Source organism: Rhodobacter sp. P2_H5 (assembly GCF_056403335.1).
On the sequence record NZ_JBFUFS010000002.1, the window covers coordinates 166,377 to 222,372 of the forward strand.

General features: G+C 64.4%; 52 protein-coding genes (2 of these 52 only partly in view). 24 read left to right on the top strand and 28 right to left on the bottom strand.

What is annotated here, in order from left to right:
* From AC1DVR_RS02975 to AC1DVR_RS03000, 6 genes are all read left to right on the top strand, one after another.
* Positions 1-461 carry the 3' portion of a phosphoglycerate dehydrogenase gene (locus AC1DVR_RS02975; protein ID WP_477999032.1) on the top strand. The gene continues 460 nt to the left of window position 1, outside the view, so 461 of the gene's 921 nt are visible here — the last part of the coding sequence; the start codon falls outside the window, past its left edge; the stop codon is at positions 459-461.
* On the top strand, positions 462-1,301 hold the full coding sequence (locus AC1DVR_RS02980; RefSeq protein WP_477999033.1) for an MBL fold metallo-hydrolase: 840 nt from the start codon (positions 462-464) through the stop codon (positions 1,299-1,301).
* Positions 1,302-1,317: 16 nt separating this feature from the next.
* Positions 1,318-2,100: an SDR family NAD(P)-dependent oxidoreductase gene (locus AC1DVR_RS02985; RefSeq protein ID WP_477999034.1), complete on the top strand. Its 783-nt coding sequence runs from the start codon at positions 1,318-1,320 to the stop codon at positions 2,098-2,100.
* A 10-nt stretch (positions 2,101-2,110) separates the two neighbouring features.
* Complete coding sequence (locus AC1DVR_RS02990; protein ID WP_477999035.1) at positions 2,111-2,986, top strand: sugar phosphate isomerase/epimerase family protein; 876 nt, start codon at positions 2,111-2,113, stop codon at positions 2,984-2,986.
* 75 nt (positions 2,987-3,061) lie between these two features.
* The gene (locus AC1DVR_RS02995) at positions 3,062-3,964 is read left to right on the top strand and encodes a MurR/RpiR family transcriptional regulator (protein WP_477999036.1); all 903 of its coding nucleotides are present in this window, start codon (positions 3,062-3,064) and stop codon (positions 3,962-3,964) included.
* A gap of 96 nt (positions 3,965-4,060) precedes the next feature.
* The gene (locus AC1DVR_RS03000) at positions 4,061-6,250 is read left to right on the top strand and encodes a hypothetical protein (protein ID WP_477999037.1); all 2,190 of its coding nucleotides are present in this window, start codon (positions 4,061-4,063) and stop codon (positions 6,248-6,250) included.
* A 57-nt stretch (positions 6,251-6,307) separates the two neighbouring features.
* Here AC1DVR_RS03000 and AC1DVR_RS03005 read toward each other — a convergent pair whose 3' ends face one another.
* The 18 genes from AC1DVR_RS03005 to AC1DVR_RS03090 form a co-directional block, all read right to left on the bottom strand.
* Positions 6,308-7,069 (bottom strand): SDR family NAD(P)-dependent oxidoreductase, encoded by a 762-nt coding sequence (locus AC1DVR_RS03005; RefSeq protein WP_477999038.1) that lies wholly within the window; start codon positions 7,067-7,069, stop codon positions 6,308-6,310.
* Positions 7,066-8,376, bottom strand: a complete 1,311-nt coding sequence (gene hisD, locus AC1DVR_RS03010) for a histidinol dehydrogenase (protein WP_477999039.1) — start codon at positions 8,374-8,376, stop codon at positions 7,066-7,068. Before hisD ends, AC1DVR_RS03005 begins: the two co-directional genes overlap by 4 nt.
* A 39-nt stretch (positions 8,377-8,415) precedes the next feature.
* Positions 8,416-9,357: a 3-hydroxyacyl-CoA dehydrogenase gene (locus tag AC1DVR_RS03015; protein ID WP_477999040.1), complete on the bottom strand. Its 942-nt coding sequence runs from the start codon at positions 9,355-9,357 to the stop codon at positions 8,416-8,418.
* Positions 9,357-10,244 (bottom strand): N-acyl homoserine lactonase family protein, encoded by an 888-nt coding sequence (locus AC1DVR_RS03020; RefSeq protein ID WP_477999041.1) that lies wholly within the window; start codon positions 10,242-10,244, stop codon positions 9,357-9,359. The genes AC1DVR_RS03015 and AC1DVR_RS03020 overlap by 1 nt, the downstream gene beginning before the upstream one ends.
* An 18-nt stretch (positions 10,245-10,262) precedes the next feature.
* Positions 10,263-10,820: a hypothetical protein gene (locus AC1DVR_RS03025; RefSeq protein ID WP_477999042.1), complete on the bottom strand. Its 558-nt coding sequence runs from the start codon at positions 10,818-10,820 to the stop codon at positions 10,263-10,265.
* On the bottom strand, positions 10,817-11,863 hold the full coding sequence (locus AC1DVR_RS03030) for a LacI family DNA-binding transcriptional regulator (protein WP_477999043.1): 1,047 nt from the start codon (positions 11,861-11,863) through the stop codon (positions 10,817-10,819). The genes AC1DVR_RS03025 and AC1DVR_RS03030 overlap by 4 nt, the downstream gene beginning before the upstream one ends.
* Positions 11,864-11,993: 130 nt before the next feature.
* A complete protein-coding gene (locus tag AC1DVR_RS03035; protein ID WP_477999044.1) occupies positions 11,994-13,211 on the bottom strand; it encodes a sugar ABC transporter substrate-binding protein in 1,218 nt (405 codons plus the stop codon).
* 44 nt (positions 13,212-13,255) lie between these two features.
* Positions 13,256-14,275: an ABC transporter permease gene (locus AC1DVR_RS03040; protein ID WP_477999045.1), complete on the bottom strand. Its 1,020-nt coding sequence runs from the start codon at positions 14,273-14,275 to the stop codon at positions 13,256-13,258.
* Complete coding sequence (locus tag AC1DVR_RS03045; RefSeq protein WP_477999046.1) at positions 14,272-15,261, bottom strand: ABC transporter permease; 990 nt, start codon at positions 15,259-15,261, stop codon at positions 14,272-14,274. The genes AC1DVR_RS03040 and AC1DVR_RS03045 overlap by 4 nt, the downstream gene beginning before the upstream one ends.
* The gene (locus AC1DVR_RS03050; protein ID WP_477999047.1) at positions 15,258-16,823 is read right to left on the bottom strand and encodes a sugar ABC transporter ATP-binding protein; all 1,566 of its coding nucleotides are present in this window, start codon (positions 16,821-16,823) and stop codon (positions 15,258-15,260) included. The genes AC1DVR_RS03045 and AC1DVR_RS03050 overlap by 4 nt, the downstream gene beginning before the upstream one ends.
* A gap of 356 nt (positions 16,824-17,179) precedes the next feature.
* Entirely contained in the window at positions 17,180-18,283 is a 1,104-nt protein-coding gene (locus tag AC1DVR_RS03055; protein WP_477999048.1) for a protein-glutamate methylesterase/protein-glutamine glutaminase, read from the bottom strand.
* Entirely contained in the window at positions 18,273-19,187 is a 915-nt protein-coding gene (locus tag AC1DVR_RS03060) for a CheR family methyltransferase (RefSeq protein WP_477999049.1), read from the bottom strand. Before AC1DVR_RS03060 ends, AC1DVR_RS03055 begins: the two co-directional genes overlap by 11 nt.
* 3 nt (positions 19,188-19,190) lie before the next feature.
* Complete coding sequence (locus AC1DVR_RS03065; protein WP_477999050.1) at positions 19,191-19,736, bottom strand: chemotaxis protein CheW; 546 nt, start codon at positions 19,734-19,736, stop codon at positions 19,191-19,193.
* A 70-nt stretch (positions 19,737-19,806) separates the two neighbouring features.
* Positions 19,807-22,017, bottom strand: a complete 2,211-nt coding sequence (locus tag AC1DVR_RS03070; RefSeq protein ID WP_477999051.1) for a HAMP domain-containing methyl-accepting chemotaxis protein — start codon at positions 22,015-22,017, stop codon at positions 19,807-19,809.
* A 30-nt stretch (positions 22,018-22,047) separates the two neighbouring features.
* Positions 22,048-22,566 (bottom strand): chemotaxis protein CheW, encoded by a 519-nt coding sequence (locus AC1DVR_RS03075; protein WP_477999052.1) that lies wholly within the window; start codon positions 22,564-22,566, stop codon positions 22,048-22,050.
* 13 nt (positions 22,567-22,579) lie between these two features.
* The gene (locus tag AC1DVR_RS03080; RefSeq protein WP_477999053.1) at positions 22,580-24,559 is read right to left on the bottom strand and encodes a chemotaxis protein CheA; all 1,980 of its coding nucleotides are present in this window, start codon (positions 24,557-24,559) and stop codon (positions 22,580-22,582) included.
* A 3-nt stretch (positions 24,560-24,562) separates the two neighbouring features.
* Positions 24,563-24,928 (bottom strand): response regulator, encoded by a 366-nt coding sequence (locus tag AC1DVR_RS03085; RefSeq protein ID WP_477999054.1) that lies wholly within the window; start codon positions 24,926-24,928, stop codon positions 24,563-24,565.
* On the bottom strand, positions 24,928-25,185 hold the full coding sequence (locus AC1DVR_RS03090; RefSeq protein WP_477999055.1) for a hypothetical protein: 258 nt from the start codon (positions 25,183-25,185) through the stop codon (positions 24,928-24,930). Before AC1DVR_RS03090 ends, AC1DVR_RS03085 begins: the two co-directional genes overlap by 1 nt.
* Positions 25,186-25,449: 264 nt before the next feature.
* Between AC1DVR_RS03090 and AC1DVR_RS03095 the strand changes: the two genes are divergently transcribed.
* The 7 genes from AC1DVR_RS03095 (at position 25,450) to AC1DVR_RS03125 (ending at position 32,991) form a co-directional block, all read left to right on the top strand.
* Positions 25,450-27,015 carry a hypothetical protein gene (locus tag AC1DVR_RS03095; protein ID WP_477999056.1) on the top strand — a complete coding sequence of 522 codons (1,566 nt, stop codon included), beginning with the start codon at positions 25,450-25,452 and terminating at the stop codon, positions 27,013-27,015.
* 130 nt (positions 27,016-27,145) lie between these two features.
* Positions 27,146-28,438 (top strand): NAD(P)/FAD-dependent oxidoreductase, encoded by a 1,293-nt coding sequence (locus AC1DVR_RS03100; protein WP_477999057.1) that lies wholly within the window; start codon positions 27,146-27,148, stop codon positions 28,436-28,438.
* Positions 28,439-28,551: 113 nt separating this feature from the next.
* Positions 28,552-29,421, top strand: coding sequence for an ABC transporter permease (locus AC1DVR_RS03105; protein WP_477999058.1), 870 nt, complete (start codon positions 28,552-28,554; stop codon positions 29,419-29,421).
* Positions 29,418-30,194, top strand: a complete 777-nt coding sequence (locus tag AC1DVR_RS03110) for an ABC transporter permease (RefSeq protein WP_477999059.1) — start codon at positions 29,418-29,420, stop codon at positions 30,192-30,194. The genes AC1DVR_RS03105 and AC1DVR_RS03110 overlap by 4 nt, the downstream gene beginning before the upstream one ends.
* 33 nt (positions 30,195-30,227) lie before the next feature.
* Entirely contained in the window at positions 30,228-31,274 is a 1,047-nt protein-coding gene (locus AC1DVR_RS03115; RefSeq protein ID WP_477999060.1) for an ABC transporter substrate-binding protein, read from the top strand.
* 45 nt (positions 31,275-31,319) lie between these two features.
* Positions 31,320-31,940: a cupin domain-containing protein gene (locus AC1DVR_RS03120; RefSeq protein WP_477999061.1), complete on the top strand. Its 621-nt coding sequence runs from the start codon at positions 31,320-31,322 to the stop codon at positions 31,938-31,940.
* Positions 31,930-32,991 (top strand): ABC transporter ATP-binding protein, encoded by a 1,062-nt coding sequence (locus AC1DVR_RS03125; protein WP_477999062.1) that lies wholly within the window; start codon positions 31,930-31,932, stop codon positions 32,989-32,991. Before AC1DVR_RS03120 ends, AC1DVR_RS03125 begins: the two co-directional genes overlap by 11 nt.
* Before the next feature lie 4 nt (positions 32,992-32,995).
* Here AC1DVR_RS03125 and AC1DVR_RS03130 read toward each other — a convergent pair whose 3' ends face one another.
* From AC1DVR_RS03130 to AC1DVR_RS03150, 5 genes are all read right to left on the bottom strand, one after another.
* The gene (locus AC1DVR_RS03130; RefSeq protein WP_477999063.1) at positions 32,996-33,805 is read right to left on the bottom strand and encodes a DeoR/GlpR family DNA-binding transcription regulator; all 810 of its coding nucleotides are present in this window, start codon (positions 33,803-33,805) and stop codon (positions 32,996-32,998) included.
* 91 nt (positions 33,806-33,896) lie between these two features.
* Positions 33,897-34,943 carry an ABC transporter permease gene (locus AC1DVR_RS03135; protein WP_477999064.1) on the bottom strand — a complete coding sequence of 349 codons (1,047 nt, stop codon included), beginning with the start codon at positions 34,941-34,943 and terminating at the stop codon, positions 33,897-33,899.
* A complete protein-coding gene (locus AC1DVR_RS03140) occupies positions 34,940-36,469 on the bottom strand; it encodes a sugar ABC transporter ATP-binding protein (protein WP_477999065.1) in 1,530 nt (509 codons plus the stop codon). Before AC1DVR_RS03140 ends, AC1DVR_RS03135 begins: the two co-directional genes overlap by 4 nt.
* Complete coding sequence (locus AC1DVR_RS03145) at positions 36,466-37,104, bottom strand: DUF2291 family protein (protein WP_477999066.1); 639 nt, start codon at positions 37,102-37,104, stop codon at positions 36,466-36,468. Before AC1DVR_RS03145 ends, AC1DVR_RS03140 begins: the two co-directional genes overlap by 4 nt.
* Positions 37,105-37,176: 72 nt before the next feature.
* A complete protein-coding gene (locus AC1DVR_RS03150) occupies positions 37,177-38,118 on the bottom strand; it encodes a substrate-binding domain-containing protein (RefSeq protein ID WP_477999067.1) in 942 nt (313 codons plus the stop codon).
* A 314-nt stretch (positions 38,119-38,432) separates the two neighbouring features.
* Between AC1DVR_RS03150 and AC1DVR_RS03155 the strand changes: the two genes are divergently transcribed.
* The 3 genes from AC1DVR_RS03155 to AC1DVR_RS03165 are packed head-to-tail and all read left to right on the top strand — an operon-like array spanning position 38,433 to position 41,690.
* Positions 38,433-39,899: an L-fucose/L-arabinose isomerase family protein gene (locus AC1DVR_RS03155; protein ID WP_477999068.1), complete on the top strand. Its 1,467-nt coding sequence runs from the start codon at positions 38,433-38,435 to the stop codon at positions 39,897-39,899.
* Positions 39,900-39,909: 10 nt separating this feature from the next.
* Positions 39,910-40,728, top strand: coding sequence for a transketolase (locus AC1DVR_RS03160; RefSeq protein ID WP_477999069.1), 819 nt, complete (start codon positions 39,910-39,912; stop codon positions 40,726-40,728).
* Positions 40,728-41,690: a transketolase family protein gene (locus AC1DVR_RS03165; RefSeq protein ID WP_477999070.1), complete on the top strand. Its 963-nt coding sequence runs from the start codon at positions 40,728-40,730 to the stop codon at positions 41,688-41,690. The genes AC1DVR_RS03160 and AC1DVR_RS03165 overlap by 1 nt, the downstream gene beginning before the upstream one ends.
* Positions 41,691-41,708: 18 nt before the next feature.
* Here the strand turns inward: AC1DVR_RS03165 and AC1DVR_RS03170 are convergent, their stop codons facing one another.
* From AC1DVR_RS03170 to AC1DVR_RS03180, 3 genes are read right to left on the bottom strand one after another with little or no spacing between them, the layout of a single operon-like run.
* Complete coding sequence (locus AC1DVR_RS03170; protein ID WP_477999071.1) at positions 41,709-42,770, bottom strand: ABC transporter substrate-binding protein; 1,062 nt, start codon at positions 42,768-42,770, stop codon at positions 41,709-41,711.
* On the bottom strand, positions 42,767-44,158 hold the full coding sequence (locus tag AC1DVR_RS03175; RefSeq protein ID WP_477999072.1) for a sensor histidine kinase N-terminal domain-containing protein: 1,392 nt from the start codon (positions 44,156-44,158) through the stop codon (positions 42,767-42,769). The genes AC1DVR_RS03170 and AC1DVR_RS03175 overlap by 4 nt, the downstream gene beginning before the upstream one ends.
* Positions 44,151-44,822: a response regulator gene (locus AC1DVR_RS03180; protein ID WP_477999073.1), complete on the bottom strand. Its 672-nt coding sequence runs from the start codon at positions 44,820-44,822 to the stop codon at positions 44,151-44,153. Before AC1DVR_RS03180 ends, AC1DVR_RS03175 begins: the two co-directional genes overlap by 8 nt.
* A 246-nt stretch (positions 44,823-45,068) precedes the next feature.
* On the opposite strand from AC1DVR_RS03180, the gene AC1DVR_RS03185 reads away from it, so the two are divergent.
* From AC1DVR_RS03185 to AC1DVR_RS03215, 7 genes are all read left to right on the top strand, one after another.
* Complete coding sequence (locus AC1DVR_RS03185; protein WP_477999074.1) at positions 45,069-46,058, top strand: Bug family tripartite tricarboxylate transporter substrate binding protein; 990 nt, start codon at positions 45,069-45,071, stop codon at positions 46,056-46,058.
* 86 nt (positions 46,059-46,144) lie between these two features.
* The gene (locus tag AC1DVR_RS03190; RefSeq protein ID WP_477999075.1) at positions 46,145-46,576 is read left to right on the top strand and encodes a tripartite tricarboxylate transporter TctB family protein; all 432 of its coding nucleotides are present in this window, start codon (positions 46,145-46,147) and stop codon (positions 46,574-46,576) included.
* A 3-nt stretch (positions 46,577-46,579) separates the two neighbouring features.
* Complete coding sequence (locus AC1DVR_RS03195) at positions 46,580-48,136, top strand: tripartite tricarboxylate transporter permease (RefSeq protein ID WP_477999076.1); 1,557 nt, start codon at positions 46,580-46,582, stop codon at positions 48,134-48,136.
* 178 nt (positions 48,137-48,314) lie between these two features.
* Positions 48,315-49,388, top strand: coding sequence for a maleylacetate reductase (locus AC1DVR_RS03200; RefSeq protein WP_477999077.1), 1,074 nt, complete (start codon positions 48,315-48,317; stop codon positions 49,386-49,388).
* A 137-nt stretch (positions 49,389-49,525) separates the two neighbouring features.
* On the top strand, positions 49,526-50,431 hold the full coding sequence (locus AC1DVR_RS03205) for an aminotransferase class IV (RefSeq protein ID WP_477999078.1): 906 nt from the start codon (positions 49,526-49,528) through the stop codon (positions 50,429-50,431).
* 15 nt (positions 50,432-50,446) lie between these two features.
* On the top strand, positions 50,447-50,968 hold the full coding sequence (locus tag AC1DVR_RS03210; RefSeq protein ID WP_477999079.1) for a 2,4'-dihydroxyacetophenone dioxygenase family protein: 522 nt from the start codon (positions 50,447-50,449) through the stop codon (positions 50,966-50,968).
* Positions 50,969-51,058: 90 nt separating this feature from the next.
* Complete coding sequence (locus AC1DVR_RS03215) at positions 51,059-52,903, top strand: methyl-accepting chemotaxis protein (protein WP_477999080.1); 1,845 nt, start codon at positions 51,059-51,061, stop codon at positions 52,901-52,903.
* Positions 52,904-52,940: 37 nt separating this feature from the next.
* Here the strand turns inward: AC1DVR_RS03215 and AC1DVR_RS03220 are convergent, their stop codons facing one another.
* Entirely contained in the window at positions 52,941-53,363 is a 423-nt protein-coding gene (locus AC1DVR_RS03220; RefSeq protein WP_477999081.1) for a GNAT family N-acetyltransferase, read from the bottom strand.
* Positions 53,360-54,517 carry a succinyl-diaminopimelate desuccinylase gene (dapE, locus tag AC1DVR_RS03225; RefSeq protein WP_477999082.1) on the bottom strand — a complete coding sequence of 386 codons (1,158 nt, stop codon included), beginning with the start codon at positions 54,515-54,517 and terminating at the stop codon, positions 53,360-53,362. Before dapE ends, AC1DVR_RS03220 begins: the two co-directional genes overlap by 4 nt.
* 467 nt (positions 54,518-54,984) lie before the next feature.
* On the opposite strand from dapE, the gene AC1DVR_RS03230 reads away from it, so the two are divergent.
* Positions 54,985-55,996: the 5' portion of a hypothetical protein gene (locus tag AC1DVR_RS03230; RefSeq protein ID WP_477999083.1), read on the top strand. The gene runs 293 nt beyond the window's last position; only the first 1,012 of its 1,305 coding nucleotides appear in the window; its start codon is at positions 54,985-54,987; its stop codon lies beyond the right edge, outside the window.

A 55,996-nucleotide genomic window follows, 5' to 3' on the forward strand; every position in this document is an offset into this window, starting at 1 on the left:
GCGCCATCGGGCGCGAGGTTGCGGATCTGGCCCTCGGCCTTGGCATGTGGGTGGTGGGCTATGACCCTTACCCCTCGAACTCCTTCGCCCGGCCCGGTTTCCGCTTTGCCGGGCTGGAGGAGGCTTTGACCCAGGCAGATGCTGTCAGTTTCCACTGCCCGCCCGGGGCGAAGCCGATCCTCGATGCCGAGATGCTGGCGCGGATGAAGCCGGGTGTCGTGGTGGTCAACACCGCACGGGCCGAACTGATCGACGACGACGCCATGCTTGCGGCCCTGGATTCGGGCCACATCGGCGGGCTTGCCACCGATGTGTTCCGCAAGGAGCCGCCCGAACTTTCGCCGCTTCTGACCCATGACCGCGTGATCCTGACCCCGCATGCCGGGGGGTTCACCCAGGAATCGGTTGAGCGCGCCACGCGGGTTGCCGTCGAAAACCTGCTCAAAGTGCTGGAGGCCTGAATGCTGGACGCCCGCCTTCTTGGAGACCCGAACCTGCTTGCTGCGCCCGCGGGCGCCTCGGTCTGGTGGCTGGGGCAGGCGGGTTTTCTGGTGGCGCAGGGCGGGTTGCGGATCGTGATTGACCCTTACCTGTCGGACAGCCTCGCCGAGAAATACCGCGGCAAGGCCTTTCCCCACCTGCGGATGATGCCGCCTCCGGTTCAGCCGGGGGCGTTGCGGGAGGTCGACTGGCTGCTTTGCACCCATTCCCACACCGACCACATGGACCCGGGCACCATCCCCGCACTTCTGGCCGCCAACCCCAAGGCGCAGGTTCTCGCCCCCCGCGCCGAACGCGCCAAGGCTTTGGAACGGGGCGTGCCGGAGGACCGTCTGCATCTGATCGACGCGGGCGAAAGCCTTGATCTGGGCGGGGTTGTGGTCACCGCGACTCCTTCGGCCCATGAGGAGTTGAAGATCACGCCGAGCGGCCATCTGTATCTTGGCTATGCGCTGAGGGGCGGCGGCGTGACGCTCTGGCATTCCGGCGACACGATCCCGCATGAGGGGCTGGTGCCTTCGGTGCTGCCTTTGGCGGTGGATCTGGCACTGCTGCCGGTCAACGGGCGCGATGCCAGACGAGCGGCCAATGGCGTGCCCGGCAACCTGACGCTGGAGGAGGCGGTGGCCCTGACCGACGCCATCGGGGCCGCGCACATGCTAGGCCACCACTTCGGCCTGTTCGATTTCAACACGCTGGACCGGGCGGAGGGCATGGCGCGCCTCGCCCGGCTGCGCCCCAGGGCCGCCGTGCAACTGGTGCAACCTCAGGTGGCCTATCACCTGCGGCCAAAGACATGAAAACAGGGAGAGAGCCATGGATTTCGGTTTGACGGGCAAGATCGTCGTTGTCACGGGCGGCAATGACGGGATCGGCAAGGCCATCGCCCAGGCCTTCCACGACGAGGGGGCCGTGGTCATCATCAACGGTCGCAACCGCGCGCGCCTGGACGCCGCCTGCGCCGAGATCGGCCCACGCGCGCATGGCGTGGTGGCGGATCTGCTGACGGCGGAAGGGGCCACGACCCTGGCCGATTTCGCCAAGGGCTTCGGCCCGGTGTCCTATCTGGTGAACAACATCGGCATCTTCGATGTCTGTGACTTCTTCGAGGTCAGCGACGACCGCTGGATCGAGTATTTCCAGCACAACATCATGACCGCCGTCCGCATCACGCGGCTGATCCTGAAGGACATGCTGGCACGGAACGAGGGCAGCGTGGTCTTCATCTCCTCCGAAGCGGCGATTAGGTCGATCGGCAACATGACACCCTATTCGACGACCAAGACGGCGATGCTGGGCCTGAGCCGGTCCTTGGCCGAACTGACCCGGGGCACGAATGTGCGGGTCACCAGTTACATGCCGGGCAGCACGGCGACGGCCTCGGTTCAGGGCTATTTCGAAGGGCTGGCCAAGGAGCAGGGCAAGACGGTGGAGGCGGCCTTGCGCGATTTCTACAAGGATGTGCAGCCCTCGAACCTGACACAGAAGCTGATCGACCCGGCGATGCACGGGCGCGGCGTGGTGCAGCTGGCCACCAATACCGCGATGAACGGGGTGACCCACCGCGCCGATGGCGGCACCATCCGGTCGATCTTCTGAGGGTGCCAGAATGACCAAATTCGGCATCCATTCCCTTGTGTTTGGCGATATCTGGGACGAGCCCCATGCCCGGACCGCCTGTCACATGGCGCGCGACATTGGCTATGACCTGATCGAGGTGCTGGTCTTTGACCCCACCACGCTCGACGTGGCGATGACGGCCAGGGTGGCCAGGGAGGCGGGCATCGGCCTTCGCTTGGGCATGGCCTTGGGCGCTGACAGCGACATTTCCTCCTCCGATGCGGCCACGGCGGCGCGGGGGGAGGCGACGGTGGCGCGCTGTCTGGAGATTGCCGCCGAGCTTGGCGCGCCGGCGGTCAGCGGCATCACCTATGCCGCCTTCAACAGCTACACCGCGCCCCCGACGGCGGCGCAGCGGGCGCAGGTGGTGGCGAGCCTGACCAGGTTGGACAAGAGGGCAGGGGAGCTGGGCGTGCGGCTCGGGCTGGAACCCGTCAACCGCTACGAAAGCTATATGGTGAACACGCTGGATGACGGGGCGGGGCTGATCCGGGCCGCGGGCGGGCGGAACCTGTTCCTGCATATGGACACCTTCCACATGAACATCGAGGAGGGCGATGTCGCCGCCGCCATCCAGCGCAACGCGGACCTTCTGGGCTATGCCCATCTCGCCGACAACAACCGCGCGCTCTTGGGGGCGGGGAGTTTCGACCTCAAGGGGTATTTCCGCGCTCTGGCCCTGGCCGGGTATCAGGGCGACTACACGGTGGAGAGCTTTTCGCCGCGCATGCTGACCCCGGGGCTTGTCGGTGGTTTGCGGTTGTGGCGGTCGGGTTGGGAAGACCCATTCCATGCCGCCATAATGGCGCTGGCGGTCATGCAATCGGGCGTTGCTTGCGCAAAAGCCGGGGTTGCGGCCGGATAGGAAAAGAAATTCCTTTTCAGGCGCGCTGCAAGCTATAGAATTGCGGGGATGGGACAGCCAAAAGGGAAGCCGGCCATGAACATTTCGGCGGAAAGCACGCAAGGTCTTTTGGCGCGGATCCGCTGGAAATCGGCCTATATGAACCCGGCCCTGCGCCGCATCGCGGACCGGGTTCTGAAGGCGCCGGAGGAGGTCAAGTCGATCTCGATCAAGGACCTCGCCACGCAATGCGAAGTCTCGGAGTCCACCGTCACCCGCTTTGTCCGCGAGATCGAGGTCAAAAGCTTTCAGCATTTCAAGATCCTGATCGCCGAAGAACTGTCGCAGAACGGCCGCCCGGCCGCCCCTGAACTGACCGACCGGCATGTCTATGAGGATATCACCGATGCCGACGACACCGCCTCGGTCATCTCCAAGGTCACGGCCCGCTATGCGATGACGATTTCGGACACGCGGGCGGGCCTGTCCTCGGAGGAGCTGGAAAGGGCGGTGGCGGCGATTGAAAAGGCCGAGACGCTGGCCTTTTTCGCGATGGGCGCCTCGCTGATCTGCGTCGAGAACGCGCTCCTGCGATTCATGCGGGTCGGCAAGTCGTGCCAGTTCTTCCGCGATCTGGGGATCCGGCAAATCTCGACCTCCACCCTCGGGCCGAAGTCGCTGGCGATTGCGGTGTCGAACTCAGGGCGGACGATTTCGACAGTGGACAGCCTCAAGACCGCCAAGGCGCAGGGGGCGGTGACGATGTGCATCACCTCTTTCCCGGATTCGCCGCTGGTGCGCTATGCCGATATCAAGCTTTTCACGCCCACGGTCTCGGGCTTTGCCGGCTCGGCGGATTATCAGGAATCCATGGTCTCCAAGATCGCGCAGCTGCAGGTGATCGACGTGCTCTATTCGCTATACGCGGTGCGCAATTTTGGCAGTGCGATTGCCGGGCTGGAGAAGACCTCGGACGTCACCTCGCTGACGCGGTACTGAGGGCGGACCGGTCTGCGGTTGGAGCCTGCGATTTAGGATTGAACGACTCAAGTCGGACCGGTTTACTCATGCCTTATTCTGGGCAGGAGGCGTAATATGGCATTCACCAATATTTCCGATCTGATGGCCGACCGCAGCAAATACACCAAACAGGTGAAAGCTGAAATCGCCCTTCAGTTGAAGAACAACACGATCCAGAAATTCTTCTATTACGACGGCATCACCCAAGGGTCGGCCAAGGTGCAGATGTTCGTTTTCGGCAAGGTCACCGCCGGCGAGCTGAAGCTTTTGAAGGAGGGTTCGACGGCTCAGGCGGTGGGGGAATGCTTCCTCAAGGACAAGGAGCTGAACATCGTCCTGTCCAAGGGCCGGATCCCGCAAGACAAGCTCGACAAGCTGATGAAGGAGATCGGGCCAAGCATCACGGCGGTCTTGTCCGACGGGATGGAGGCCAACCCGACCCTGACTGGCGCCGCGGCGTCGAGTGACCCGGCCAAGGAACAGGCGGCGAATATCGCCGCAGAGGCCCGCAAAGCCTTTGGCCGCATCCCCAAGGGGCTGGTCGGCATCGGCGTCGATGATCTGCGCGACGAGTTGGACGAGATCGAGGAGATGGCCGACGACGACCCGCTCGACCTGCCGGCCATGCGCAAGAAACTCGACGCGCTGGAAAAGGCCGTAGCCAAGCTGGACCTTGCGCCGAAAGCCTCGGGGACGCCGCCCAAGGCCGACGATGAAGCCGCCCGGCTCTGGGACAAGGTGATGGACCGGTTCGACCGGGTGAAGGCGCTGATCACCGATAGCGAGCGCGCCGAACTGCGCAAGCTCTGGGCGTTGGCCGATACGGTGCGCGAAAAGAAGACCAGCGCCGATCTGACCAAGGTTCTGGTTACGCTGGACAAGAAGATCATGGAATTTGCCAAGCTCGCCGTGGCCGACAAGACCAAGGCCAAGGAGAAGGCCAACGAGCCGCCGCCTTCGGGGTCCGAGGCGGAGCGGCTGACCAAGGTCATCGAAAAGAAGGTCGCCTGGGTCAAGGGCGCCGAGGCTCTGGTCACCAAGGAGCGCAACAGCCTGGAAAAAATCCGCTTTGCGATCATGGAGATGAAGGAGAAGTCCGGCGATCCGGCCGCCCTGCTGAAGGAGTTCGACGCCGCCGAAAAGCGGCTGAACACGGCGCGCGAAGGTCTGGACGAACAGCGCCGTCAGCATGGCGAATTGCTCAAGCGGCTGGAAAGCGCTTCTTCGGTCGACCCCAATCTGATACGCATCGCGCAGGCCGCCGAGGCGGATCTGGCCAAGCTCGACAGCCTCTTTGAGGATATCCCGATGCAGACCGCCCGCGACCAGATCCAGTCCAAGCTGGAGGAAATGGGGGCTGCGGTCGAATGGCGCGAGAAGCGGCTGAAGCAGGAGATTGCCGAAGGCAAGCACGGCATGGGCCGCCACGGCCCGCAAACCGGGTTGGAGGCGCAAGGCGTGCGGGCTTCGACAAGCGAGGCCTATCTCGACACTTCCGGCAGCACGCCCAAGGTCAAGGCGCGCGGGGCGGGTGTGACGCCGGACAGTGTTTCCAACCCTTCCGGCACCGCGCAGCGCAGCGTCAACCGCAACCCTGACGGCACCCCGGTGGACACCACCGTCCGCTGGAACGCGGTCGACATCACCTATGCCGAGGAAGACGGCAAGCGGGTGATCGTCGATGTCGACAAGACCGCCAAACAGATTGTGGCGACCGCCTCGCTCAGCGGAGCCTCCACCATCGGCTCGCTCTGGGCGACACCGGTGCTGGAAAAGCGCGCCTTCGACATTGTCGACGGGATTGCGAAGAAAATGGCGGTCTACCAGCAGTACAAGAAAACCGGCGCCGGCTATAACGATTTCAAATCGCTGGAAATCACCCTGGGCCAGGCCGAAAGCGGCGGGGCGGGCTGGGGTTACATGATGAAGAAGACCGGCAAGCACAGCCAGTCGCTGGACGAGCCGACCGCAAAGGGCTTCCTGCATGAGTTCCAGGACGGAAAGATCAGCCTGGAGGAGCTGTTCAAGAAGCTGAGCGTCAAGATGGCTGACACCGATGACACCGGCAAGAACATGGTGATGGGGGTGACGGCGATCTACCGGCGCAGCACGACCTCCGGCCCCTTCACCCAGGTCACCATGTATCCCAACAACGAGGTGAACAAGCTGGAGTGGCGGCCCAACAAGGACTATACCGGCACGCTGGAATTCAAATCGCCGCCGCCGATCGGCAGCAAGACCTTCAACATGCTGGCACTGCCCTAAACGGTTTAGGGTTCAACGGGGGCGCGGTCCAGCCCACATGGTCTGCGCCCCCGGGTTTCATTCGGCGGTCCAGCCGCCATCCAGCAGGACGGCGCTGCCGGTCATCAGGCTTGAGGCGTCGCTGGCCAGGAAGACAGCAGCGCCGGTGATATCCTCGACCGTGCCAAGCCGGCCCAGCTTGATCTTCGACAAGACGGCGGCGCGGAAGGTCGGGTCCTCGAAATAGCCTTGGGTCATCGGGGTTTCGATGAAGGTCGGGCAGATCGTGTTGACGCGGATCCGATGCGGGCCAAGTTCGATGGCCAGCGCCTTGGTGAACCCCTCCAGCGCCCATTTCGAGGCGCAGTAGAGCGTGCGGTTCGCAGCCCCGACATGGCCCATCTGTGAGGACATGTTGATCACCGACCCACCCTTGCCGGCGGCCCGCATCTGCCCGGTCACCGCCTTGGCCGCGAACAGCGCCGCGCGCAGGTTCAGGCCAAGGACGGCGTCGTAATCCGCCTCGGTCACTTCCGACAGGGGCTTGGGGCGGTTGGTGCCGGCATTGTTGACGAAGATGTCAAAGGCGGGCATGGCGCCGACAAGGGCCGCAAAGCCCGTCACATCGGTCACATCGGCCACCAGAGCCTGCGCTATCAAGCCCGCGTGGCGCAGGGCCGCCGCCGCGCCCTCGATCTCGGCGCTGGTGCGGGCGCACAGCGTGACTTCGGCCCCCGAGGCCGCATAGGCCTGCGCTATGGCAAGGCCAATGCCGCGCCCGGCGCCGGTGACCAGCGCCCGCTTTCCGTCAAGCCGGAAGCTCGGGGCCGCCACGCTCATTCTGCGGCGGCTCCGTAGGCCAGGTTCTGATGGCCATAGCGGCGCACCCGGACGTTGCACTGTTCGGCGTGGCCGACAAAGCCCTCCAGCAGGCACAGGCGCGAGCCATAGGCCCCTATCATGGCCGCCGCCTCATCGGTGGTGATCCGCTGATAAGAGTGGGTTTTCAGGAACTTGCCGACCCAAAGCCCGCCGGTATAGCGCCCGGCCTTCTTGGTCGGCAGCGTGTGGTTGGTGCCGATCACCTTGTCGCCATTGGCCACATTGGTGCGGGCGCCGAGGAACAGCGCGCCATAGCTGTGCATGTTGTCCAGATACCAATCATCACGGTCGGTCATCACCTGCACATGTTCGGAGGCGATGAAATTGGCGGTGTCCAGCATCTCCTGGTGGGTGTCGCAGAGGATGACCTCGCCATAATCCTCCCAGCTTTTGCGGGCGGTGTCGGCGGTGGGCAGGATCTTCAGCAGGCGCTCGATCTCGACCAGGGTCGCCTCGGCCAGCTTGCGGCTGGTGGTCAGAAGGACGGCGGGCGAGTTGTAGCCGTGTTCGGCCTGGCCCAAGAGGTCGGTGGCGCAGATTTCGGCATCCACTGTGTCATCGGCGATGACCATCGTCTCGGTCGGGCCGGCGAACAGGTCGATGCCGACGCGGCCGAACAGCTGGCGCTTGGCTTCGGCGACAAAGGCGTTGCCGGGGCCGACCAGCATGTCGACCGGCCGGATCGTCTGGGTGCCAAGCGCCATGGCGCCAATCGCCTGGATGCCGCCCATGACATAGATCTCATGCGCGCCGCCAAGCTTCATGGCGGCGATCACCGCCGGGTTGGGCGCGCCCTTGAAGGGCGGGGTGGCGGCGATGATGCGCGGCACCTTGGCCACTGAGGCGGTCGCCACCGACATGTGGGCCGAGGCGACCATCGGGAACTTGCCGCCCGGCACATAGCATCCCACCGATTGCACCGGGATGTTGCGATGGCCGAGGATCACGCCGGGCAGGGTCTCCACCTCGATATCCCGCATAGAATCGCGCTGGGCCTGGGCAAAGTTGCGGACCTGTGCCTGGGCGAATTTGATATCCTCCATGTCGCGCGGGGCGACCCGGTTCATCAGGGCCTCGATCTCACCCTCCGACAGGCGGAAGGATGCGGGGGAGTATTTATCAAACTTTTCCGACAGGTCGCGCACGGCGGCATCGCCACGGGTTTCGATGTCTTTCAGGATGGCCTCGACCGAGGCGCGCACCTTGGCGTCCTCCTCGGAGCGGGCCAGTTCTGGCTTCCCGTGTTTTAAATGCGTGACGGTCATGGTCCGGTCCTTTTCTTTGGCATGTCGGGGACAGGCGGGTCAGCCTGCCAGATCGTTTGATTTCTTGAAGGCCGCGAGCCGGCCCAGCATCGTATCGCGCCAGGCCCTGCGTTTGGCGAGGTCTTCCTTGGGCAAGACGGCCCGGCGATCTTCGGTGGCCTTCGCGATCACCGCATCGGGCCAGGGGCCGGGCGGCGGCTCGCGCTCCATGCCGGCGTAAAGGCCGCGCAGGCGGGCGGCGTAGTCGTCGATGCCGCCTGGCGCGTTGAGGTCGATGGTCTCGAACGGCCCCATGAAGGACCAGCGCAGGCCAAGGCCATGGGCGATGGTGGCGTCAATATCGGCGAGGCTGGCGATGCCGTCCTGATAAAGCGCCCATGCCTCGTTCAAGAGAACGCCCTGCAAGCGGTTGAGGACAAAGCCGTCAATTTCGCGCGTCAGGCGCACCGGCACCTGACCCACCGCGCGCATCAGGCCGGCCACCATCTCCACCGCGGCGGGTGCGGTCCAGGGCGCGGGCACGATCTCGACCACGGGCACCAGATGCGGCGGGTTGACCGGGTGGGCGATCAGGAACTGCGCCCGGTTGGCGCAGCCTTCGGTGAACTTCGAGGCCGGAATGCCCGAGGAGGAGGACCCCACCACCGCATCCGCCGCCATCGCGGCATCAATCGTCAGGCTGACCTCCGTCTTGGCGGCGACGGTCTCGTAAACCGATTCCTGCACATAGAAGGCACCGGACAAGGCGTCGTCCAGTCGGTCATGCACCGTTATCCGGGCCAGGATCGCCTCCGGTGCCTCGATCAGGCCGGCACTTTGCAACTCGGCCAGACTTTCGCGCGCCCAGGGCAGGATGCGGGCGCGCACCTCTGCCGAAGGGTCATGGGCCTGCACCCGGTAACCGGCACGGGCAAAGACCAGGGCCCAGCCCGAGCCGACGAGCCCCGCCCCGACGATGGCAACCGGCCGCCTGTCCTGCATCACGCCACCCGCGATTTCTCGCCGTCGGCGAGGCAGATTTCGGTGATGCGCAGCCCTTCCTTGCTGATCCGCGAGGGGAAGGCGTCGCGCAGGCCCTCTTCGTGGATCGGGATGACCCGGCGGGCTTCGTAACCCACCTGGCTCATCATCTCTTCGGTGGCGAGGATCAGGTTGGTCTGGCTGCCGACGGCGAGGCCGACCGGTGTGTACATCGTCTCCACATCGACCACGGCGCCCGAATTGCTGAGGTTGGAGAATTGATAGACGAGGTCGCCGGCCAGAACCCAGGTGTCCTGCGACGGTTTTTGCCCGTCATTGCGGACGGTCACCCACATCGAACCCCAGGTGTGGCTGTCGGGCGCGGCATGCAGGTCGATGCCCGGCAGCACGTCCTCCATCGCGCCATCCACCGTCACCAGCCGCTTTTCCGCCGCAAGACCCACACCGCGCACGATGTCGCCGGGATCGACCGCCACCATCATCCAGCGCATCCGGTCGGGCAGGGACATGGCCCAGACCCATTTGGAAATCTCGCGCTCCTGAATGTAGAATTTCGCCTTGGGGAAATCCTCGACATTGCCGAAATGGTCAAAGTGGGCATGGCTGATGAAGCAGGTGTCGACATCCGCAGGCGTCAGGCCCACTTCGGCCAGAACCACCTTCGGGTCCCGCCAGTTTTCCACCCCGAAGCGGTCGCCGAGCGTCTTGCCATAGGCCTTGTCGTTGTAGCCGACATCGACCATGGCGACATGGCCTTTGCCTTTGATCACGACATAGCAATAGGGCAGCTTCACATAGCCCTGATTGTGCGCGCCGTAGAGAACGCCGCTTTTGTGGTACTGGCTGACATAGCTGTATTCCAGCACCCAGATCGAATAATCCGCCATCGTTTCCTCCCCTTCGGTTCAAGTCTTGGGCTGCGCGCAAGCGCAGCAGGCATGTGTGAAATCAACCATGTGCAGCCCGGCCTTCGGGGCGCTTGCGGCCTCCAGATGGGCATAGGCGCGCTTGATCTGCACCGTCATCAGGTCGAGTTTCTGTGTCGGATCGGCGCTGGGGCGCAGCTCCGGGAACGTTCTCAGGACAAGGTCAGAAAAAGCCAGCGCGCTGTCGAGTTGCACCTTGTGGCGCTGAAGGCCAGAGGGCGGCGTCAGGCTGCCAAGCCGCTCCGCCGCGTCCTGCCAGCGGGCGCGGCATTGGGCCAGTTCGGGCAGGTCGGCCATCTCGGTCCTTTTGGTCAGGCGGGCGAGGATCAGGAGGCCTGAAAGTTGGCCGATCACGCGGCGCAGATCCTCGTAGACCGGCTTGCAGGCGCGGGCATATAGGGCCACCGCATCGGAGCCGAGGGTGCGGGACAATTCTTCGGGGTCGGGCACCGCTTCGGGTGGCGTGCCGTCGAGGGACAGAAGGCAATCCGGCTTGTGGGTCGCGGCGAGGCGGGTGAAAAGGTCGGTGCTGGTCATTTTCCCGCTCCTGGCCGGCGGTCGCGGACGGTCCTGCGTTCGACCAGCGGGCCGGGCGGAATGCGTTGAATGCGTTGCGGGATCTGGCGTTCGGCGGCCAGTTCGCGGGCCAGGATCACGGTGGCGGCCATCATCTCCTCCAGCGGTTGGGCGACCGTGGTCAGGCGGTGCGAAGGCCAGCCCGCCATCGCGATATTGTCATAGCCGATGACCGAAACATCGCCCGGCACGCTGATCCCAAGGCCCTCCTGCAGCGCCTCGATGAAGCCGATGGCCACGATGTCGTTGGCGCAGAGCACGCCATCCGGGCGCCGGGGCAGGGCGTTCAGGCCAAGACCCGCCGTATAGCCGGCCTCGTAGGAGAACATTCCCGCCTCGATCACCTGCGGCGGGGCCAGGCCGCGCGCCACCGCACCCTCGTAAAACCCGCGATGGCGTTCGACATTGGTCGAGGCGCCGGGAAAGGCCGAGACATAGGCCAGCTCGCGGTGGCCGAGGTCGATCAGATGCGCAGCCGCGCGGCGCCCGCCCTCGACATTGTCGCAGGAGACGCCAAAGCCCAGACCATCCGCCGAAAGCCGGTTGAAGAAGATCACCGGGGCGCCGGCCGCCTCGCATTTCTCGCGGGCATGGGAGTCGAGATTGGTGGCCAGGACGATCATCAGGTCGGGCTGATAGGTCAGCAAAAGTTCCACCGCCTCGTCGATCTTTTCGGGCTGTTCGGCGGCGGCGAGCATCAGGTTGATGCCGGCCTGCTGCAACAGGCTGGTCAGGCGCGTCATGACCTCGGGGTAGAAAGGGTTGGTCAGATCAGAGACGACCATGCCGGCAATCTGGGTCTTCTTGGTGATCAGGCTTTGGGCAAAGGGATTGGGGCGGTAGCCGATCCTGGCTGCATGTTCCAGCACGGACTTGCGAGTTTCCGGCGCGATCACCGCATCGGGATAGAAGGCGCGCGAGACGGTGGACACCGACATGCCCAGATCGCGTGCAAGGTCCTTGACCGTCACGCGGGCTCTGGGATTGGGTTTCTGCGGGTCCATCGGGTCTCTCCTGCTGCATCGGGCCGAACGGGTCGGAAGCCGCGATAATGCGCATGATCGGCATTTAGGCAATGCGAACGAGGGGCTGCGGCCCGGCCGAGGGAGCATCAGCCGGGCCGCAGCGGGCAGCTTACGGCTTCACTGTCGCTTCCACTTTGGTCAGCTTGTACATGTCGGGGGCTGCTTCACAGGGATCGCAGTTGATGCCGGGCTGGTTGCTGGCCGCGGGCACATCGGCGGGCAGGGGCTGGATCGTGGCCCCGGCCACCGGCGTGCCGTTCAACGCGGATTCGACATTGACCTCGGGCAGAAGAACCGGGTTCAGGACCTCGCTGACGAAGGAAGACGGCACCTTTGCCGGCGGGAAGACGTTGCAGCCGTCGGTATAGCTGTCGCCGGTGCAGAGCTTGACCTTGTCGGCCGGAACCCAGGGCAGCGGGTATTCGATGTTGTGCGGCGGCAGGTCACGCTTCTTGGTCAGCACTTCCATCGCGAGTTTGAAGGCGTAACCGGCCTGCGCGGGCGGCGAACCGGCGGAGACGCCCTTCAGCCCCTTGGCCTGCATGTCCGGATCGGCCAAGGCCAGCCGGAAGCCGGCGGAGTTTTCGCCCGTCATCGGCACCAGCGGGTGGCCTGCATCCAAGAGCGCCTGGATGGCGCCATATTCGCCGGCCTGGGCCCAGATGCCCTGCACGTCCGGGTGGGCGGCCAGGGCCTTCGCGGTTTCCTGCTGCGTGGTGCGGTCATCCCAGTAGGAATAGTATTCGGCCACGACCTCGATGCCGGGGTACTGCTTGAAGATGCTCATCGCGCCATCGGTATGGCGCTGGTCGACCGAGTTGCCGGGCACGCCGCGCGACAGGAAGATCTTGCCTTTGCCGCCGAGTTCATTGACCAGGGCCTGCGCCGTGTTCTCGCCAAAGCCCGAGGACAGGTAGCTGACGTTGTAGGCGCAGCTTTCGGTCACGGTGGCGTCATACATGAAGAACAAGACACCCGCCTCGCAGCCCTGCTTGATAGTGCGGTTCAGCGCGGTGGAGGAGATCGGGAAGCTGATGATCGCATCGGCCCCGGCGTCGATCATGCTTTCATAGGCCGAAATCTGGCCCTGCGGGTCGGTGCCCGAGATATTCTCGATCAGCTCGACCTCCTTGTCATAGGGGGCGGTGGCGGCCAGCGCCTTGACGATATTGGCCGCCTCGGACTGCCAGGCGTTGCCCGAATAGCTGAGGCTCAGGTAGATCTTGAACTTGTCGCCATCCTTGGCCTGAGCCTCTGCCGCCCAGATCAGGCCGGTCGCAGCCAAGGCAGCCGTCGCGACCGAATTCTTCAGCCAGTTGAAGTGCATTGTCGTCTCCTCCTCCGTTAGGGTTGGCTGCGGCGCGCCTTGTCTCAGCGCCAGATGTTCCGCAGTTTCTGAAACAGCTCCTCGCGCAGCAAAAGCAGCGCAAAAAGCACGATTGAGCCTTCAATCACCGTGCGAAGGCCGAATTCGAGACCGAGGGCAGAGATGATCGTGCCCAGCGTGGTCAGCAGGATTGCCCCGCCGACGGTGCCCAGATAGGTGCCGCTGCCGCCCAGGATGGACGATCCGCCGATCACCACCGCCGCGATTGACGGCAGCAGGAAGTCATCCCCCATCCGCAACGTGGCCCCGTTGGAATAACCAACCAAGGCGATGCCCACGAAACCGGCGCACATGGCAGAAATCACATAGGGCAGGATCTGCATCGCCGTGACGGGGACGCCGGCGATGCGGGCGGCCTCCAGGTTGGTGCCGATGGCATAGAGGTAGCGGCCAAAGATCGAGCGGCTCTGCACGAGCCACCCCAAAAGGACGAAGCCCACCAGAACCACCACCGGCATCGGCAGGCCCATCAGGCGCGCCTTCATCAGCCCGACCGCGGCAAAGGGCGCCGCGCCGCGCGGCGTGCCGCTAGTATAACCCAGAAGCGCCGAGGCCACGATGATCGACATGGCCATGGTCATGATGAAGGGCGGCACCCTCAGGAACACGACGCCGCAGCCCGATACCAGCCCGACCAGCCCGCAGATCACCAGCACCACGGGCAGCAGATACCAGGCGCCGGGGTCGCTGGCGCCGACCCAGCTGGTGGCCAGAATGCCGCCCAGCGTGATGACCGAAGGCAAGGACAGATCCAGCCCGCCCGACAGGATCACCAGACCCTGCCCATAGGACAGGACCACCAGAAAGAACCCCAGCACCAGAACGGTTTCAACCTGCGACCATGAACCGAGGGCGGGGCTGACGAACCGCGCGCTGAGCAGCAGGAGCACGCAAAGCACCGCCACCGTCACCGCGCTGATCGTCTCGCGGCTGACGCGGGCACTGGTCCGCGTGTCGCCCGCTTGGGCGAATTGCGCCTTGGTCTGGCCCATCTGCTCGGTCATTTGGGGTCTCCGATCCGGGTCAGAAGGCCGCTGAACACCACGGCGAGGATCAAGGCCACGCCCTGAAACATGCCGGTGTAGAAGGACGACACGCCGGAGGAGAACAGCACCTTCTGCAGCAGCATCAGCAGCGCCGCCCCCATGACCGAGGCGAAAACCCCGCCCCGCCCGCCCGACAGCGAGGTGCCGCCCAAGGCCACGGCGGCAAAGGACAGCATCAGCAGGGGCGTGCCCGCATTGGGGTTGCCCGTCGCCGTCTGCGCGCTCAGCATGAAGCCCGCGATGCCGTAAAGCGCACCCGCCACCATATGGGTGATGAAGCGGACCCGCACCGTGTTGATGCCCGACAGCCGGGCCGAGGCCTCGTCCGCGCCGATGGCATAAAGCGCCAGGCCAAAGTTCGTGCGGCGGATCAAGAGCCAGACCCCCACCACCGCCACCACAACAAGGCCCGAGACTGGAACGGTCTTCCACAGCCGGTCGGTCATCTGATCGGCGGTCCAGTTCGCCACCGCGCCGCCCGGCGCCTTCAGGATCACCAGTGCAATGCCCTGACAGATGATCATGGTCGCCAACGTCGCCGCGATGGATTGCAGCCGCAGCACCGCCACTAACAGCCCATTGACCGCGCCCGCCGCCAGCCCGATGGCAATGCACATCAGAACCGACAACACCGCGCCACCCGGGCCCTCCATCGGATAGACCGCCATCGTGACGTTGCAGATCGAGATGATCCCCGCCACCGAAAGGTCGAATCCGCGGCTGATCACCACCAGCGCCTGCCCGGCCGCCGCCAGCGCCAAAGGCGCCGTGTTGTTCATCAAAGAGGCGAAGGACGCGGTCGTCAGCGCCCTTGGCTGTTGGTAGGCGTAAAGCGCATAGAGGATCAGATAGATCCCGAGGATCAGCCCGGCCCCCTTGGTCAGCCGAGCCAGAACCGCCTGCCAGGCCGGGGTTCTCAGGCTTTCAGTCTGCGCAAGGCTCATGGGCAGACCCCTTCGACCGGCATGCCGCGTCCGTGGATCGCCGTGACCAGGGATTGTTCGGAAATCGCGTCGCCGGCGAATTCGCGGAAGATCCGCCCGCCGTATAGCGCAAGGCAACGGTCGGCCAGTTGCACGACCTCGGGCAGTTCGGAGGAATAGAACAGCACCGATCCGCCCTCCGCCACAAAGGCGCGCATCGCGGCGTAGATGGATTGCTTGGTGCCCACGTCCACCCCCCGTGTCGGGTCAAACAGCAGCAGGGTCCGCGCCCCGGTCGCCAAAGTGCGCGCCACCAGCGCCTTTTGCTGGTTGCCGCCGGACAGATCGCCGATGGCAAAGCTCAGGTAGCGCGGGTTCATCTCGACATTGCGGGCGGCGGGCAGGGCAGCGCGCAACTCGGCCTGCGGGCCGATCAGCGTGGCGCGTGCGGCTTGGGGCAGGATCGGCAGAACCACGTTGGTGGCCGCTGTCAGACCGGCCAGAATGCCCTCGGTCTTGCGCTCTTCCGGCAGGTAGGCGATGCCGCTGCCGGCTTTCAGCGCCTGGCGCGGGCTGGTCAGCCGCACCGGCTGCCCGTCGATGGCAACCGTCCCGCGTTCGGGCAGGGCGAGGCCCGCCAGAATGCGAAACAGGCCGCGCTGCCCTTGCCCCTCCAGCGCCGCCAGACCCAAAAGCTCACCCGGCCGCAGGTCAAATGAGATGTCTTCCAAGCCGCGCCCGCCCAATCCCGCGACTGACAGCCTGGCCACCCCGGTGGCGTTTGCCGTCGAAGCCCGGCTGCGGGCCGCGTGGTCGACCCTGCGGCCCACCATCATCTCGAAAATGTCCTCGTCCGAGGCCTGCTCCAGGCTGACCGACGCGATGGAACTGCCGTTGCGCAGCACTGTCGCGTCGGCGCAGATCTGGCGCACTTCGGCAAGCCGGTGCGAGATGTAAAGCACCGCCACCCCGCGCGCCGTTGCCAGACGGATCCGTTCGAACAGCCAGTCGGTCTCGGCCAGCGCGGCCGTCGGCTCATCCAGGATCAGCACACGGCCGGCTTTTTCAATGGCGCGGACGATCTCGATGCGCTGGCGTTCGGCCAGGGGCAGCGCGCTGATCTGCGCCAGGGGATCAATGCGGCCGAGGTCGTGGCGGGCGAGGATTTCGGTGGCAACCTCAGTCACGCGCCGGGCCGAGACCAGGCCGACGGGGCCGCGCGGCAGCGCCGGCAGCAGCAGATTCTGCGCGACCGACAGATTGGGGACCAGGCTCAATTCCTGAAAGGCGGTGGCAACGCCAAGCGCGCGCGCCTCGGTCAGCGACCGCGGCATGTAGGCGCTGCCGCCCAATTGCAGCCGTCCGACATCGGGTAACACCGCGCCGGTCAGAATTCGCACGAGGGTCGATTTTCCCGCGCCGTTTTCGCCCAGAAGGGCATGGACCTTGCCGGCCGCCAGGGAAATGTCAGCGTTTTCAAGCGCGACCGTGGCGCCATAGGTCTTGCGAAGGCCCGTCGCGCAAAGCGCAATATCCCACCGAAGGGGAACGGCCTGCGCCGCGCCCTGTCTGGCATCTATCATTGTGGTCTCCCCCCACCTTCTCAGGTTACGCCAAATGAGAACGTTCCCTGAGAACGTTCTCATTTGGGCATGGCCGATAACCTCCGTCAAGTTTTTTCTGTGTCCTGGGCCGGCGGCGAGGAGAGACTTGAGATTATATCATTTTGTTACAATGTCTTGGCGCGAAAATCCGCCCGGCGATGTCGCCCGGCCCGTGCCGCGTCGAAGCAAACGCCTCCTGCGGCGCGAGCGCGGCGCAGGCAATCTGCTGGCGCCGACTTGCACCCGGCCATTGGGGTACGATTCGTCCGACAGCCGCGGGCTGCCGATCTGGCATCTGCGGTCCGATCTAACCGTTGGCGGGCAACGCCGTTGACTTAGCGGTGGTCAATCTTGCTGACCCGCATCACCGCGCCGGCGAGGCGTTCCAGCGGCAGTTCCTCCTCGACCGCGCCAGCGGCTTTCGCCTCTTTCGGCATGCCGTAGACGACGCAGCTTTCCTCATTCTGGCCGAAGGTGCGGGCGCTGGCATTGCGCATTTCCTTCAGGCCGCGCGCGCCGTCATCGCCCATCCCGGTCATGATGACCCCGATCGCATTGCGCCCCGCCACCCGGGCGACCGAGCGGAACAGCACGTCGACCGAGGGCCTGTGGCGCGAGACGGGGGGGCCGTCCTTGATGTCGACCATGTAATTGGCCCCGCTGCGCTGCACGAGCAGGTGGTGATTGCCCGGTGCCACGAGGGCGTGGCCGCGCAGCAGCCGGTCGCCCTGCTTCGCCTCCGACACGCTGATGGCGCAAGAGGTGTTCAGCCGGTCGGCAAAGGCGCGGGTGAAAGCGCCCGGCATGTGCTGGACGATCACGATGGCGGGGGAGTCCGGCGGCATCGCCTCCAGAAAGATCCGCAAGGCCTCGGTCCCGCCGGTCGAGGCGCCCACGGCCACGATCTTCTCGGTGGTCTGGGTCATGGCGCCGGAATTGCCGGGGGCTGCCAGAATGACATCGGCGTTGTGCTTGGCCTCAACCGCGGTGTGGCGTTGCAGGAAGACCCGGGCCTTGCTGGCGGCCTTGATCGTTTCGATGATGACGCGGTGGCTTTCATCCAGAAAGGATTTGACCGCCATCTGCGGCTTGCAGATCACATCGACCGCGCCCGCCGCCATCGCCTCCATATAGGTTGCGGATTTGTCGGCGACGAGGGAGGAGCAGATCACCACCGGAATCGGATGCTGCGCCATCAGCTTGCGCAGGAAGGTCAGCCCATCCATCCGCGGCATTTCGACATCCAGCACAATGACATCGGGTCGTTCCTGGCGCATCTTTTCGGCGGCCACGAAAGGGTCCATTGCGGCCGCCATCACCTCCAGCCCGGGGTCGGAATTGATGATTTCGGTCAGGCTTTGGCGGACGACCGCGCTGTCATCCACGATCAGGACACGGGATTTCTTGCGCAGGACAGGGCTTCTGGGGTCATGCAGCATGACTGGACTTTCGGTAAACTGAGGGGGCGACTTGCGTCAGCGCGGCGGGCAGGGGGGAGATGGCCTCGGCATGGCCGGTGATCAGATAGCCGCCGGGGCGAATGTGGCGCAGCACGTTGTTGATCGCAGCGATCTTGTCCTTGGTTTCGAAATAGATCAGCACGTTACGCAGAAACACCACATCTGCGGTCACGGCGAAGTTGGGCGAGAGATCGACCAGGTTCGCCCATTCGAATACGGCCTTGCGCCGCAGGTCGGGTACGATGCGGAACACCGGCTCAAGTGCACCGATGGCGGCTCCGGGCTTTGACCGCAAAAGATAGATGCGCCGCAGGTCATCGTTGAGGCCGGAAAGTTCGGTCTTGGCAAAAACCGCGTTGGCCGCGCGCACCAGAACCCGGCGCGAGACGTCGGTGCCGTGCAATCCCCAGCGCAAACCGCCGGGAAAACTCTGGCTATACTTGTCGAGGACGATGCCGGCGGTCCACAGCTCTGATCCGATCGAACAGGCGGCGGACCAGACGATCAGGGGCCATTCCTTGCCGGCGCCGAGTTTCACCAGTTCCGCCAGGCCTACGGTGCGCAGAAATTCGTAGTGCCCGGCTTCGCGGAAGAAATCGGTGGTATGGGTGGCCAGCGCCTCCACCAGATGTTGCGCTTCCCGGCCCCCCTGATCGCCTTGCAGACGCCGGATATAGTCGCCAACCCCGGACAGGCCGAGTTCGCGCAGGCGGCGGTTGACCCGCAAGGCCAGGAAACCAAGGTTGTTGGAATCCACGTTGATGCCCGACAGACGCTTGACCGTTTCCACGATCAAGGCCGCATCGCGCGGGGCGATCGTCGCGGCGGGATCGCCGGTGCCGACCAGCAGGTCCACGATGGCGCGATTTGCTGAATTGCGCATGCATCACTCGAAATCAAAAGGGCCGCGCAGGTCGTCCGACAGCAGTTTGCTGAAGGAAAGTACGAAGACCAGGCGACCATCCAGCCGCGCCACCCCTTCCAGGACCGAGGAGTTCCACGTGCCAAGGGCGGTCGGCGCCGCTTCGATCCGCTGGGGCGGAATTTCGGTCACGTTGCGCACCCGGTCGGCGATGATCCCGATGGCCGACTTCGCCGCCCCGCCGATTTCCAGAATGATGATGCGGCGGTCCGGCGATTCCGGGTTGGACCCGAGGCCCAGTTTGCTTTGCAGATCCAGAACGGCCAGACCCTCGCCGCGCACATCAATCATGCCCAGAAGCTCCATCGCGGCATTGGGCAGGGGGGCGACCGGCTGCATGTCAAGGATCTCACGCACGTCGCGGACATCGGTCGCAAGGGTCTGCGCCCCCATGTCGAAGGTGACATAGGTCGCGGTCTGGTTGGCATGCGCCACCTCTGACTCACTTGGTTCAACAAAACCCATGAATGCGGCAGAGGGCGTCGCGGCGGTTACTTTGGCCAGGGCCATCAGGACACCTCAAGGTTTTCGGGGGAATGAGCGGGGCGCCGATCAGGGCCCCCCGCCGGAGACTTAGCCTTCAGTAACGTTCGAAGTCCTGGTCCGAGACCGAGTCCGGCCCAAGATCCACAAGAATCCCATTGGTCCCCGTGCGCCGTGCTGTGGAGGAGACCGGTATTTCCGCAGCTTTCGGCTTCAGGGGCGTCACCGAGCCGCCGGAGCGTGCCGTTCTGCCGGGCGCGGCCGGACGGTGGACCGCTTTGCCGGCCGGGCGTTGGGCGGCGCGTTCGGCCTCGGCGCCAAGATCGAAGAAGCCGATCACCCCATGCAGCGACTCGGATTGCGAGGCGAGCTCTTCGGAGACCGAGGCGGCTTCGGTGGCCGCAGAGGCATTGCTTTGAATGACCGAGTCGAGCTGCCGGATCGCCTGGTTGATCTGATCCGCCCCGGTGTTCTGCTCGCGCATCGCGGTGGAGATTTCCTGCACCAGATCGGCGGTGCGCCGGATGTTGGGCACCAGAACCTGCAACATCTCGCCGGCTTTCTGGCTGACCTCGACCGTCTTGCCGGAAAGGGCGTTGATTTCACCGGCGGCTTGCTGGCTGCGCTCGGCCAGTTTTCGCACCTCCGAGGCCACGACGGCGAAGCCCTTGCCGTGCTGCCCGGCGCGTGCCGCCTCGACCGCCGCATTCAGGGCCAGAAGGTCGGTCTGGCGGGCGATTTCCTGGATGATGGTGATCTTGTCGGCGATCGTCTTCATCGCGGCCATCGCCTCATCCACGGCCTTGCCGCTGTCGATAGCCTGTTGCGCGGACTGGGTCGCGATCTTCTCGGTTTGGGCCGCATTGTCCGCGCTTTGCCGGATATTCGCCGTCATCTCTTCCATCGCGCTGGAGGCCTGTTCGGCCGCCGCCGCCTGTTCGGTCGCCCCAGAAGACAGCTGATCCGCCGTTGCATTCATCGCATGTGCGCCGCTGGCCACCGCATTGGAGGCCACATTCATGTCAGAGACCACGGACCGCAGCTTGGCGACCATGACCTCAAGGGCGATCCCGAGCGAGTCATCCTGCGAGCGGCGTTCGGTGGTGACCGTCAGATCGCCTTTGCTGATCCGTTCGGCCACCGTGGTCATCTCGCGCAGCGAGACGCTCATCTCGCCCATCGCACCCAGAAGATCGCCGATTTCATCCTTGGCACTGGTGGTCGTGTCAGACCACAGATCGCCGATCGCGACCTTGCGGGCGACATCCACCGCCCGACCAAGCCCCCGGCTGATCGAGACGGACAGCCAGATCGCCGCCAGCGCGCCGCCGAGAAGGGCCAGCCCGGCCATGGCCAGCAAAAGGCTGCGCTTGGTGTCATATTCGGCTTGTGCATTGGCCACATCGAGGGACATCGCGTCGCGGTCCATCGTCACGATCTTGGTGGCCAGATCGCGCAGCTTGGTCTGCTCGGCGGCAAAATCGCCGTTCAGCAGGTCCGCAGCCCTGACGCTGGACATTTGCGCGGCAAGATCAAGCACCTTGCGCATCACGTCAGCCCATTGCTTGAAACTGGCAAGCAGGGCATCGACGTTGGGGTTGGTCCCAAGACCAGTCAGGCTCTTGAGCTTTGCAAGTCCCTCATCCGCCGTCTTGAGGCTGGCATTGGCGGCGGCAAGTTCGGTTGCGATCTCGCTCTCTTCATCCGAGATGATCGCGTTCTTTTCGCTGATCAGGGCCTTGTATTCCGCCCTCTCGAACTGGTCCATCGCCGCCTCGAAGTCGAGCATCGGCACCAGGCCGGACTGCACGGCGTCGGTGCGCACCTGATCCACCAGCTTCTCCATCTCGATCCGCAGGCGGCGCCCGTCGCCGGTCGACAGATCCGCGGCCTTCCGGTCGGTGTTGGAGCGCGAGATATCGAGGATCCGCGAGAGGATGTCGCGCAGTTTGACGGTCAGGGGGGCCATCTGCGTCAGGGCATCGTCGGTCTTGTCATCTGCCACGGCGCGCAGATCGGCCATATCCGTATCCAGGTCCTGCTGCGCCGCCTTTATTGCATCCTCGACCGTGGTCATGTCTGCGTCGGAGGTGGAGTCGATATGGCTCTTCGTCAGGCTTTCAATCGAAATCAGCGACAGTTGCAGTTCGCCGGCGATCCGCACACTTTCGGCCGATTGATGCACCAGCTTCTGCATCTGCTCGTTCTCGGCGGACAGCGCCGTGACGGAAATATAGGCCAGCCCCGACAGCAGTGCCAGAATGGCCACGAAAGTGGCAGCGAGTTTGGTCTTGATGGTAAGGCGCATGTTTGCGGTCCTTGCGAAAGATCGTTGAGGTCAGTTCATGCCAATGGGCGTGGGCTCGGGTCGAAACAGGGTGTCACCGTTCAGCACGACGACGAGGCCCTTCGGATAGCGCAGGACGCCCAAGACATAGATGTCGGGCCAAGGGGCGCCGAGGTCGGGCACGGGCTCCAGCTTGCCCAGATCGACATCGACCACCTCTTCCACCGCGTCGGCCATGATCGCCAGGCGCACCGGTTCGGCATTCAGCGTGGTTTCGATCACCACGATCCTGGCGGTGGGTTGCGCCGGGGAGGGCTGCATGCGCAGCCGGTGGCGCAGATCCAGCACCGGAACGACGGCGCCGCGCACGTTGATCAGCCCCGGTGCGAAGGCGGGGGCATTGGGCACGCGGGTGATCTGGATCGGGTCGATGATCTCGTTGACGATCCGCACCGGGATGCCGAAGGCCTCGCCCGAGAGGCGCATGATCAAGGCCATTTCGGCACCTTCGGCCAGGATGGCCGTGGCAGGCGCCTCTGAGGTCGCGCCGGGCAGGGGACTGCTGTTCAAGGGTTCGCCCTTCCTATGCTGCGTGGCGGGTCTGGTCCTTGGCGGCACCCGCCATTCGGGCCAGACGGTTGACATCGGTGATCAAGGCGACCGAGCCATCGCCAAGGATCGTGGCCCCGGCAAAGCCTTCGACCCGGTCATGATAGGGCCCCAATGGCTTTATAACTGTCTGATTTTGTCCAAGAATATCGTCGACGACCAGGCCGAGCCGGGCGCCATCCGCCTTGACGATCACGACGCGCCGCCGAGTTTCGGTGCTGGGGCTGGCATCGAAGGCGTCGATCAGGTCGATGAAGGGCACCAGTCTTTCGCGGATTTGCAGCATGGTGCGGCCGCTGTCACGACTGCGTTCCACCGCGTCGAACTCCACGCATTCCTCGACCGAGGCGAGCGGAATGACGTAGCGCGAGGTACCCAGCCGGACCAACAGCCCATCGATGATCGCCAGCGTCAGCGGCAGGCGCAGTGTGACCCGCGTGCCCTGTCCCGGCCAGGATTGCACATCGACCGAACCGCGCAGCGCCGTGACGGTGGTCAGCACGGCATCCATGCCCACCCCGCGTCCCGAGACCGAGGACACGGTGGCAGCGGTCGAAAATCCTGGCGCAAAGATCAGCTTGTGCAATTCGGCCGCGCTCAGATCCTGCTCGGCCCCGATCAGACCGCGTTCGACTGCCTTCACCCGGATCGCCGCCGCATCCAGCCCTTTGCCGTCATCCTCGATCGAGATCAGAATCTCGCCAGCCTCCTGTCGCGCCGAGAGCCGCAGGCGGCCCTGCGCTGACTTGCCCGCAGCTTCGCGCGCAGAGGCCGCCTCGATGCCGTGGTCCATCGAATTTCGGATCATGTGGACCAGGGGTTCGCTCAACCGGTCCAGCACGTTCTTGTCGATCTCGGTGTCGCCACCGAGCGTTTCCAGTTCGACCTCCTTGCCCAGTTCGGTCGACAGATCCCGCACGACCCGGCGGAATTTGCCGAACACCATCTCGATCGGCAGCATTCGCACCGAAAGTGTCGCGTCGCGCAGACCGGTGACGAGGCGCTCCACCTCCTCCACCAGTCCTTCGAGCGCAGGCGCATCGATGCAATCCGAGATCTGGCGGAGCCGGGCCTGCGCGATGACCAGTTCGCCCAGCTGGTCAAGGATCTCGTCCAGTTTTCCGGAGGAGACGCGCACGCTGTCGCTCGCAGCATCGGCCTTTTGCGCCGCCGGCATATCTGCGGGTTTCGCCCCTGCGGATCTGGTGCCGGCGGGCTTCGCCACCTCTGCCGGCGCCGTGGTGACGCCGTTCTGCGCGGGCGCATCCATTTCGCGGATATCCAGCTCCGCATCATCGGCGAAGATGAACACGGCTTCCAGCGCCGCGCGCGGCTGGCTCGTCGCAAGATCGACATGCCAGGTCAGGTAGGACATGGAGGGATCGAAGGCATCAAGGGCCGGGACATCGCTGGCGTCGATCTGCGCGCGCCCCGTGCCAAGGGCCAGCAATTCTTCGATCAGCCGTTCGGGACGCATGCCGTTGTGCAGCGCGTTGGGGGCGGGCCGGAAGGTGATCTGCCATCGGCGCTGCGTCTCTGGCGCAGTCGGCACGGCCGCCCCCGCATCGAGACAGGCCTCAAGTTCGCTCAAGAGTTCGGCAATCGCTGACGATTTGACCAGCGCCTCCGCCGCGGGCGTGTCACCGCCGCACTCCAGCATCGCCATCATCTGGTCGCGGGCGCGCAGGACGACGTTGATCAGCGCCTTGTCGACGGCCAGATCTCCCGCCCTGATCCGATCAAAGGCATCTTCGAAGTGATGGATGAAGCTCGACATCAGCCGGAAGCCGAACATCGCCCCGCCGCCTTTCAGCGTGTGCAGGCCGCGGAAAACCGCGTCGATCATTTCGGGGTCGGGGTGCTGTTCCAGGTCGAGAAGGGCGCTTTCCAGCCCTTCCAGGATATCTTGCGATTCAAGGACATAGGCTTCCACAGCGGGGTTGAGGTCCACCATCTGTCAGCCCACCAGCTTCTTCGTGACCGCCAGCAGCATGTCAGCGTCAAAGGGTTTGTTGAGCCAGCCCGTCGCCCCGGCAGACTTGCCCTCTGCCTTGAGGTCGGCCTTGGTTTCGGTGGTCAGCATGACGATGGGCACGCCGCCGCCCTTGGGGTCGCGCCGCGCGTTGCGGATGAAGTCGAGCCCGTTCATCACCGGCATGTTCAGGTCGACGATCACCAGAGAGACCGCATCGGCGCGCAGTTGCGCGATGCCTTCGGCGCCATTGGCCGCCTCGATGACGCGGTATCCCGCCCCGCGCAGGGTCAGGCCCACCATGTCGCGGATGGCCTTGCTGTCATCAATCGTCAGAATTGTCTTGGCCATTATACGGTTTCCCTGACTGGCATGGTCGCGCCCGGATTGTGAATCGTCTCTTTCAGAAGCTGGCCCAGCTCTCGCGTCGCGATCGGGCCGAAGCCAAGAAAGCCATCCTGGTCTTGCAGGCTGTTCTTGCAGGAGATCGCGACCTGCAAAGCGAAAATGGTCGCGTTCGGCTTGTCAAACTCGACCAGGAGCGGTGTCGTTGCCGCGATCTGATCGGCGCAGGCCGTGCAGGCTGCCGCGGCGCTCTGAAGGTCCAATTCGGATTTGATGAAAAGGATTGGTTCAGTTTGCAAGAGAGGCCTCCCGTTCGCAATTGCCGCAGATGTCGACAGTGAGACTAGGAACATTCCCTTCCAAACCTGTTAATATCGTGAAATTAATCCGTAGAATTTGAACTTCCCGCTTAAGTTTATATTCAAGAAGATCGGACATATTCGCGGTTTGGAGTGACCTGCCCCCTGAGGCAAAGGCACGAAGAGCGAGCGGGGTGCAAATTGTCTTGGCAGTCAGAATCCATCCGGATGCAAGCTGATGGCGTCGAAGCCATGTCCGAATTTTCGGACAGGATTTCAACACTTTGCGCGTCGAACGATCAGGTTGCGCAGCTTTGCCGCACGCTTCTGGACCTGAACGGCGCGGATGGTGCCTCGGGGCAGCTGGGCGCGCTCGGCGCGGTGATCGAGGAGCTGTGCCGCTACCTTGAAACCTGGCTTGGGCGCGCCGAATCAACCGCCTTGCGCGAGAATTTTGGCCGAGTGCGCGGTGATCTGGAGGATATTTACAAGATCGGCATTCGGTTTCGGGTCGTGGCCACCCTGACGGCGGTCAATGCGACCTCCAATACCACGTCGATGGATGGGTTTATTGAAGAGCTGCGCGCGGTTCCGGTTCAGATCCGCGCCGCCGTTGATACTCTGCTGTCGCGTCTTTCCAAGGTGGACACAGTGGTTCTTGATGCGGTTCGGACCGCAAAGGTCGGATTGAATTCGCTCGGCGTGGCGCGCGATCAATTGTTGGGCCAGTCGGATTCGACGGCCAGCATCCTGCGCCAGGCGGCCCGAGCGCGTGAGGAAATGGGGAGTATCGGTAATGCCTTCCTGAGCCAAAGTCAGGCGCAAACCAAAGTCCTGGTGCGTGGCTTTCAATATTCGGATTTCTTTGCGCAACGTCTTGACCATGTGGCGCAAATGCTGGGCCGGGAGGAGGAATATGGGCCTGCCGTTCTTCTCCTGGCCGCCCGCCAGCTGTCCGACCTCGCCGAGGATGGCCGTGAGACCGTGCGCGACATCGAGTCAGCCCTGCGGACCCAATCCGGCACGGTGGAGAATTTTACGCGCAATTTTTCCGAACAGGTCAAGCTGGGGGCCGGCATCAATGCCGAACTGCAAGGCATCTTCCAATCCGTCATGACCTCACGGGACGAAGCTTTGCCGGTCATCGCCAAATCGGTCGCCTCCTCGCGGCTGGTGCTGGCCGAGATCGAGCTGTGCAACGAAAGCTTCGCAAGGCTGGTCGAGATGAGTGGCGTGATGGACCTTGCGGCGATCAACGCGCGCATCCGCGCCTCGCGCGAGGATCGCGCCCGGGCCGCGATGGCCTTTCTGTCGGGCGCGGTGACAGAGGGGGCCAGCACCTGCCGCGATGTCTTGTCCAAGTCGTCGGCTGGCCTTGAGACGGTGGCGAACCTGCAAAATGCCGAGATGCTTGATCTTCTGGTCGATTGCGTCACCCGATTCTCGGCCGCTTTTGAGGCTTGCCGGAACGGGCTGACCGCGTCCCAAGACCTGGCCTCGCGGCTGTCATCGACTTTGGCGGAGGTGTCGGGATTGGGCGAGCGCTCGCAGATCCTGCTGGAGGAGTGTCAGCGCACCGCGGAAAGCCTGAAGGGGATCGTTCAGTCCCTGTCGGCCTTCAGCGCGCGGCTTTCGGCCGGGCTCGTGGCGCCAAAAGTCTGGCCGGATATGACGCCGGTCTACGACACCTATACGATTCAGGCCGAGCGCGACACCCACGACCGGCTGATCGGGCGCGAAATCTTGGCGCCGGAACCGATCAAGCAACCGGAGTTGGACGATATTTTCTTCTGAGGCGATCTTGCCAAGGCCGCCGCTGCGGGCCGTTGAAATCTTCAAATCTCACACCAGAAAAATGAAAATGTCTTTCCATTTTTCACGAAATCAGTGAACCTGTCGCAATCTCCCTAAGGAAAGAGCGATCATGATCCCTGATGAAGTGCCCGTCCTTGCCAATTCCCTTTGGACGGCGACGGCCCATGCCGCACCTGCGGCCCCGCCCTTGCAGGGGCCGGCCGAGGCTGATGTGGCGATTGTCGGCGGCGGGGTGACCGGGCTTTCGGCAGCACTGCACCTGGCCGAGCGGGGAATCTCGGCCGTGGTGCTGGAGGGCAAGCCTCTCGGCTGGGGCGCCTCGGGGCGCAACGGCGGGCAGTTGAACCCGGGGCTGAAACATGACCCCGACGCGATCGAGGCGCGGTTCGGGCCGCAGATGGCAGCGCGGATGCTGCGGCTTACGGGCGAGGCGCCGTCCTTTGCGATGTCTCTGGTCCGGCGGTTGGGGATTGACTGTGACGCGGTGCAGCCAGGGTGGATCCAGCCCGCGCATGACGCCGCCTCGGCCGCCGTGCAGGAGGCGCGGGTGCGGCAATGGGCGCGGCACGGGGTCGAGATTCGGCGCCTGTCGCGCGCCGATGTCGCGGAACTGATCGGCACCGAGGTCTATACCGGCGGCATCCTGGATCCGCGCGGCGGCAATCTGCATCCGCTGAACTTTACCCTGGGTCTTGCAGCGGCGGCGCAGCAAGCGGGGGCATGCATTCATGCACAAAGCCCTGTTATTTCAATTGCATCGCAGGGCGGCACGCAGGTTCTGACCACGCCAGGCGGGACCCTGCGCGCCGCGCGGGTGCTCTTGTGCACCAATGCCTATACCGATGGTCTAGTCCCGCCCTTGGCGCGGACGCTGGTCCAGGTGCAGTCGGTCCAGGTCGCCAGCGCCCCCCTGCCGGAGGCATTGCGGCACAGCATTCTACCCGGGCGCCAAGCGGCCTCGGATGGGCGGCGGGTGATGGTCTATTACCGGATGGATGCGGCGGGGCGCTTTGTCATCGGGGGGCGCGGCGACTATAATGCGCGCACCACGGCGGCGCTGATGGCCAACCTGCGCCGCATCGCGCGCAAGATGTTTCCGCAGTTGGGCGAGGTGCCGTTTGAGCATGCCTGGGGCGGTTATGTCGCGATGACGGCGGATCACTATCCGCATCTGGTGCCAATGGGATCGGCGATGCTGTCGGCCACCGGCTTTAACGGACGCGGGCTGGCGCTGGCGGCCGCGATGGGGCGAGTCATGGCCGATTGGGCCTCGGGTCGGCCAACGGATGAGCTGGATTTTCCAGTGACCGAAGCCCGCCCCATACCCTTTCACTTTCTGCGCAAGCCGGCTGTCTGGGCCACGGTCCAGGCCTTTCGGCTGCGGGATGCGCTGGGGATTTGAGGTGGCGTCTATCGGGAATGTGAAAAATACTGGTCGCAATCGCTGAAAATGAAAATGCAATTTGCATTTTCATTTTAACGGAGCGAAGCTGTCCGAAGTTCAAAGGGGGCCACATGCGACTGAGCCGTGGGTTGACAGACGGGGCTGGCTTTCGGGTGGCAATGTCGCTGCCGGGGGCGGCGGTGACCTGCGGGCTGGCGCTCTTTGCCCTCGGCCTTGTCGCTCTGCTGGCTTTTCGGAGCAACGACGGGGCCTTGCTGTTTGGCCCCTTGTCGGTGGCGAATTTCGTCGCGATCGTCACGGACAGCCTCTATCAGGTGGTCATGCTGCGCTCGCTGGCGATTGCCGGGCTGGTCGCACTGCTGACCGTGATCACGGCCTATCCGGTCGCGTTCTATCTGGCCTTTCACGCCGGCGAGCGCCGCGGGTTGGTGCTGTTTCTGGTGACCCTGCCATTCTGGACGAGCTATCTGTTGCGGGTCTTTGCCTGGAAGGTCGTTCTGGCCTTCAATGGCGTCCTGAACTCGGCCGCCCTATGGCTCGGGGTCTGGGATACGCCTTCGACTGCCCTGTTGAACACGCCGGGGGCGGTGCTGGTCACCCTGGCCCATGCCTATGCACCCTTTGCGATCCTGCCCATCTTCGTCGCCCTGCAGACCATCCCGAAATCCCTGCTCGAGGCGGCGTCCGATCTGGGCGCAACGCGGTTCCAGGTCTTTGGCCGCATCGTCCTGCCCTTGTCGATGCCTGGCGTTCTGGGCGGCGCCTTGGTGGTTTTCGTGCCGACCCTGGGCGACTATGTGACGCCTTCGATGGTGGGCGGGCCGGCCAGCGTGATGATCGGCAACCTGATCCAGGCGCAGTTCGGCAAGGCCAATGACTGGCCTTTTGGCGCGGCCTTGGCGGTGGCCACGATGCTGGTGATCCTTTTGGCGGTGGCCCTTGTCGCCCAGGCCAACCGCCGCTGGGGGAGCCGGACATGAGCACCAAGCGCGCCCTCAGCCTTTATGTCGCGGGCTATATCCTGTTTCTCTATCTGCCGGTGGCGCTGATCCCGCTGTTTTCGTTCAACGATTCAATCCAGGCCGCCTTGCCGATCAAGGGCCTGACGCTTGAATGGTACCGCACGCTTTACGCCACGCCGGCGATTGCGCAGGCCCTGGGTAACAGCGTGGTGATCGCCGTGACGGCGGCGGCGATTGCGACGCTCTGTGCGACCACGATTTCTTACCTCAATGTCTTCCCGCGTCCGCGCCTGTCGCGGTTGGTGGCAGGGTTGGCGCGGCTGCCGATCCTGATTCCCGGTGTCATCGTCGGCATCGCGCTTCTGATCTTCGTCAACATGATCGGACTCGGTCCCTCACGCGCGTCGATCGTCATGGGGCATGTGCTGGTCTGCCTGCCTGCCGCCGTCACCGTGCTGCAGGCCCGCTTCGCCGCCATCCCGAAAAGCCTGGCCGAGGCCGCATCGGACCTTGGCGCCGATGAGTTCACCGTGTTCCGCCGCGCCATCCTGCCGCTCGCCTATTCGGCCATCGCCTCGGCCTTCACGCTTGGGTTTCTCACCTCGTTCGATGAATTCGTCGTGGCCTATTTCCTCGCCGGAACCGAGCCGACCCTGCCTTTGTACATCTGGAGCCAGCTGCGTTTCCCGAAATCCCTGCCGGTGGTGATGGCCCTCGGCACGCTGATCCTGATCGCTTCCGTGACCCTCGCCATCCTGGCCGAGGCTCTGCGCCGCCGCAGCCGTGTTTAACGATAACAAAACCCAACAAGGAGGACTGAAGACATGAAGACCAAACGTCTGATCCCCGCCATCGCCGCCCTTGCGACGCTTCTGGCGGCCCCGGCCTTCGCGGCCGACAAGCTCAGCTACTTCACCTGGTCGGGCTATGAGCTGCCCGAGTTCAACCCGAGCTACCTCGCCGCCCATCCCGAAGGCATTGATATCTCGATGTTCGGCGATGACGATGATGCCTTCACCAAGGTCAAGGCCGGCTTTCACCCCGATGTCGCCCATCCCTGCTACGACAAGATCGCAAGGTGGAGCGCGGAGGGTCTGATCCAGCCCATCGACACGTCGCGGATTGCCAACTGGAACAACATCTACCCGGTGTTCCGCAACCTGCCCGACCTGCAGGCGGGCGATGGCAAGGTCTGGATGGTGCCGTGGGACTGGGGCAATACCTCGATCCTCTACCGCACCGATCTGGTCAAACCGACCGAGATGAGCTGGAACCTCCTCTGGGACAAGCAATATGCCGGGCGGATGGCCACGATTGATGCGGTGCATGACACGCCGGTGGTGGCGGCCCTTCTGGCGGGTGTGAACCCCTTCGACATGACCCCGGCCGAGATGGACAAGGTCGCCGACAAGCTGCGCGAACAGCGGCCCTTGCTGTCGTCTTACACCACCGACATGACCTCGATCGAACAGGCCCTCGCTTCGGGTGAGCTGGTCGCGGCGATGACCTGGAACGCCTCGGCGGTGGCCCTGAAGGCGCAGGGCGTGCCGGTGGAGTTCATGAACCCCAAGGAGGGGATGCTGACCTGGACCTGCGGTTTTGTGATGCTGAAGGGGGCGAAGAACCCCGATCAGGTCTATGACTTCATCAACAGCCGCTTGGAACCTGCCTCGGGCAAGCACCTGATCGAGGCCTATGGATATGGCGCGTCAACATCTTCGGCCTTTGCCGAAGTGCCGAAGGAAAAGCTGGAAGAGCTGAAACTGCCCGCCGATCCGGAAGTGATGCTGAAAACCACGGTCTTCACCGGGCCGATGAAGCAGGCGCCGGAACTTGCCAAGATGTTTGAACGCGTCAAGGCTGGCGGCTGAAAGCTTTACGCCCGACAAGGACGTTCGATTGCGAAGGAAAGTGCGATGGAAGACGAAAGCCCCGACCAGATGCTGACCACCAAGCGCGCCGTGCCGAACGAGGCTGACGTGCGGGTCGGCCGCCGCTTGCGCGCACTCAGGCTCGAGGCGGGGCTGTCCTTGGCCGATCTTGCGGCCCTGGCCGGGATTTCCATCGGCGCGCTCAGCCAGATCGAACGCGGAGTCTCCTCGCTCCGCGTTCGGACGATCTGGCCGATTGCGGCGGGCCTTGGCATCGACGCCTCGCAGCTTCTGGCCGAAGGGGCGGAGGCCAACGACATCTACTGTGTGCGCGCCCAGAACCGCCGCGATCTGCCGGTGCGGTCCGAAGGCATCCGCAAGCAACTCCTCTCGCCGCCCGGCGCGGCCCTGACCGGCATGACGGTCGAGGTCGAGCCGGGCGGCGGCACCGCCGAGGCCTATGCCCATTCCGGCAATGAATTCGGCTATGTCCTGCAAGGCAATGTCGAGTTGATGATCGACGCCTCGACCTACCGCCTGCGCACCGGCGACAGTTTCGCCTTCCGCAGCACTCTGCAGCATTCGTTCCGGAACGATGGCGAAGAACGCTGCGTGATCCTCTGGGTCAATACCACCAAACCTGCGGGGCTGCGCGATGACGAATGACATGCTGCTGAGCCTGCGCGGCGTCAGCAAGGACTTCGGCGGCGGCAATTTCGGCCTGATCGACATTGATCTGGACATCGCGCAGGGCGAGTTCGTCAGCCTCCTTGGCCCCTCCGGCTGCGGCAAGACCACGACGCTGCGGGTGATCGCCGGGTTCGAGGCGCCCACGGCGGGCGAGGTTCTGCTCTCTGGCCAGAACATCGTGCACCTGCCGCCCAACCTGCGCCCCGTCAACACGGTGTTTCAGGACTACGCCGTCTTTCCCCATATGAACGTGACCGAGAATGTCGGTTTCGGCCTGTCGGTCCGCGGCACGCCAAAGCCCGAGATCCGCCGCAAGGTGGCCGAGGCTTTGGAACTGGTGGGCCTGTCCGACAAGGCCACCCGCCCGGTTGCGGCGCTTTCGGGCGGGCAGCGGCAGCGGGTCGCCTTGGCGCGGGCGATTGTCTGCGAGCCGAAGGTTCTGCTCCTCGATGAACCGCTGTCGGCGCTGGACGCGGGTCTGCGCGAACAGATGCAGATGGAGCTGAAAAGCCTGCAATCCCGCCTTGGCACCACCTTCATCATGGTCACCCATGACCAGACCGAGGCGCTGTCGATCTCGGACCGGATCGCGGTGATGAATGCGGGCCGGATCGAGCAGATCGCCTCGCCCGCCACGCTCTACGACCACCCGGCGACGCGCTTTGTGGCGAGCTTCATCGGCACGATGAACCTGCTGGCCGGGCGGGCGACCGGCGATGGGCGGGTCGAGGTGCCGGGTTTCAGTCTGGCGGTGGAGGGGGCCTCAAGCCTCGCACGCGGGTCTTCTGTCACCTTGGGTTTGCGGCCCGAGGATCTGGATCTGGTAGCTGAAGGGCAGGGCGCACCGTTTCAGGTCCGCACCACAGTCTTTCACGGCCGCAGCCTGCGGGTGATTGGTGCGCTGGCCGATGGGGCCGAACTGGTGCTGGACATCCCGCGCAGCGCCAGCACCTCTGTGCCCGGTCAGGGCAGCAGGGCGGCGCTTGGCCTGCGCCCGGGGGCGGCGGCGATCCTGCTGCCGGCCTGAAGCTTCAGGTCGCGACCATCAGGTTGATGCCGCGCGCCGCGAATTCCTTCGCGTCGGCGTCGGAAATCCCGTCGTCGGTGATGAAGGTATGCACCACCTCGATCGAGCCGAGCCGCGTGAAGGAAGATTTGTTGATCTTGCTGGAATCCGCCACCAGATAGACATGGCTCGCCGCCTTGATCATCGCCTCTTTCAGCTGCAGGTCGGCAAAGCTCGGGTAGGTCAGGCCGGTTTCCAGCGAAACGCCAGCTGTCGCCAGAAACAGCTTGCCGGCAAAGATGTTGCGGAAATATTCGACCGACTTGTCGCCCGACAGCGACAGGGTCGGCGCCTTGAACTGGCCGCCGGGCATGTGGACGGCAAAGCCCGGAATGGCCCCCAGAATGATCGCGATGTTCAGGGCGTTGGTGATCACGGTCAGGTTCTTGCGGCTGACCAGACGGGTCGCAATCTCGGTCGTCGTGGTGCCGGCGTCGAGGATCAGGGTCTCGCCATTGCCAACCAGCGAAGCCGCCAAGGCGCCGATCTTGGCCTTTTTGTCCATGTTTTCCTGATGGTGCAGCACCATCTCGCCCGCAGGCGCACTGGCCGGGTTCAGGAAAGCCCCGCCATGTTCGCGCGTGATCTGGCCCTCGGCCTCCAGCCGCTCCAGATCCTGGCGGATCGTCGCCTCCGAGACCTGGAAGGCCAGCGCCAAGTCGCGGACCCGAGCGGCGCCCTCTTCCTGGATCCACTCCAGAATGCGGCGGCGGCGCGGTTCCGACAGCAGCCCGATCATCGATTTGGTGCGTTCCGGGCTGTGATGTGGCGGCACGGGGGCGGACTCCAACTGGAAACGATGCGGTTTGGCTGCGTTTGCTTTCGTTACAGGGTAGTGAAACCGGCCCCCATGCGAAAGCCCCTTCCTATTTTTCCACCGCCGCCTCTTGTTGCAGGGCCACGCGGGCCTGCAACTTGCTTTGCGCCTGGTCGATCACGACGGCGGTGATGATGACGATGCCCTTGATGACGGTCTGCCAGAAGGAGGAGACCCCCATCATGATCAGCCCGTCGCCGAGGATGCCGATCACGAAGGCGCCAACGATGGTGCCGCCGATCCGCCCGCGCCCGCCCGCCATCGAGGTGCCGCCGAGAACCGCCGCCGCGATGGCGTTCAGCTCGAAGGTCTCGCCGGTGGCCGGGTGGCTCGCCTGCAGCTGGCTGGCGATGACGATGCCGACGAGGGCCGCGCAGAAGCCCGAGAACATGTAGACGAACATCTTGATCCGGTTGACTTTCACCCCCGACAGCGCCGCGCCGCGTTCATTCCCGCCGACCGCATAGATATGCCGGCCCAGCGTGGTTCGACGCGAGATGTAATGCGCCAGAAGCCCCATCACGACCAGAAGGAGGATCATCACCGGCAGGCCGATCACCGTGCCGGTTCCGATCAGGGGAAAGCTCTTGGTGCCGAAATCGGGGTTGCCCGTCAGGTTCGGAAAGGTCCGCCCGCCGGAGGACAGCAGCGCAAAGCCGCGCGCGACGTAAAGCGTGCCAAGGGTCGCGATAAAGGGCGCCACCCCCATCCGCGTGATCAACAGCCCGTTGATCGCCCCCACCGCGATGCCGACCAGCGCCACAATGACGATGATCTCGAAGGTGTTGAACCAGACCGTATAGCCGATCCCCAGATCAACCCCGTTCAGCACCAGCCAGCCCGCCACCATGCCGCAAAGCCCGACGATGGAGCCGACCGACAGGTCGATGCCGCCGGTGATGATGACAAAGGTCATTCCGATCGCCAGAAGCGCGTTCAGCGCCACATGTTTGGACACGATCACCGCATTGGCCGCCGAAAGGAAGTTCGGCGCCGCGGCGGAAAAGAATGCAAAAACAAGGATCAGCGCCACAAAGGTCCGCAGCCGCAACAGCAGCAGAAGGATCGAGGTCTTGTCGTTGGTGCGGGCGGTCATGCGGATTTTCCCTTGGCTTTATGGCGGGTGGCGGCGGCGATCACCGCGGCGGCGCTTGCGGTGCCGTCGAATTCCCCGGTCAGCTGGCCATCGGCCATGACGAGAATGCGGTCCGAAAGCGCCAGGACCTCTTCAAGGTCAGATGTGACGAAAAGGATGCCGAGGCCGTCGGCGGCCAAACGGCGCATGGTGCGGAAGACCTCGGCCTTGGCGCCAATGTCGATCCCGCGCGAGGGTTCGTCCATCAAAAGGATCTTGGGGTCGGTCATCAGCGCCTTGGCGATGACCACCTTTTGCTGGTTGCCGCCCGACAGGCTGGAGACCGGGTTTTCGGCGCTGGCGACCTTGATCACCAGCCGTTTGATGAAATCGGCGGCCCCCGCCGCCTCGGCGCGCAGGTTCAGATGGAACAGGCGGGCAAAGCGCGACAGGGCGGAAAGGGTGATATTCTCGCGGATCGACAGGATCTGCACCAGGCCGTCGCGCTTGCGGTCCTCGGGGATCAGGGCGATGCCGCGGGCGATGCGGCCGGGCACATCGCGTTCGGTCAGGGGGCGGCCCTCGACGAAGAAATGCCCGGTGGACAGCGGATGCTGCGCCATGATGCATTCCAGAAACTCGGTCCGCCCGGCGCCCATGAGGCCGTAAAGCCCGACGATCTCGCCGGCGCGGACCGACAGCGACAGGTGATCGACGCTATAGCCGCCGCCCAGTCGCGGCAGGCAGATGTTTTCAGCGCGGAAAACCTCACCCCCGAAACTCGGTGCTTCGGTGCGGGGAAACTCCTTGGACCCGCCGCCGATCATGGCGCGGACGATCCAGGGAATATCGACGCCAGCCATGCTTTGCGCCCCGGTGATTTCGCCATCGCGCAGCACGGTGATGTAGTCGCCGATCCGGATCAGCTCTTCCAGGCGGTGGCTGATATAGACGATGCCGACGCCCTGGGCTTTCAGGTCCGCGATGACGCGGAACAGCACCTCGACCTCCGCCGCCGAAAGGGCCGAGGTCGGCTCGTCAAGGATCAGGATTTTTGCGTCCTGCGCCAGGGCCTTGGCGATCTCGACCACCTGTTGCTGGCCGATCCGCAGATTGCCCAAGGGCACATCGGGGTCGATGTCTTGCTCCAGCCTGGCCATCAGCTTGGCTGTCGCCTCGGACTGCGCCTTGGCGTCGATATCCACGCCAAAACGGGTCGGCTCGCGGGCGATGAAGATGTTTTCGGCCACGGTCAGGTTGGGGAAGAGGTTGAGTTCCTGAAAGACGATGCCGATGCCCTTGGCCACCGCATCGGATTTCGAGCGGAAATGGACCGGCGCGCCGCCCATCGTGATCGTGCCTTCGGTCAGGCTTTCAACCCCGGCGATGACCTTCATCAGGGTGGATTTGCCAGCGCCGTTCTCGCCCACCAGCACATTGACCGCGCCCATGCGCAGATCGAAATCCACGCCCTTCAGCGCCCTTGTGCCGGGATAGATCTTCACGCCGCCGCGGATCGACAGGCCGATGGGATCTGCGCCGCTCATGGCTGGACCGTGACTTTGGTGGCGGTGACGACCATTGGGTCTTTTGCGGTCTTGAAGGGGGCAACACCCTCGAAGGTCAAGGTTTTGCCGGTGATATCGCCCTCGGGCAGGACCAGGGTGGCGCTGACCTTGTCGTTCAGGGCGCGAGCCAGTTTGGCAAATTCGATCTGGTCGTGGAAATCGTTGAAGTTGTAGAACGGCGCCACATCGCGCAGCGCCGTGCCCTTGATCACCGGGCCAAGCGCCAGGGTCAGGTCGGCGGTGCCGTCGCCATTGGTGTCCAGCTCGGCCACGCGGGCGCGGCTTTGCAGGTTGGCGGAGATGACCTTGCCGCTGCCCTTGACCGCAAAGGCCCAAGCGGCGCCTTCGCCGGCGCCGCGGTTGCCATGTGCCTTGCCCGCAGCCTCCAGATCGCTGGCAATTGCCGCGCGCAGATCGGCGACCGGCAGGGCCTTTTCGGCGATCAGCGGCAAAAGCTTGGCGTCATAACTGTCCGCGACAAGTTGGGCAATGTGGTCGGTCTCGGTCGCCTGTTCGGTTTTCGGCGCGCTGCCGGCGTCATTCTTGACGATCTTGCAGGCAGACAGGGTCGCAAAGGCTGCCACGAGGGCAACCGTCAGGGTCGTGGCACGCATGATGATTTCCAAAGCTTTGCCCGGCGCGGCCCCGTCAAAGGGCCGCGCCGGAGCGGACTTCCAATAAGACGCTTATTGCGCGAGCGCGAAGGTTTCCAGCTTGGCCGCGTTGTCGGCATTGACCAGCACGCAGTCCATCAGTTGCTTTTCATCGACGCCGGTCTTGCCGGTTTTCAGGTAAGCATCGGCTTGCGTCACGGCCAGCTGGGCCTGTTCATAGGCCGGTTGCAGCACGGTGGCCTTGATGCCGCCCGCCTTGATCGAGTCGCGCACGTCGTTCGAGCCGTCGAAGCCCACCACGATGACATCTTTGCGGCCCGCAGCCTCAAGTGCTGCATAGGCGCCCATCGCCATCGTATCGTTGCCGGCGATCACGCCCTGGATGCCCGGATTGGCCTGCAGCATCGATTCCATCACCGAATAAGCCTCGGTCTGCGACCAGTTGGCGGTCTGCTGGGCGGCCATCTTCATGTCGGGGTATTGGTCGATCACGTCGTGGTAGCCTTTGGAGCGGATGCCGGCGTTGGTGTCGGATTCCTTGCCGGTCAGTTCGGCGAAGGTGCCTTTCTCGCCCATCAGCTTGACGAATTCTTCCGCACCCAGCTGCGCGCCCTGGTAGTTGTTCGACACGATCTGGCTCACGGCCACCCCGGTCGAAGTGATCTCGCGGTCGATCAGGAAGCTGGGGATGCCGGCATCCTTGGCCTTTTGCACGGCGGCGACCGAAGCATCGGCGCCGGCGTTGTCGAGGATGATCGCCTTGACGCCCGCCGCGATGGCGCTGTCGAACAGCTCCGATTGCTTGTTGGCATCGTCGTCATGGACCAGAACCATGACGTCATAGCCCAGTTCCTTCGCCTTGGCGGCGGCGCCGTCGGATTCGGCCTTGAAGAAGGGGTTATCGGGGCTGGGCGTGATGATGGCGATCGTATCGGCAGCCGCCGCGAAGGAGGGCAGGGCCCCCGACATGGCAACGGCGATGGCGGACATAAGCAGGCGACGCTTCAGATTCATTGTGTTTCCTCCCATACGCATCCGGATTGGTTGCGATTCCTCCCGAATGTTTGTGACAAATGTTTTCGGTTGCTGTCAATAAGCTAATTTCGGCGCCCGGACGGCGAAGAAATCGAAAGACAATGGCGGCGAAAACCCTGGAGGCCCCGCGAAATTCGCGCTCTCAACCCTCGTAAAGCTGGTGTTTTCTCCGCTGTGCTGGAAAATTCGGCGGGAAGCTGCAAAAACTCTTGCAATGAAAATCGCAACAAGCGAAAGTAATCGAAAGTATACACGGCGTGATTCCGGGAGGATTTCGCCTGAGGGAGGAAGACATGCCGCTGACCATTCGTCGCAAGATCACGCTGGGTGTGGTGATCGGAAGCCGGGCCTTTTTCAGCCCGGCGCCCTGCCTTGCCGCAAGGACCGAGGTTCTGGCCCATCTTGACCGCCTTGGCATCGAAGCGGTGATCCTGCCCTATGAGGCGACCGCCAATGGCGCGGTGCAGAGCATTCCCGACGCTCAAGCTTACGCCGATCTCTTCAAGGCGCGGCGCGATGATATCGACGGGCTGGTGATCTGCCTGCCCAATTTCGGCGACGAGATTGCCATTGCCGAACTGGTCAACCGCGCCAAGCTGAATGTGCCGATCCTGCTGCAGGCTTCGAATGACGAGGTCGACAAGGTTTCGGTCCACCAGCGCCGCGACGCTTTCTGCGGCAAGCTCTCGGTCACCAACAACTTCTGGCAATATGGCGTGCCCTTCACCGAGACCACCTCGCACACCTGCGACGTCGGCGGGGCGGAGTTCGGCGCCGATCTGGAACGCTTCGGCCGCCTGTGTCGCACGGTGCGCGGCATGCGGGGTGCCCGACTGGGGGCCATCGGCGCGCGGACCGGGGCTTTCCAGACCATGCGCTATTCTGAAAAGCTCTTGCAGGCCGCCGGGATCACCGTGCTGACGGTCGATCTTTCCGAGATGATCGGCAAGGCCGGTGCGATCCGCGACGACGCGCCCGAGCTGCTGGAAAAGATGGAGCGGATCAAGGCTTACGGCAACATTCCGGCCCATATCCAGCAAAGCCAGATCGTCACGCAAGCCAAATGGACCCTCGCTGTCAACCGCTGGATCGAGGAGAACGAATGCGACGCCAGCGCCATCCAGTGCTGGCGCAGCCTGCAGGACAATTTCGGCTGTGCGACCTGTGTCACCATGTCGATGATGGGCGAGGAGCTGATGCCTTCCGCCTGCGAGGTCGACATCATGGGCGCCTTGTCGATGTATGCGCTGGCCCTGGCCTCGGGCGCGCCGCCCGCGATCCTCGACTGGAACAACAATTACGGTTACGAGCCCGATAAGTGTGTCGCCACCCATTGCGGCAACTTCCCGAAGTCCTTCATCGGCGACACGCCTGAAATCAGCGAACTGGACGTCCTGGGCGAAAGCATCGGGCGTTCCAAGTGCTTCGGCGCCGTCAAGGGCAAGGTCAAGGCCGGCCCGATGACCTATTTCCGCCTGTCTTCCGACGACCGGGCCGGGGCGCTGAAATGCTACCTCGGCGAGGGCGAGTTCACCGAGGATCCCTTCCCGATGGATGGCGGCATCGCGGTGACCAAGGTCGCCCGCCTGCGCGAGCTGATGCGGTTCGTCACCCAGAACGGCTTTGAACACCATGTCGCCATGGTGCGCGGCCATCACGCGGATGTGGTGGAAGAGGCGGTCACCCGCTACCTCGGCTACCCGAGCTATCGCCATGGCGGCACGCCAGAGCCGCGCCTGACCTGGCCCAACCGCTTTTAAGGACCCCGAGATGACCCTGCAGAACGACCCCGTCGCCCGGATCAAGGAAAAGGCGCTCTGGATGCGCCGGCGCGCCTTCAAGATGGTCTATGACGCGCAGCTCGGTCATCCGGGCGGCGACTTCTCTGCCATCGACGTAATGGCGACGCTGTATTTCGGCGTACTGAACTTTGACCCGACCCAGCCGAACTGGGCCGAGCGCGACCGTTTCATCATGTCCAAGGGCCATGCGACGGGGGCGCTTTACACCGTGCTGTGCGCGGCGGGGTATTTCCCGGAAGACTGGCTCGACACCTACATGCAGCCGCGGTCCCTGCTGAACGGCCACCCGAACCGCAACTATCTGCCGGGGGTGGAAACCAACACCGGCCCGCTCGGCCACGGCCTGCCGGTCGCGACGGGCATCGCGATTTCGGGGCAGATCACCGAGGCGACCTACCGCACCTTCGTGATCACCGGCGATGGCGAGATGCAGGAAGGCTCGAACTGGGAAGCCGCGATGACCGCCGGCAACCGGGGCCTGCGCAACCTGACCTGGATCGTTGACCGCAACCGCTTGCAGCAGGGCGCCGGGACGGAGGAGACCAACGGCCTCGACCCGCTCGACAAGAAGTTCGAGGCTTTCGGCTGGGATGTCGTGATGGTCGATGGCCATGACCATGCCGCCCTTCTGAAGGTGCTGGGCGCGGCACCTGGCGACAGGCCGCGCGCGGTGATCGCCAATACCGTCAAGGGCAAGGGCGTCTCTTTCATGGAAAACAAGGCGAGCTGGCACCATGGCGTGCCCAATGCCGAACAATTTGCCCTTGCGATGAAGGAACTTGTCTGATGGCGGCCCCCGCACCCCAAACCGAAGGCCTGTATGATTGCCGCGAGGCCTGGGTCTCGACGTTGGAGGCCCTGGCCGCCGAGGACGAGCGCATCGTGGCGGTGGTCAACGACTCGGTCGGATCGTCGAAACTGGGCGGTTTCCAGAAGAAATTCCCCAAGCGGCTGATCAATGTCGGCATTGCCGAGCAATGCATGGTCGGCGTCGGCGCTGGCCTCGCCAATGGCGGGCGCATCCCCTTCGTCTCGGCGGCGTCCTGCTTTCTGACCGGGCGTGCGCTGGAACAGGTCAAGGCCGATATCGTCTATACCGGCTTCAACGTGAAGCTGGTCGGCCAATCCTCGGGCGTGGCTTACGGCGAGCTTGGGCCGACCCACCATTCGATCGAGGATTTCGCCTGGCTCCGGGTTTTTCCCAAGCTGATCGTCATCGCCCCCGCCGACCCCTGGGAGACCGCCGAGTCGATCAAGTTTGCCGCCAGCCATGACGGTCCGGTCTATATCCGCCTGTCGCGGATGCCGGTGCCCGATCTGGCCCTGCCCAACCGCACCTTCCGCATGGGCCAGGCCGAGGTGGTCCGTCAAGGCCAGGACGTCACGCTCATCGCCTGCGGCACCACGGTGCATCTGGCGGCCGCGGCCTCCGATGCGCTTCTGGCCGAGGGTATTTCGGCCCGCGTCCTGAACATGGCCACGATCAACCCCCTGGACGAGGCCGCCGTCCTGGCCGCCGCCAGCGAAACCGGGGCGATTGTCACGGTCGAGGAAGCCTCGGTCCGCGGCGGGCTTGGCGGGGCGGTGGCGGAGCTGACCTCGGCCCACCAGCCGGTGCCGGTGGAGCGCGTGGGCTTCCCGGGCTTCGTTCCGACCGGTTCGGTCGACTGGCTGTTCCATGAATTCGGCCTCAGCGCCGAAGGCATCGCCGCTGCTGCCCACCGGGCCCTGAAACGCGTGGCGCGATAGGCGCCGGTCGTCGCGCTGCTAAGGCTTGGCGAAGGTCCCGCGCCACAGCTGGATGAAATGCGCCCGGCGCTGTTGGTCAAGACCGGCCAGCAGCACCGGCGACAGGGGGATGGGCCGCAGGTAGGATTCGCCATCCTCCGGGTCCAGCAGGCCATCCCCGCGCATCTCGGCGGCTTCCAGATAAAGGTGCTCCCGGGCCAAGGCATGGCGCCCCTCGGGCGACAGGAGGAAGTCGATCAGGACCCCCGCCACCGCCGGATGCGTGGCCCGCGACGGGATCAGCGCCGCGCGCGACAGGACGAGCGTGTAATCGGTGGGCGCCACGACGGCGATGTTCCGGTCCTGTTCGGCACGGGCAAAGGCATAAGAGCCGAGGATGTTATAGGCGATCAGGTATTTCCCGCTCGCCACACCGTCGATGATCTCCGCCGAACAGCAGGTCGTCACGGCATGGGCGCGCGAGAAGGCCTCGATCACGCTGCCGAAGGTGGTGGCCTGTTGCGCATCGGCAAAGGCGAAGAGATAGCCGAGCCCGGATTCCTCGATGTCATAGGTCGCAACGCGCCCGTCATAGCGGCTGGCCTGCGAGCGCAGCATGTCGATCAGCCCGAAGCGTGATTGCGGCACGTCCTGCGCCGGCACAAGGGCGCGGTTGTAGACGATGACGGCGGGTTCGCGGGTGATGCCAAACACCTCGTCGCGCCAGTTGAAGGCTGGCGGCAGGGCGTCCGTCGCGGCAGAGCGGTGGCTTTGCGCGCAGCCGTCGTTCACCAGCTTGACCTGCTGATCGACCGAGGAGCTGATCACCAGATCCGCCGCCTCGCCCTCGCCGGCGCAGGCGGCCACCGCGCGGTTGTAAAGGTCGTTGGATCCCCATTGTTCATAGTCGATCCAGACCTCGGGATGGTCGGCGGCGAAAAGCTGCAGCACCGGGTCGAACAGGGCAAGATCGGTCGTCCCGCGCACCAGAAGGTGCTGCGGCGCGGTTTGCGCACCGTAGCTGCGGTGCGCCTCGGGTGTGACCTCGGCCAGTGCGGCGGAGGGCAGGGCCAGCGCAAGGGAAAGGGCGAGCCACTTCATCCCGGGCCGGTCCCGACCAGCGGCAGCGTCAGCCGCGCCTCGAATTTGCCAGAAGCGGTCCGGGCAAAGGACATCTCTCCGTGATGGGCGCGGGCCACCGCATCGACGATGGACAGGCCAAGCCCGACCTTGGTGGCCGACACGCTGGTGCGACGGCGAAAGCGGCTGGCGGCATCCTGCCATTGCTCCACCGGCAGGCCGGGTCCGGCATCCTGTACCGCCAGCACGGCCATCGCGCCCTCGGCCCGCACATGGATCATCACCGGTGGGGCGCCATGGTGCAGCGCATTGGTGGCGAGGTTCTTGCAGGCTTCGACCAGCGAAAGGTGGTCGCCTTTGATCATCACGGCGTCCTCGGGCAGATCAAGGCGCAGGGCGGCATCGGGGGTGCGGGCCTCCTGGTCGATCTCCTCCACCCCCAGCATCGCGACCCGGCGCAGGTCGATCAGGTCGAGCGGCACCGCATCGGCGCGGTGGATGATCAGCGCCTGATTGAGCAACTGATCGGTCAACCGGCTGAGCGAGACGGCGCGACGGTTGATGCGCTGGGCGATGAGCTGCTGGCGGGCGGGATCGGTCTCGCCCAAGGCAAGTTCAGACTGGGCGCGGATCGCGGCGATCGGCGTGCGCAGCTGGTGCGAGGCATCGCCGATCATCCGCCGGGTTGCAGCGACCTGACGGTCGATCCGCGCCATGAAGCCATTGAGCGTGGCCACCAGCGTGTCGATCTCGCGCGGGACGGCCAGTTCCAGCGGCGTAAGGTCCGCCGGGGCCCGCACTGCCAAGGCCCGCTCGATCCGCCGCAGCGGGCCAAGGGCCGAGCGGACGGCAAAGACTGCAAGGCCCGACATCAGCACCCCCACCAGAGCGACCGCGATCAGGGCGGAGCGGGTGATTGACCGGGTCAGTTCGGCGCGCGCCCGGGTCGTCTGGCCCACCACGACCCGCACCGTCCCGGACAGCGAGCGTTCGGCAAAGCGGCGGTCCACCGCGGCAAAGCGCATCGCCTCGCCGGTGAAGCTGCCATCGCTGAAGGTCTGGTTCGGCGCAGGGCCGCGCAACCCGTCATAGCCGGTGATCAGCGTGCCATGCGGGCCATAGACCGCATAGACGATCCGGTCCTGCGGGGCGAGCGCCAGCAACTCGAAAGCCGCCACCGGGATGTCGATGTTGACCGCACCATCCTTCAGGGTCAGCGCCTCGGCGATCTGGTTGGCCGCACCGATCAGAAGCCGGTCATAGGATTGCCGCGCCGCGTTATGGCCATAGGCGATGGCCGCCAGCGCCACCGCCGCCCCGCCCGCCGCCAGAAGCAAGGTCAGCGCCACGGTCAGCCGCAAGGTGACCGAGGTCGCCCGGCGTGGCACCGCTTGCGCCATGTCAGCCATCGGTCACCATCTGATATCCGAGGCCGCGCAGGGTGCGGATCGTCACGCAGGACGCCTCGATCTTGCGGCGCAGGCGGGCGACATAGGTCTCGATCGTGTTGAGCCCGACCTCCTCCTCGTTGAAGCTGAACATCCTTGCGTAGATATGGTCCTTGGCCACGATCCGCCCGCGGTTGAGCAGCAGGATCTCGATCAGGCTGTATTCACGCCGCGTCAGGGCGACCGACTTGCCGGCGACGGTCAGTTCCTGCGTGGCGGAATCATAGGTGATGTCGCCGTAGGTCATGGCCGAACTCCGCTCTGGTCCGCCGCGGCGGACGAGGGCGCGGACCCGGGCATGCAGCTCGCCCAGGTCGAAGGGTTTGACCATGTAGTCGTCGGCGCCCAGATCCAGGGTGGCAATCCGGACCTCCACCTCGCTGCGGGCCGTCAGCATCAGAACCGGCACCGCCCGCCCGGCACGGCGGAGGCCGCGCAGCACCTCGGTCCCCTCGCCGTCGGGCAGCTGGATGTCGAGGATGGCAATGTCGTAATCCTGCGCCGCAAGGCTCGCCATCGCATCGGCCACCGTGCCCACGCAATCCACCGCATCGCCGCGCCGGCCAAAGCTTTCGACCACGGCGGTGGCCACGTCTTCGGTGTCCTCCACCAGAAGCATTCGCATGGCGACCGACCCTCCCAAGTCAGATGTGCAGATGGCCGACTATAGGCCTTGTGCCCGGGCTTGCAAACGCCACGACGGAGGCGCCCGGTCAACGGGCCGGCCCGGGTCGGGCCGAGCGCCGCTGCAGACAGATCGGGGTGATGACAGCTTCGTGACAGGAACGGGGAATAGGAAAGGGTCAGCGCTGGCCGGGGAGGAACCGTGGCCCGCGCCATCCATGACGTCAAATTCCTTGGGAGGACGACAATGACCTATCTGACGCTGCGCCGCGGGCTGGCGGCTCTGACCCTTGCCGCAGGCATGCTGGCCGCCCCGGCCTTTGCCTTTGAACCCGGACAATCCGAGTGCATCGCCCCGGCCAACGCCGGCGGCGGCTGGGATTTCACCTGCCGTCAGGTCGGCAAGACCATGCAGGACATGAAGCTGGTGCCCGGCACCATGCAGGTCACCAACCTCGCCGGCGGCGGCGGTGGCGTGGCCTTCGCCGAGGTCGTGGCCAAGCGCAACGCCGACAACAACCTGATCGTGGCCGCATCGACCGCAACGGCGACGCGGCTGGCGACCGGGGCCTTCCCGGGCAACACGATGGATCAGGTCCGTTGGGTTGGGGCCGTTGGCGCCGATTACGGCATCATCGCCGTGGCCAAGGACAGCCCGATCAACACCCTGCCGGAGCTGATGGCCAAGATCAAAGCCGACCCGACCTCGGTGTCGGTGGCCGGCGGTTCTGCCGTGGGCGGCTGGGACCATCTGAAGGTGCTGATCGCCGCCGAAAAGGCCGGCATCGACGACCTGCGCTCGATCAAATACGTGGCCTTCGAAGGCGGCGGCGAGGCTGTGACCCAGCTGCTGGCCGGTTCGGTCCAGGCCTTCACCGGTGACGCGTCGGAGGCCAAGGGCTTTGTCGACTCGGGCGATATCAAAGTGATCGCCGTGCTTTCGCCGGAGCGTCTGTCGGGCGATTTCGCCCAGTTCCCCACCGCCAAAGAGCAGGGCATTGACGCCATCGGCGCCAACTGGCGCGGCTTCTATGCCCCGGGCGGCATGTCGGACGAGGCCTTCGCCTATTGGCAGGATGCCGTGGCCAAGGTCTATGCCTCGGATGAATGGAAAGCCGTGATGGCGCAGAACGGTCTGGCCCCGGTCGAGGCGACCCCGGCGGAGTTCCAGGCCTATGTCGCGAACTCGATCGCCAGCATCCAGTCGATCTCCAAGGAAATCGGCCTGATCAAGTAATCCCGGCTGCGACGGATGGCGGGAGGCGCTTCTGGCGCCTTCCGTCTCTCACCTCATCCAGAATATCGAACCAGAAGGGACGCGCGATGTCAGATCGCATTTTCGGCGGCTTGGGCTTGCTGCTTGCCGTATTCTATATCTGGGCTGCCTCGACCATCGAGCTGAGCTTCATCTCCGATCCGGTCGGCCCCAAAGCCTTTCCCTATATCATCGGCGGCCTTTTCGCGCTGTCGAGCCTTGCAATCCTGCTGCGCCCGGATGCGCCGCCGGAATGGCCCTCGCTGACCCAGCTGGCCGAGATTGCTGCCGGCCTCGCCGTCATGGTGGCCTATGTCTACCTCTTGCCGGTGCTGGGCTTTCTCGTGACCACCGCAGTCGCCTCGGCCTATCTGAGCTGGCGTCTGGGCGCGTCACCGCTGGCCGCCGTGCTGGCGGGTCTTGCCACCTCGGGCGGGATCTATGTGGTTTTTCATCTGGTGCTCGGCCTCGGCCTTGCCACCGGGCCTTGGGGGGTCTGAGAGATGGACACGATCAACAACCTGATGCACGGCTTTGAAGTCGCCATCACCTTCCAGAACATCGGCCTGGCGCTGATCGGCTGCTTCCTTGGCACGATCATTGGCGCCCTGCCGGGGCTTGGCCCGTCGAATGGCGTGGCGATCCTGATGCCGCTGGCCTTCTCGCTTGGCCTCGGGCCGACGCCGGCGCTGATCCTGCTGACCTCGGTCTATTACGGCTGCATGTATGGCGGGCGGATCTCCTCCATCCTGTTGAACATCCCGGGCGATGAGCCTGCGGTGATGACCACGCTGGATGGCTATCCCATGGCCAAGGCGGGCCGGGCGGGTGAGGCGCTGGCGATTTCGGGCATCGCCTCCTTCATCGGGTCGTTCTTTGCCACCATCGGCCTGATGCTTCTGGCGCCGCAGCTGGTCAAGGTCGCGCTGCTCTTCGGCCCGGCGGAGTATTTTGCCCTCTTCGCGCTGGCTTTTGCGACACTGGGCGGCATCTCCTCAAGCAATCAGGCGAAATCGGCCTGGGCTGCGGCCTTTGGCCTTGGCATCGCGATGATCGGGGTCGATGGCCAGACCGGGGTGCCGCGCTTCTCCTTCGGCATGGTGCATCTTTACGACGGCATCAACTTTCTGGTGGCCATCGTCGGCCTTTTCGCCTTGTCCGAGGTTCTGATCTTTCTGGAGCACAGCGGCGGCACCTCGGCCAAGGCGCGCGCGGCGCAAAAGTCGCGCCCGCCGATCGCCATCGGTCGCCCGGTCGCATCTTTCAGCTTGATCCGCCATTGCACCCCCGCGATGGCCCGGGGAACGGTGATCGGCTTCCTCGCCGGCGTTCTGCCCGGGGCAGGGGCCTCGCTCGGCTCCTTCATGGCCTATGCGGCGGAAAAGCAGATCAACAACAAGGGCAATACCTTCGGCAAGGGTGACCCGCGTGGGGTGGCTGCGCCCGAGGCGGGCAACAATGCGGCGGCCGGTGGTGCGCTGGTGCCGATGCTGGCCCTGGGCGTGCCCGGATCGGGGACGACGGCGGTGCTGCTGGCGGTGCTTTTGTCGCTGAACGTGACGCCGGGGCCGTTGCTCTTCACCAAGAACCCCGACATCGTCTGGGGCCTGATCGCCGCCCTTTTCATCGCCAACGTGATGCTTCTGGCGCTGAACCTACCTCTGGTCGGCATTTTTGCCCGGGTACTGCTGATCCCCTCCCGCTATCTGATGCCGATGGTGGCCATGGTTTCCTTCGTCGGCATCTATGGCGTGTCGGGTTCGACCTTCGACCTTCTGGTCATGGTGCTGTTCGGCGTGATCGGCTGGGGCCTGCGCAAGCTGGATGTGCCCCTGGTCCCGATCATCATGGGCATCCTTCTGGGCAACCTGATGGAGGCCAACCTGCGCCGGGCGATGACCATCTCGGATGGCGACTGGCTGGCACTGGTCCACTCGCCGCTGTCGATCGGGCTGTGGCTTTTCGCGGCCTTCGGCTTCGTGCTGCCGATCATCGTGGGCCGCAGGCTCAAGGCCCAGATCGACGAGGCCAAAGAAGTGGCCCGCGACGTCGCGCTCTGAAAAACCCCGTTTGCCGGCACGTTCCGGCAAACGGACCCACCCCCGGGCGATCACGGAAATTCAGCAAGCAGGCTGGCGATCCTGCGGGTTTGACGCCATAAAGACCGGCGAGGATGCGGCAGGGTCCGCATCGCCGCCCGTGCCGGGCGGGCAAGTCCGAAACGGAAGAGGCCGGTTCATGTCGCAATTTCTGGAAGATTTCATCGCCACCAGCGCCGCTGTCCGGGTCCGCTTCGGCGCCGGAGTGCGCTATCGTCTGGCCGAGGAACTGGACGCGCTGGGCCTGTCGCGCGCGCTGATCCTGACCACGCCGGGCCAGGCCGCCAAGGGGGCGGAGTTTGCGGCCCTTCTGGGTGCGAAATCGGTGGGGGTCTGCAGCCGGGCCACGATGCACGCGCCGGTCGATGTCTCCGAAGAGGCGACCGCCATCGCGCGCGACCTCGGGGCCGATTGTCTGGTGGCCATCGGTGGCGGCTCGACCATCGGTCTTGGCAAGGCCATTTCCCTGCGCACCGACCTGCCGCAGATCGTGGTGCCCACGACCTATGCCGGATCCGAGGCCACCGCGATCCTCGGCCAGACCGAGGCCGGGCGCAAGACCACCACCTCCTCGCCGAAAATCCAGCCCGAGGTCATCCTTTACGACGCCGAACTGGTGCGCAGCCTGCCGGTCGGCATGACGGTGTCGAGCGCGATGAACGCCATGGCCCATGCGGTCGAGGGGCTTTATGCGCAAAACCGCTCGCCGATCTCGACCCTGATGGCGCTGGAGGGGTTGCGCGCCTTCAAATCCGCCCTGCCCGCCGTTCTGGCCGATCCGCAGGATCTGAAGGCCCGGGGCGAGACCCTCTACGGCGCCTGGCTTTGCGGCACCGTGCTGGGGCAGGTCGGCATGGCCTTGCACCACAAGCTCTGCCACACGCTGGGCGGCTCCTTCGATCTGCCGCATGCCGAAACCCATGCCATCATGCTTCCGCATTCCGCCGGCTTCAATGCCGTGGCCGTGCCCGAGCTTCTGGCCCCGGTCAGCGCCATCCTCGACGGCCCCTCGCCTGGCCTTGCGCTCTACCACTTCGCGCAACAGATGGGCGCGCCCCTGGCCTTGCGCGACCTTGGTCTGACCGAACCCGACCTCGACCGCGCCGCCGAGATTGCCACACAAAACCCCTATTGGAACCCGCGCCCCATCGAACGCGCCCCCCTGCGCACGCTGTTGCAAGAGGCCTGGGAGGGCGCGCCGCCTCCGCTCTGATCCCGGTTCCTGCCCTTATCAGGGCAAACCATTCCCTTTTTTGCCCTGAACCGGCGCGCCGGTCTTTGCAGCCCCCGAGTCCGCCCGCCATAAAAGGGGGCCGGACCCTGCGTCCGGCCGGGCCAAAAGGATAGAAGATGCCGGATTTCAGCAAAGGGGCGGCCTTTCTTGACGGCGCCTATATGCCGATCGCCGAGGCGAGGATTCCCGTCACCCATTTCGCTTATCGCCGGTCCGATGTGACCTATGATGTTGTGGGCGTCTGGGAGGGCAACTTCTTCCGGCTCGACGACCACATCCGCCGCTTTCGCGCCTCGATGAACCGGCTGCGGATGGTGCCGCAGGAAAGCGACGACGACATCCGCCGGATCCTCAACCGGATCGTGGCGCTCTCCGGCCTCAAATCCTCCTATGTCGCGATGGATTGCCTGCGCGCCAGCCCACCGCCCGGCAGCCCGCGCCATTCCGCCTTTGCCCGCAGCTATCTGTCCTGCTTTGCCGTGCCCTGGGTTTCGATCGTCACCCCCGAGCAATACGAGCGTGGCCTGCATGTGATCATCCCCAAGGTGCGCCGCATCGCGCCCGAAAGCTTCGACCCCCGCGTGAAGAACTTCCACTGGGGCGACCTGACCGAGGGCCAGTTCGAGGCGCTGGATGCCGGGGCCGATACCGCCGTTCTGCTGGACGCCGAGGGCAACATCACCGAAGGCCCGGGCTTCAACATCTTCTCGATCACCGATGGTGTGGTGGCGACCCCGCGGCGCGGCGCGCTGGAGGGCGTGACGCGCCTGTCGGTGATGGAGCTTTGCGCGGAGCTTGACCTGAAGCTCGAGGTGCGCGACATCCCGGCCGAAGAGTTCCGCCAGGCCGACGAGATCTTTGCCTGCACCACGGCGGGCGGCATCATGCCGGCCTCGCGGATCGACGGGCGGATCATGGGCAACGACCGCCCGGGGCCGATCACGACCCGGCTCAAGGACCTCTTCTGGGCCAAGCGCGCCGCAGGTTGGCACGCGACCCCCGTCGACTACACCGACATCTGACCGCTGGAGGCGACCATGACCGCAGATCCCCGCAAAGTGCCCTATGCCCTGCCGCAGCCCTATGGGATGCAGCCCGATATCATCATCCCCGGTGCGCTGGATCTGGATTGCGACGAGGCCCTCTGGGTGCCGCAATCGCCCGACGTCTCCTTCCGCCCGCTTCTGTTCAACGTGACGGCGGGCTATTACGTCAACCTCCTGAGGGTGCGGCGTGCGGGCGTCCTGTCGCGCCACCGCCACAACGGCGCGGTGCAGGCTTTCGTCCTGCGGGGCCGCTGGTTTTACCTGGAGCATGACTGGGTGGCCGAACCCGGTTCCTTCGTCTTCGAACCCCCGGGCGAAACGCATACTCTGGTGGTCCCCGAGGATGTCACCGAAATGATTACTCTTTTTCACGTCACCGGCGGTTATGTCTATGTCTCCCCCGACGGAGTGGCCGAGGGCTATGAGGACGTTTTCACCAAGCTGGAACTGACCCGGCGCCACTACCTGGCCAAGGGACTGGGCGAGGCCGCCGTGCAGGCCCTGATGCGCTAAGTCCAGCAGGGCATTCAGCTGGCGCGGGTGGCGAAATCTTAAGACTTGGGAGGTTAAGGTGGTCTCGCCTTCGATCTTTCAGGACAGACCATGTTTCGAACCCTGCCGATTAAACTGCATCTTGTCGTTTCAGGCGTGATCTCGATCGTCGCCGTCATACTTACGGCCTGCGTCGGCCTCTGGGGGATGATCGACGCCGGGCAGGGTCTGGAAAAAGAGATTCTCGCCACCTCCGCGATCCATCTGCAGATGTCTGCCGACATGATGCACGAGGGGATCGAGGCCGATGTGCTTCATGCCCTCCTGCTCGGCCCCACCGCCCTGCCCGAAGACCGCGCCGGCCTTGTGCAAAAGACGGGTGAGGATATCGCGGCCATCCGCAGCGCGATCGGCAAGCTTGCGGAATTGCCTTTGCCGGAGGATTTGCGGGCCCAAGTCAAGGCCGCTGGCCCCGTGGTCGAGGATTATGTGACCACGGCTGCGGCCCTCAGCACCCTGGCGCTGCGCGATCAGGCGGCGGGCCTTGCTGGCCTGTCGAATTTCATGGTGAAATTCGAAGCGCTGGAAACGCGGATGGCCAAGCTTGGTGCCGCGATCGAGGGCCTTGGCGAAGCAACCTCGCGCGGGGCGCAGCGGACGGATCGGTGGCTGATCATCGCGCTGATCGCGGTGTCGGCTGCGACGGTCATCACCGTGATTCTCAACGCGCGCAAGGTGACCAACAGCATCTCCAGGCCAATTGAGCGGCTGCGCGGCGCGCTGCGCGAGGTGGCACAGGGTGATTTCGACGTCCGCATCGGCAAGATCACCCGTAATGACGACATCGGCGCGATCGCCCGCGATATTGACCTTGTGTCCGACCGGATCAAACTGGCCCTGGATGAACAGGTGGCACTGCGCCAGCAAAGCGACCGGGTGATCAAATTGGTCAGTGCTGGCCTGCGCAACCTTTCGGCGGGCAATCTCAGCCAGCAGATCGAAGAGGTTTTTGCCGCCAATTACGAACCCCTGCGTCAGGACTTCAACGATACGGTGCAACGTCTGAGCGGTCTGATCGCCCAGGTCGTCTCCGCCAGCGAGAGCATCCGCGCCCGTTCGAGCGAGATCAGCCGCGCTTCCGAAGACCTTGCCGCCCGCACCGAAACCCAGGCCGCCACCCTGGAAGAGACCGCTGCCGCGTTGGAGCAGATGACCGCCAACGTCAATTCCGCCGCCGCCAGCGCCAAGGAGGTCGAGGCCGTGGTGGTCAAGGCGCGCCATGATGTCGAGCAAAGCGGCAAGGTGGTCGAAGGCGCGGTCTCGGCGATGAACGAGATCGAATCCTCCTCGGCCCAGATCAGCCAGATCATCGGGGTGATCGACGACATCGCTTTCCAGACCAACCTTCTGGCGCTGAACGCCGGGGTGGAGGCCGCTCGGGCTGGCGATGCCGGACGCGGTTTCGCCGTGGTCGCCTCAGAAGTGCGGGCACTGGCGCAGCGCTCCTCGCTGGCGGCGAAGGAGATCAAGTCCCTGATCAGCGCCAGTTCCCAGCATGTGCAATCGGGGGTCCAGCAGGTGGATGGCGCCGGCAAGGCGCTGGCCGTTGTGGTCAGCCAGGTGGCGCAGATCTCGAAGCTGGTGTCCAACATGGCCAGCGGATCGTTGCAACAGGCGCATGGGTTGAACGAGATCAACATTGGTGTGGCCCAACTCGATCAGGTCACCCAGCACAATGCCGCCATGGTCGAACAATCCGGCGCCGCCACCCAGGCGCTGAGCCAGGAGGCCGTGGGGATGAGCACTCTGGTCGGTCAGTTCAGCATTTTGCCCGGCACAGGACCGAAGGCCGCCGCTCCAGGGGGCCGCGCGGCGGGGCGGCTGGCCCAGCCCGGCTATGCCGCAGAAGAGGCGGATGATTTTGGTGCAGACCACGGTTTTGCCCTGTCGGCCTGACCGGCGCACAGGGAATGCTGCGGGTCCGCGCCGCGCTTCAGATCGCGAGGATCATGTCGCGATGCGGAATGCCGGCGTCGTCATAGACATCGCCCACAGGTTCAAAGCCCAAAGCCGCGTAAAAGCCCAAGGCATGGGTCTGCGCGCCGAGTTTGACGCGGCGCAGGCCCGGGATCTCGCGAAAGCGGGCGATGGACGCACGGATCAGCGCCGCGCCGATGCCGCGTCCCCGAGCGGCGGGCAGCACGCAAACCCGCCCGATCTTGCCCATCTCGCCCGACATCAGCAGACGCGCCGACCCGATTGCCTGCCCTTCCGCAAGTGCCAGAAGATGGATCGCCGCGCCGTCCTGATCATCCAGCTCATCCGCCTCGCTGACGCCTTGCTCTTCGATGAAGACCCGCCGCCGCAAAGCCCGGCAGAGGGCGATATCGGTGGTCTCCACGATCTCGACCGTCATGCGAAATAATCGCGCAGGATGCGGGTGTAGATCGCCTTGAGCTTGACGATCTGGGCGACCTCGACCCGTTCATCCACCTGATGCATGGTCTTGCCGACCAAGCCAAACTCCACCACCGGGCAGTGATCCTTGACGAAACGCGCATCCGAGGTGCCGCCCGAGGTCGAAGGCTCGGGCACAAGCCCGGTCTCTGCCGTCACCGCCCCCGCCACAAGCGCCGTAAAAGGCCCCGGCGCGGTCAGGAAGCTTTCGCCCGAGATCGAGACGCGCACCCCGATCACAACCCCGGTTTCGGCCTCGACCGCCTTGGCCTGGGTCTGCAGCCATTCGGTGATGCTGGCGCCTGTATGCGCATCGTTGAAGCGGATGTTGACGGTGGCGGAACCCTTGGCCGGGATCACATTGGTCGCCGGATTGCCGCAGTCGATGGTGGTGATCGCCAGGGTCGAGGCATCGAAATGCGCGGTGCCGCGGTCCAGCGGTTCGGCTTCCAGCCGGGTCATCAGGCGGACCAGCGCGCTCATCGGGTTCTTGGCGCGGTGCGGATAGGCCGAATGGCCCTGCACGCCCTGCGCCGTGAACCAGGCAGTCAGCGAACCGCGCCGGCCGATTTTCATCATGTCGCCCAAGGTGTTGGGGCAGGTCGGCTCCCCCACGAGGCAATGCGACATCTTCTCGCCCTGCTTGCCCATCCAACCCAGCAAGGCCACCGTGCCATCGACCGAGGGGCCCTCCTCGTCGCCGGTGATGGTCAGGATCACGGCGCCGTCGGGCGGGGTCTGGCGGACGAAATCCACCGCCGCCGCCGCAAAGGCCGCCACGCCGGATTTCATGTCCGTCGCCCCGCGCCCATACATCCAGCCATCAACCTGTGCGGCCCCGAAAGGGTCCTGCGTCCAGGCCGCACGGTCACCGATCGGGACCACATCGACATGGCCGTTGAAGCCGAAACTCCGGTTGGCGCCCTTGTGCCCCCAGCGCGCGAAAAGGTTGGCAACGCCGCCACGATCGACCCGGTGGCATTCAAAACCGGCGCTGGTCAGAAGGTCGGTCAGCACGGCCATCGTGCCGCCCTCCTCGGGCGTGACCGAGGGGCAGCGGATCAGCGCGGCGGTCAGGGCAACGGCGTCGGTTTCGGCAGCAAGATCTTGCATGGCAGGCTCCTTGGGCAGGCCCAAGACCTACCCCCCCGGCGCCGCTGCCGCAACCCGGATGGCGTGACAAGCGCAGGGCGCGTCCTGCGGCATCCCGGGCAGCAGGGACATCCGTGGAACGTTCAATTCCTTGATATCAAAAGATGTGGAAGGGGAGGTGGGAGGGCGCCATCCGGGCCGCGCTGTCGCACGGTTCCCGGGCCAACGGCGACTTTGTGCCGAGATCTATCGCCGGCCGATGGGCACTGCTTTTGATCGGAGGTGAGCGATTGAGCTCCAAGAAGCGCCTTGAAAGATTTCATCTATATGTGTCAGATGTTTCTACAAACCCATGGCTGTTGTTTGGAATCAAATGATTTTTCGCCATGCGCCGGTCCGTTCCGGAGACCAGGCTGGGTGAACGAAACGGAACTTGAAGAAAGTCGTTTATGATGCATTGCACTATTGTCGGTACGTCGAACAGCCTCATGAAGGTCGGGTATGTTCCCTTCCTCTCCAGAATAGCGAAGTTCGATTCCATCAAAAACCTTTCCATTGGCGGAACGCCGAACATCCTGCTGCCTTACATGCTGTGTCAGAACGACTTCACCGGTTGCGACATCGTGATCATCGACACAAGCGTAAATGATACTTGGGCTATACGGTCAGGAAAAATTTCCAGGTCGCAGGTGTCAAGATATCTGGAGGATGCCATAAAGTATCTTCTCGATCTCGGTGTCGTTCCGGTGCTGCTTGTCATGCCGACCGATGTCGATCCGGAAGATTTCGAGCCGGTCAGGGCAATTGTCTATTCCCTTGCGGAAAAGCATGATGCCATTCTCGTTGACGGATACCCTATTCTGAATGCCGTCAGGAATGCGCTTGGATGCGAGACAAAAGGACTGTTTCTTGATGAAGGGCACGTCGTCCCTGCCGTTTCGGGCATGATCGCCGGTCGGTTGAACAGCGCAATCCGGAAACGCCTGTCGGAACCCCAAGTGCCCAAGGCCCGCGCCGCGGCCCGTGACTTTGGCTACGAATACTTCTCCGCGGCATCGACGAGCCCGCAGCCTGTGCACCGCCGCAGTTCCTTGTTTGAAAGGTGCTATGCGCGGATCGACGAAGATCATGGTTTCAGCGTCGTCTTTCCGGCGCCGAGAGAAGTGATCGGATTTGCGATGAACATTCCGGCCTGCTCGGCCATCGTGGAAATCCTCATTGACAGAACCGAGCGCAAGTATTTCGATTTCCGTTTCTCAGGCGTTGCTGAGAACCAGAAACTTCCATTTCAGCACGGTCTGGCCACTAACCCAATTCCGTTCACGGCGACCAGCCTCGACATCCGAGTCTGCAGTCCGTCGGAAACTCCGGACCAGGTCATCCCGTTGAGCCACGCCAATAACAGCAGAGATAATATGGGTGTCGCGGAAATTGAAGGCCTCATCCTGGGAACGACGGGGACAGCGACGGCAGAGCCGCAGCACTCGAATGATTTCGATC

Bases quoted from the DNA above. Each gene is read 5' to 3' on its own strand.
- AC1DVR_RS02995 (WP_477999036.1), top strand. From the start codon at position 3,062: ATGAACATTTCGGCGGAAAGCACGCAAGGTCTTTTGGCGCGGATCCGC.
- AC1DVR_RS03035 (WP_477999044.1), bottom strand. From the start codon at position 13,211: ATGCACTTCAACTGGCTGAAGAATTCGGTCGCGACGGCTGCCTTGGCT.
- AC1DVR_RS03030 (WP_477999043.1), bottom strand. From the start codon at position 11,863: ATGGACCCGCAGAAACCCAATCCCAGAGCCCGCGTGACGGTCAAGGAC.
- AC1DVR_RS03205 (WP_477999078.1), top strand. From the start codon at position 49,526: ATGCCGGATTTCAGCAAAGGGGCGGCCTTTCTTGACGGCGCCTATATG.
- AC1DVR_RS03180 (WP_477999073.1), bottom strand. From the start codon at position 44,822: ATGCGAATGCTTCTGGTGGAGGACACCGAAGACGTGGCCACCGCCGTG.
- AC1DVR_RS03165 (WP_477999070.1), top strand. From the start codon at position 40,728: ATGGCGGCCCCCGCACCCCAAACCGAAGGCCTGTATGATTGCCGCGAG.
- AC1DVR_RS03025 (WP_477999042.1), bottom strand. From the start codon at position 10,820: ATGACCAGCACCGACCTTTTCACCCGCCTCGCCGCGACCCACAAGCCG.
- AC1DVR_RS03170 (WP_477999071.1), bottom strand. From the start codon at position 42,770: ATGAAGTGGCTCGCCCTTTCCCTTGCGCTGGCCCTGCCCTCCGCCGCA.
- AC1DVR_RS03110 (WP_477999059.1), top strand. From the start codon at position 29,418: ATGAGCACCAAGCGCGCCCTCAGCCTTTATGTCGCGGGCTATATCCTG.
- AC1DVR_RS03215 (WP_477999080.1), top strand. From the start codon at position 51,059: ATGTTTCGAACCCTGCCGATTAAACTGCATCTTGTCGTTTCAGGCGTG.
- AC1DVR_RS03185 (WP_477999074.1), top strand. From the start codon at position 45,069: ATGACCTATCTGACGCTGCGCCGCGGGCTGGCGGCTCTGACCCTTGCC.
- AC1DVR_RS03220 (WP_477999081.1), bottom strand. From the start codon at position 53,363: ATGACGGTCGAGATCGTGGAGACCACCGATATCGCCCTCTGCCGGGCT.
- AC1DVR_RS03195 (WP_477999076.1), top strand. From the start codon at position 46,580: ATGGACACGATCAACAACCTGATGCACGGCTTTGAAGTCGCCATCACC.
- AC1DVR_RS03125 (WP_477999062.1), top strand. From the start codon at position 31,930: ATGACGAATGACATGCTGCTGAGCCTGCGCGGCGTCAGCAAGGACTTC.
- AC1DVR_RS03145 (WP_477999066.1), bottom strand. From the start codon at position 37,104: ATGCGTGCCACGACCCTGACGGTTGCCCTCGTGGCAGCCTTTGCGACC.
- dapE (WP_477999082.1), bottom strand. From the start codon at position 54,517: ATGCAAGATCTTGCTGCCGAAACCGACGCCGTTGCCCTGACCGCCGCG.
- AC1DVR_RS03060 (WP_477999049.1), bottom strand. From the start codon at position 19,187: ATGCGCAATTCAGCAAATCGCGCCATCGTGGACCTGCTGGTCGGCACC.
- AC1DVR_RS03175 (WP_477999072.1), bottom strand. From the start codon at position 44,158: ATGGCTGACATGGCGCAAGCGGTGCCACGCCGGGCGACCTCGGTCACC.
- AC1DVR_RS03100 (WP_477999057.1), top strand. From the start codon at position 27,146: ATGATCCCTGATGAAGTGCCCGTCCTTGCCAATTCCCTTTGGACGGCG.
- AC1DVR_RS03150 (WP_477999067.1), bottom strand. From the start codon at position 38,118: ATGAATCTGAAGCGTCGCCTGCTTATGTCCGCCATCGCCGTTGCCATG.
- AC1DVR_RS03065 (WP_477999050.1), bottom strand. From the start codon at position 19,736: ATGGCCCTGGCCAAAGTAACCGCCGCGACGCCCTCTGCCGCATTCATG.
- AC1DVR_RS03040 (WP_477999045.1), bottom strand. From the start codon at position 14,275: ATGACCGAGCAGATGGGCCAGACCAAGGCGCAATTCGCCCAAGCGGGC.
- AC1DVR_RS03115 (WP_477999060.1), top strand. From the start codon at position 30,228: ATGAAGACCAAACGTCTGATCCCCGCCATCGCCGCCCTTGCGACGCTT.
- AC1DVR_RS02985 (WP_477999034.1), top strand. From the start codon at position 1,318: ATGGATTTCGGTTTGACGGGCAAGATCGTCGTTGTCACGGGCGGCAAT.
- AC1DVR_RS03200 (WP_477999077.1), top strand. From the start codon at position 48,315: ATGTCGCAATTTCTGGAAGATTTCATCGCCACCAGCGCCGCTGTCCGG.
- AC1DVR_RS03160 (WP_477999069.1), top strand. From the start codon at position 39,910: ATGACCCTGCAGAACGACCCCGTCGCCCGGATCAAGGAAAAGGCGCTC.
- AC1DVR_RS03140 (WP_477999065.1), bottom strand. From the start codon at position 36,469: ATGAGCGGCGCAGATCCCATCGGCCTGTCGATCCGCGGCGGCGTGAAG.
- AC1DVR_RS03000 (WP_477999037.1), top strand. From the start codon at position 4,061: ATGGCATTCACCAATATTTCCGATCTGATGGCCGACCGCAGCAAATAC.
- AC1DVR_RS03120 (WP_477999061.1), top strand. From the start codon at position 31,320: ATGGAAGACGAAAGCCCCGACCAGATGCTGACCACCAAGCGCGCCGTG.
- AC1DVR_RS02980 (WP_477999033.1), top strand. From the start codon at position 462: ATGCTGGACGCCCGCCTTCTTGGAGACCCGAACCTGCTTGCTGCGCCC.
- AC1DVR_RS03020 (WP_477999041.1), bottom strand. From the start codon at position 10,244: ATGGCGGATTATTCGATCTGGGTGCTGGAATACAGCTATGTCAGCCAG.
- AC1DVR_RS03135 (WP_477999064.1), bottom strand. From the start codon at position 34,943: ATGACCGCCCGCACCAACGACAAGACCTCGATCCTTCTGCTGCTGTTG.
- hisD (WP_477999039.1), bottom strand. From the start codon at position 8,376: ATGACCGTCACGCATTTAAAACACGGGAAGCCAGAACTGGCCCGCTCC.
- AC1DVR_RS03155 (WP_477999068.1), top strand. From the start codon at position 38,433: ATGCCGCTGACCATTCGTCGCAAGATCACGCTGGGTGTGGTGATCGGA.
- AC1DVR_RS03095 (WP_477999056.1), top strand. From the start codon at position 25,450: ATGCAAGCTGATGGCGTCGAAGCCATGTCCGAATTTTCGGACAGGATT.
- AC1DVR_RS03015 (WP_477999040.1), bottom strand. From the start codon at position 9,357: ATGCAGGACAGGCGGCCGGTTGCCATCGTCGGGGCGGGGCTCGTCGGC.
- AC1DVR_RS03080 (WP_477999053.1), bottom strand. From the start codon at position 24,559: ATGGTGGACCTCAACCCCGCTGTGGAAGCCTATGTCCTTGAATCGCAA.
- AC1DVR_RS03045 (WP_477999046.1), bottom strand. From the start codon at position 15,261: ATGAGCCTTGCGCAGACTGAAAGCCTGAGAACCCCGGCCTGGCAGGCG.
- AC1DVR_RS03070 (WP_477999051.1), bottom strand. From the start codon at position 22,017: ATGCGCCTTACCATCAAGACCAAACTCGCTGCCACTTTCGTGGCCATT.
- AC1DVR_RS03085 (WP_477999054.1), bottom strand. From the start codon at position 24,928: ATGGCCAAGACAATTCTGACGATTGATGACAGCAAGGCCATCCGCGAC.
- AC1DVR_RS03190 (WP_477999075.1), top strand. From the start codon at position 46,145: ATGTCAGATCGCATTTTCGGCGGCTTGGGCTTGCTGCTTGCCGTATTC.
- AC1DVR_RS03005 (WP_477999038.1), bottom strand. From the start codon at position 7,069: ATGAGCGTGGCGGCCCCGAGCTTCCGGCTTGACGGAAAGCGGGCGCTG.
- AC1DVR_RS02990 (WP_477999035.1), top strand. From the start codon at position 2,111: ATGACCAAATTCGGCATCCATTCCCTTGTGTTTGGCGATATCTGGGAC.
- AC1DVR_RS03105 (WP_477999058.1), top strand. From the start codon at position 28,552: ATGCGACTGAGCCGTGGGTTGACAGACGGGGCTGGCTTTCGGGTGGCA.
- AC1DVR_RS03055 (WP_477999048.1), bottom strand. From the start codon at position 18,283: ATGCTGCATGACCCCAGAAGCCCTGTCCTGCGCAAGAAATCCCGTGTC.
- AC1DVR_RS03050 (WP_477999047.1), bottom strand. From the start codon at position 16,823: ATGATAGATGCCAGACAGGGCGCGGCGCAGGCCGTTCCCCTTCGGTGG.
- AC1DVR_RS03210 (WP_477999079.1), top strand. From the start codon at position 50,447: ATGACCGCAGATCCCCGCAAAGTGCCCTATGCCCTGCCGCAGCCCTAT.